The organism is Burkholderiales bacterium (assembly GCA_013695435.1).
Lineage (GTDB): Bacteria > Pseudomonadota > Gammaproteobacteria > Burkholderiales > JACMKV01 > JACMKV01.
The window spans coordinates 1-41,187 of the sequence record JACDAM010000134.1 but is presented as its reverse complement, the minus strand read 5'-3'; the positions used below and the strand labels follow the sequence as shown (position 1 = coordinate 41,187).

General features: G+C 59.9%; 36 protein-coding genes and 3 pseudogenes. 18 read left to right on the top strand and 21 right to left on the bottom strand.

Annotated features, from left to right (window positions below; translation table 11 throughout):
- Positions 1-2,340, top strand: a 2,340-nt coding sequence (gene purL, locus H0V78_07050; protein ID MBA2351534.1) for a phosphoribosylformylglycinamidine synthase, incomplete at its 5' end; no start/stop codon positions are given.
- Positions 2,341-2,625: 285 nt separating this feature from the next.
- On the opposite strand, the gene H0V78_07045 is transcribed toward purL, so the two are convergent.
- The 8 genes from H0V78_07045 to H0V78_07010 form a co-directional block, all read right to left on the bottom strand.
- Positions 2,626-3,561 carry a peptidylprolyl isomerase gene (locus H0V78_07045; GenBank protein MBA2351533.1) on the bottom strand — a complete coding sequence of 312 codons (936 nt, stop codon included), beginning with the start codon at positions 3,559-3,561 and terminating at the stop codon, positions 2,626-2,628.
- 78 nt (positions 3,562-3,639) lie between these two features.
- Entirely contained in the window at positions 3,640-3,954 is a 315-nt protein-coding gene (locus H0V78_07040; protein MBA2351532.1) for a BolA family transcriptional regulator, read from the bottom strand.
- Positions 3,951-4,253 carry a YciI family protein gene (locus tag H0V78_07035; protein MBA2351531.1) on the bottom strand — a complete coding sequence of 101 codons (303 nt, stop codon included), beginning with the start codon at positions 4,251-4,253 and terminating at the stop codon, positions 3,951-3,953. Before H0V78_07035 ends, H0V78_07040 begins: the two co-directional genes overlap by 4 nt.
- A 43-nt stretch (positions 4,254-4,296) precedes the next feature.
- Complete coding sequence (locus tag H0V78_07030) at positions 4,297-4,851, bottom strand: septation protein A (GenBank protein ID MBA2351530.1); 555 nt, start codon at positions 4,849-4,851, stop codon at positions 4,297-4,299.
- Positions 4,852-4,962: 111 nt separating this feature from the next.
- Entirely contained in the window at positions 4,963-5,217 is a 255-nt protein-coding gene (locus H0V78_07025) for a hypothetical protein (GenBank protein ID MBA2351529.1), read from the bottom strand.
- Positions 5,165-5,557, bottom strand: coding sequence for a helix-turn-helix domain-containing protein (locus H0V78_07020; GenBank protein MBA2351528.1), 393 nt, complete (start codon positions 5,555-5,557; stop codon positions 5,165-5,167). The genes H0V78_07025 and H0V78_07020 overlap by 53 nt, the downstream gene beginning before the upstream one ends.
- A gap of 167 nt (positions 5,558-5,724) precedes the next feature.
- Complete coding sequence (locus tag H0V78_07015) at positions 5,725-6,696, bottom strand: Gfo/Idh/MocA family oxidoreductase (protein MBA2351527.1); 972 nt, start codon at positions 6,694-6,696, stop codon at positions 5,725-5,727.
- Between the two features lie 120 nt (positions 6,697-6,816).
- Positions 6,817-8,439: a long-chain-fatty-acid--CoA ligase gene (locus tag H0V78_07010; GenBank protein MBA2351526.1), complete on the bottom strand. Its 1,623-nt coding sequence runs from the start codon at positions 8,437-8,439 to the stop codon at positions 6,817-6,819.
- 420 nt (positions 8,440-8,859) lie between these two features.
- Between H0V78_07010 and H0V78_07005 the strand changes: the two genes are divergently transcribed.
- Both H0V78_07005 and H0V78_07000 read left to right on the top strand, forming a co-directional pair.
- Entirely contained in the window at positions 8,860-9,651 is a 792-nt protein-coding gene (locus H0V78_07005) for a phosphodiesterase (GenBank protein ID MBA2351525.1), read from the top strand.
- A gap of 437 nt (positions 9,652-10,088) precedes the next feature.
- A complete protein-coding gene (locus H0V78_07000) occupies positions 10,089-11,267 on the top strand; it encodes a DUF4382 domain-containing protein (protein MBA2351524.1) in 1,179 nt (392 codons plus the stop codon).
- 227 nt (positions 11,268-11,494) lie between these two features.
- Here the strand turns inward: H0V78_07000 and arfB are convergent, their stop codons facing one another.
- Together arfB and H0V78_06990 are read right to left on the bottom strand one after the other, a co-directional pair.
- On the bottom strand, positions 11,495-11,914 hold the full coding sequence (arfB, locus tag H0V78_06995; protein MBA2351523.1) for an aminoacyl-tRNA hydrolase: 420 nt from the start codon (positions 11,912-11,914) through the stop codon (positions 11,495-11,497).
- Between the two features lie 73 nt (positions 11,915-11,987).
- The gene (locus H0V78_06990; protein MBA2351522.1) at positions 11,988-12,614 is read right to left on the bottom strand and encodes a cyclodeaminase/cyclohydrolase family protein; all 627 of its coding nucleotides are present in this window, start codon (positions 12,612-12,614) and stop codon (positions 11,988-11,990) included.
- Positions 12,615-12,725: 111 nt separating this feature from the next.
- Here H0V78_06990 and H0V78_06985 point away from each other — a divergent pair, with 111 nt between their 5' ends.
- From H0V78_06985 to H0V78_06945, 9 genes and pseudogenes are all read left to right on the top strand, one after another.
- The gene (locus tag H0V78_06985; GenBank protein MBA2351521.1) at positions 12,726-13,634 is read left to right on the top strand and encodes an SDR family NAD(P)-dependent oxidoreductase; all 909 of its coding nucleotides are present in this window, start codon (positions 12,726-12,728) and stop codon (positions 13,632-13,634) included.
- 49 nt (positions 13,635-13,683) lie between these two features.
- Positions 13,684-14,101 (top strand): annotated as a pseudogene (locus H0V78_06980) (hypothetical protein).
- A 141-nt stretch (positions 14,102-14,242) separates the two neighbouring features.
- Positions 14,243-15,040 carry a HEPN domain-containing protein gene (locus H0V78_06975; GenBank protein ID MBA2351520.1) on the top strand — a complete coding sequence of 266 codons (798 nt, stop codon included), beginning with the start codon at positions 14,243-14,245 and terminating at the stop codon, positions 15,038-15,040.
- A gap of 126 nt (positions 15,041-15,166) precedes the next feature.
- Positions 15,167-15,337 carry a type II toxin-antitoxin system HicB family antitoxin gene (locus tag H0V78_06970; GenBank protein ID MBA2351519.1) on the top strand — a complete coding sequence of 57 codons (171 nt, stop codon included), beginning with the start codon at positions 15,167-15,169 and terminating at the stop codon, positions 15,335-15,337.
- A 131-nt stretch (positions 15,338-15,468) separates the two neighbouring features.
- A pseudogene (locus H0V78_06965) lies at positions 15,469-15,654 on the top strand (type II toxin-antitoxin system HicB family antitoxin).
- A 24-nt stretch (positions 15,655-15,678) separates the two neighbouring features.
- On the top strand, positions 15,679-15,891 hold the full coding sequence (locus H0V78_06960; GenBank protein MBA2351518.1) for an addiction module toxin, HicA family: 213 nt from the start codon (positions 15,679-15,681) through the stop codon (positions 15,889-15,891).
- A gap of 18 nt (positions 15,892-15,909) precedes the next feature.
- A complete protein-coding gene (locus H0V78_06955) occupies positions 15,910-16,884 on the top strand; it encodes a quinone oxidoreductase (protein MBA2351517.1) in 975 nt (324 codons plus the stop codon).
- Positions 16,885-16,954: 70 nt separating this feature from the next.
- Positions 16,955-17,401, top strand: a complete 447-nt coding sequence (locus H0V78_06950) for an NfeD family protein (GenBank protein ID MBA2351516.1) — start codon at positions 16,955-16,957, stop codon at positions 17,399-17,401.
- A 59-nt stretch (positions 17,402-17,460) separates the two neighbouring features.
- On the top strand, positions 17,461-18,333 hold the full coding sequence (locus H0V78_06945; GenBank protein ID MBA2351515.1) for an SPFH/Band 7/PHB domain protein: 873 nt from the start codon (positions 17,461-17,463) through the stop codon (positions 18,331-18,333).
- 40 nt (positions 18,334-18,373) lie between these two features.
- On the opposite strand, the gene H0V78_06940 is transcribed toward H0V78_06945, so the two are convergent.
- Entirely contained in the window at positions 18,374-19,618 is a 1,245-nt protein-coding gene (locus tag H0V78_06940) for a PAS domain-containing protein (protein ID MBA2351514.1), read from the bottom strand.
- A gap of 423 nt (positions 19,619-20,041) precedes the next feature.
- On the opposite strand from H0V78_06940, the gene prsK reads away from it, so the two are divergent.
- Together prsK and prsR are read left to right on the top strand one after the other, a co-directional pair.
- The gene (gene prsK / locus H0V78_06935) at positions 20,042-22,156 is read left to right on the top strand and encodes a PEP-CTERM system histidine kinase PrsK (GenBank protein MBA2351513.1); all 2,115 of its coding nucleotides are present in this window, start codon (positions 20,042-20,044) and stop codon (positions 22,154-22,156) included.
- Positions 22,153-23,511, top strand: a complete 1,359-nt coding sequence (prsR, locus tag H0V78_06930) for a PEP-CTERM-box response regulator transcription factor (protein ID MBA2351512.1) — start codon at positions 22,153-22,155, stop codon at positions 23,509-23,511. Before prsK ends, prsR begins: the two co-directional genes overlap by 4 nt.
- A gap of 98 nt (positions 23,512-23,609) precedes the next feature.
- On the opposite strand, the gene H0V78_06925 is transcribed toward prsR, so the two are convergent.
- Positions 23,610-23,801 carry a hypothetical protein gene (locus H0V78_06925; protein ID MBA2351511.1) on the bottom strand — a complete coding sequence of 64 codons (192 nt, stop codon included), beginning with the start codon at positions 23,799-23,801 and terminating at the stop codon, positions 23,610-23,612.
- Between the two features lie 40 nt (positions 23,802-23,841).
- Positions 23,842-24,516, bottom strand: a complete 675-nt coding sequence (locus tag H0V78_06920; GenBank protein ID MBA2351510.1) for an arylesterase — start codon at positions 24,514-24,516, stop codon at positions 23,842-23,844.
- Between H0V78_06920 and H0V78_06915 the strand changes: the two genes are divergently transcribed.
- Both H0V78_06915 and H0V78_06910 read left to right on the top strand, forming a co-directional pair.
- Complete coding sequence (locus H0V78_06915) at positions 24,515-25,246, top strand: ABC transporter ATP-binding protein (protein ID MBA2351509.1); 732 nt, start codon at positions 24,515-24,517, stop codon at positions 25,244-25,246. The two genes, H0V78_06920 and H0V78_06915, sit on opposite strands and share 2 nt — an antisense overlap.
- Entirely contained in the window at positions 25,243-27,978 is a 2,736-nt protein-coding gene (locus H0V78_06910; protein MBA2351508.1) for an FtsX-like permease family protein, read from the top strand. Before H0V78_06915 ends, H0V78_06910 begins: the two co-directional genes overlap by 4 nt.
- 102 nt (positions 27,979-28,080) lie before the next feature.
- On the opposite strand, the gene H0V78_06905 is transcribed toward H0V78_06910, so the two are convergent.
- The gene (locus H0V78_06905; protein MBA2351507.1) at positions 28,081-29,511 is read right to left on the bottom strand and encodes a DEAD/DEAH box helicase; all 1,431 of its coding nucleotides are present in this window, start codon (positions 29,509-29,511) and stop codon (positions 28,081-28,083) included.
- A 372-nt stretch (positions 29,512-29,883) separates the two neighbouring features.
- Here H0V78_06905 and typA point away from each other — a divergent pair, with 372 nt between their 5' ends.
- The gene (gene typA, locus H0V78_06900; protein MBA2351506.1) at positions 29,884-31,713 is read left to right on the top strand and encodes a translational GTPase TypA; all 1,830 of its coding nucleotides are present in this window, start codon (positions 29,884-29,886) and stop codon (positions 31,711-31,713) included.
- A 35-nt stretch (positions 31,714-31,748) separates the two neighbouring features.
- Here the strand turns inward: typA and H0V78_06895 are convergent, their stop codons facing one another.
- The gene (locus tag H0V78_06895; protein ID MBA2351505.1) at positions 31,749-32,192 is read right to left on the bottom strand and encodes a DMT family transporter; all 444 of its coding nucleotides are present in this window, start codon (positions 32,190-32,192) and stop codon (positions 31,749-31,751) included.
- Positions 32,193-32,328: 136 nt separating this feature from the next.
- On the opposite strand from H0V78_06895, the gene H0V78_06890 reads away from it, so the two are divergent.
- Entirely contained in the window at positions 32,329-33,099 is a 771-nt protein-coding gene (locus tag H0V78_06890) for a sulfite exporter TauE/SafE family protein (protein ID MBA2351504.1), read from the top strand.
- A 52-nt stretch (positions 33,100-33,151) separates the two neighbouring features.
- Here the strand turns inward: H0V78_06890 and H0V78_06885 are convergent, their stop codons facing one another.
- The 6 genes and pseudogenes from H0V78_06885 to H0V78_06860 all read right to left on the bottom strand — a co-directional run.
- A complete protein-coding gene (locus tag H0V78_06885; protein MBA2351503.1) occupies positions 33,152-33,496 on the bottom strand; it encodes a cache domain-containing protein in 345 nt (114 codons plus the stop codon).
- 353 nt (positions 33,497-33,849) lie between these two features.
- On the bottom strand, positions 33,850-34,113 hold the full coding sequence (locus H0V78_06880) for a type II toxin-antitoxin system RelE/ParE family toxin (protein MBA2351502.1): 264 nt from the start codon (positions 34,111-34,113) through the stop codon (positions 33,850-33,852).
- Positions 34,100-34,336 (bottom strand): CopG family transcriptional regulator, encoded by a 237-nt coding sequence (locus H0V78_06875; GenBank protein MBA2351501.1) that lies wholly within the window; start codon positions 34,334-34,336, stop codon positions 34,100-34,102. Before H0V78_06875 ends, H0V78_06880 begins: the two co-directional genes overlap by 14 nt.
- 122 nt (positions 34,337-34,458) lie before the next feature.
- Entirely contained in the window at positions 34,459-39,255 is a 4,797-nt protein-coding gene (locus H0V78_06870) for an NAD-glutamate dehydrogenase (protein ID MBA2351500.1), read from the bottom strand.
- Between the two features lie 218 nt (positions 39,256-39,473).
- Positions 39,474-40,004 (bottom strand): annotated as a pseudogene (locus H0V78_06865) (amino acid permease).
- 677 nt (positions 40,005-40,681) lie between these two features.
- A partial coding sequence (locus tag H0V78_06860) for a class I SAM-dependent methyltransferase (protein ID MBA2351499.1) occupies positions 40,682-41,187 on the bottom strand: 506 nt, incomplete at its 5' end.

The following is a 41,187-nucleotide window of genomic DNA, read 5'->3' as shown; positions in this document are numbered from 1 at the left end:
TCGCAGGAGCGCTACGTTCTCGCCCTGGCGCCCGAAAATCTGGCGAGGTTCCGCGAGTTGTGCGAGCGCGAACGTTGTCCGTTCGCGGTCGTCGGCGTCGCGACTGCCGAACCGCATCTGACGGTTGCCGACGACCATTTCGCTAATCTGCCGGTCGATGTCGAGCTCGGCATGTTATTCGGCAAGCCACCGAAAATGATGCGGCGCGTCGCGCGTGTGCAACGCGAGCCCGCAAAGTTCGACCTCAGCGACATCGATTTGCGCGAAGCGGCGTACCGCGTGCTGCGCATTCCCTCGGTCGCCGACAAGACGTTCCTGATTTCGATTGGCGACCGTACCGTCGGCGGGCTGACAGCGCGCGATCAAATGGTCGGACCGTGGCAGAATCCGGTCGCCGATGCAGCGGCGACCCTGGCGGATTTTCAGGGTTATCGCGGCGAGGCGTTTGCGATCGGCGAGCGCGCGCCGCTCGCGCTGATCGATGCCGCGGCTTCCGCGCGCATGGCAGTCGGCGAGGCGCTGACCAATCTCGCCGCTGCGCCAACCGACCGCATAGGCGATATCAAGCTATCCGCGAACTGGATGGCGGCGGCTGGACATCCCGGCGAAGACGCCGCGCTTTATGATGCGGTTCATGCCATCGGCATCGAACTGTGTCCGCAACTCGGCATCAGCATTCCGGTCGGCAAGGATTCGCTGTCGATGAAGACGACGTGGCGCGACGGCGATCGCGCGAAAGCGGTGATCGCGCCGTTGTCGCTCGTTATCTCGGCGTTTGCGCCGATCAGCGATGTGCGAAAAGTGCTGACGCCGCAATGGCGGATCGATATCGAATCCAGTGTTCTGCTGCTGGCGGATCTTGGCGCAGGCCGCAATCGCCTCGGCGGTTCGGCGCTTGCGCAGTCGTATCGAAGCCTCGGCAATGTCGCACCGGATATCGACGATCCGGCCAGGCTGAAAGCGTTTCTCGAAGTGATTCAGCACTTGAACGGCGCGGACAAAATCCTCGCTTACCACGATCGTTCCGACGGCGGTCTTTTTGTGACCTTGTGCGAGATGGCTTTCGCCACGCACAGCGGTGTGACCATCAACCTCGATAGCGTCTGTTATCAGGAAAGTTTTGGCGATGTCGACGGCGCCGAAATTCGTTACGACGCGTTCAAAGGCGTCCACGATGCGCGCGTGATCGGCGCTTTATTTGCCGAGGAGCTCGGCGCGGTCTTGCAAATACGGAAATCGGATTTGCGCGAAGTCATGCAGACATTCAGCGATGCCGGCCTCGGCCCGATGACGCATGTGATCGGCGCGCCGGACAAGAACAATGAGCACGAAGATCAGTTGCGCATCGTGCGCAATGGCAAGGCGATATTGTCCGAATCGCGCATCGCGCTGCAGCGCGCCTGGTCGGAGACGACGTTCCGTATGCAGATGCTGCGCGACAATCCCGCCTGCGCGCAGCAGGAATACGACCGCATTCTCGATGCCGGCGATCCCGGTTTGCACGCCGATCTGAGTTTCGAGCCGGCCGAGGACATCGCCGCGTCCTACATCAGCGAAGCCGGCCACAGCGCGCGGCCGCGCATCGCGGTTCTGCGCGAGCAGGGCGTCAACGGCCACACCGAGATGGCGGCGGCATTCGATCGCGCCGGCTTCGCCGCTGTCGATGTGCACATGAGCGATTTGAGCGCCGGCCGCATGAGCTTGCGCGATTTCCACGGCTTCGCCGCGTGCGGCGGATTTTCCTACGGCGATGTGCTTGGCGCGGGCGAAGGCTGGGCCAAATCGTGCCTGTTCAACGCCCGCGCACGCGACGAATTCGAAGCATTTTTCCAGCGCGCGGATACTTTTGCGCTCGGCATCTGCAACGGCTGCCAGATGATGAGCAGTCTGCGCGACGTCATCCCGGGCGCGGCGCTGTGGCCGCGATTCGTGCGCAATCGCTCCGAACAATTCGAAGCGCGCTTCGTGATGGTAGAGGTGCAGCCCAGCCCCTCGCTGTTTTTTGACGGGATGGCCGGAAGCCGGCTGCCGATCGTGGTATCGCACGGCGAAGGCTATGCCGAGTTTGCCGATCCCGGGCAACTGCAAGCCGTGCAAGCGCTGGTTACGCTGCGCTATATCGATAATCACGGCGCGGTGACGGAAAATTATCCGGCGAATCCGAATGGTTCTCCGTTCGGCATCACCGGGATGACGACGCCGGATGGCCGCTTCACGGTTCTGATGCCGCATCCGGAACGCGCATTTCGCAGCGTGCAGAACTCGTGGCACCCGAAGGCGTGGGGCGAAGAGGGCGCCTGGCTGCGCCTGTTCAGAAATGCGCGCAAGTGGCTGGGTTAGCGAAGTAACCGGGCCGACGGCCACGCAAATCGTTCCGAAAGTCAGTCGCTGGCAGTGCCAAGAAAATCCGGAGGTCAGGGTGCCGCAGGCTGCCTTGACAGCATCGGTGGGCAATCTTTGTCAGGGAGCTTGCGCGCCCTGACCTACGCTTAATCTGTAACGAGGGGCCGTAGCGGCGAGATGGTTGGGATCGAGACGCAAATGAAAAAACGGGCGACTTGAAGCCACCCGTTTTTAGTAATTCCTCTACGAAAGATGGCGGCGAAGAAACCGCAGCGGCGTTTGCTACTCTATTTTAGCTTTCGCTTTTAACTCGTTGATCGCTTTCTCTCTTTGATGTTGCTGCATGCCTTGCTGCAACTGCGGTTTGACTTCCTCGAATCCGGGAAACTTGTAGGGGCGCTCGTCCTCGAGCTTGATGACATGATAGCCGAACTGGGTTTGCACCGGCGTCTGGGTGTACTCGCCTTTTTTCAATTCCTTCAGCGCATCGCCGAACGGGCCGACGTAATTTCCGGTGGTGCTCCAGTCGAGGTCGCCGCCTTTGGCTTTCGAGCCGGGGTCTTTGGATTTTTCGCTCGCCAGCTTTTCGAAGCTGCCGCCTTTCTTCAATTGCGCGATGATGTCCTTCGCGTCCTTTTCGTTCTCGACCAGAATGTGGCGCGCTTTGTATTCCTTGACGTCGCCCTGCACGGTCTTCACCTTCTCGTATTCCTCGCGCATGGTTTCGTCGTTGACCGGATGCGTCTTGGCGTAATCCTCGAGATAGGCGTTGATCAGGATCGATTGGCGCAAAAGGTCGAACTGGGTCGCGACTTCGGGATTGTTGTCGAGCCCTTTTTCCTTCGCGGCCTGCGCAATGATCTCGCGCGTGATGAGCTCTTCTTTCAGATTTTCGCGAAGCTCGGGCGTATCCGGCTGGCCCTGGGCGGCGCGCGCCTTGACCATCAGTTCGAGCTTCGATTGCGGAATCGCCACGCCATTGACGGTCGCGACCGGATCGTTCGGAGCAGCAGCCGCAACGGGATCGCCCGGCTTGACCTCCTTGCCTTCCGGCGTTGCGGCTGCCGCGTCCTTGCTATCGTCTTTCGCTGGCGCGGGCGCCTCGGTTTTGACTGCCGGCGCGACGTCGCCGGACTGAATTGCGGGCTTCGCCGCGTCTTTGCTGCACGCTGAAAGCAGCAGGACGCCACCGGCGATAACGCCGGCCAATAGCCTCATTTTTTGGGCAGATAAACGCATGATATTTCCTTTAGGTTGCAACAATGGGAGGGCTGAAAAACAGGGCCCAGGCGGGGGCTAAATACTGCGGGCTGGCGAGGTCTTTGCCTCTTCGGGCGCGTATGCCTGAATTGCAAGCGCGTGAATTTCCTTGTGCATCAGATCGCCGAGGGCGTCGTACACGAGGCGGTGGCGCGTCATCGCGCGCTTGCCGGAAAATTCCGGCGAAACGATGAGCAGACGATAATGGCCGCCGCCGTCGCGGGCGCCGGCATGCCCCGCGTGTTTGTCGCTGTCGTCCGCGATCTCGATCTGCGATGGCGCCAGGCACGCGAGTTTCTGGCGGATTCTGTCCTGGATCGAAACGCGACCGGACGATGCAGGATCGGTCATGCCGGAAACACCTTCTTCAAGGGTTTGACCTTGACGCTTGCGTACACGCCAGCCAGCGTATACGGGTCCGCGTCAGCCCAGCTCTGCGCCGCCTCAGTCGATTCGAACTCGGCCACGATCAGGCTGCCGCTAAAACCGGCCGGCCCGGGTTCGGGGCTGTCGATCGCCGGAAAGGGGCCGGCCAGAATCAGGCGACCGACATCCTGCAAATCTTGCAGACGGGCCAGATGCGCCGGCCGCGCACCCTTGCGTTTTTCGAGGCTCGCTGCCACATCCTCCCCGATGATCGCGTATAGCATCATGCCCGGCGCACCATGCTCGGCCGCGTTGCTTCACTTTTCGTCATGGCTCACTTCCTTCAGTTCCTTTTTCTTCAATGATATAGCGCGACATCAGCAATCCTTGCAGGAGGACGAATACGAACATCGCGCCGAGGCCGCCAAACAACTTGAAGTTGACCCAGAAATCAGTCGAAAAGTTGAATGCAACGTAAAGATTCACAAAGCCCATCACGGCGAAAAATCCGACCCAGCTCAGATTCAGCTTGGTCCAGATATGGTCGGGCGCGGTGAGCTGTTTTCCCATCATCAACCGAATCAGATTTTTGCCGAACAAAACCGCCGAAAGCAGCAAGGTGGCGGCGAATACCCAGTACAACACGGTCGGCTTCCATTTGATGAAAGTCTCGTCGTGCAGCAACAGCGTGGCGCCGCCAAACACGACGATGATGCCCAAACCCACCCACAACATGGTGTCGACGCGGCGATGGCGTAACCACATCCAACCGATTTGCGCGAAGGTCGCGGCGATCGCAACGGCGGTCGCGGTGTAGATACCCGCAACCTTGAAAGCGATAAAAAACAGGATGATCGGAAAAAAATCGAACAGAAACTTCATGAGATCTGGGGAACGGCGTATCAGGTAAGCAGATGACTACCTGACCACGAGCTTCCCGGCGCGGCGAAAGGCGCGATTATGAGGCTTCACGCCGGTACTGTCCATGCGCTTCTATCCGGCATAAATCGCGCTGCCGGTCGCGGGCGTATCCGCTTCAACTCGCGCTTTCAGATGCGAATTGCCGTTTCGATTCGGAATCGAGCTACCGTGCGGGCATCGCTTTGTATGCCCGAGCAGCGCGTCGATTTTCTCCTCGAATTCGCAGGAAATATGATGTTCAAGCCGCTCCGATTCGTTATGCGCCTCGTGCAAATCATATTTCAGCACCTGCACCAGAAAACATTCGAGAAGCCGGTGGCGGCGCACGATTGTGAGCGCGCCTGGCGGCCTTTCTGGTCAGGCTGACGACCTGGTAAGGCGTACGGGCGATCAGCGCCTGTTGCTCCATCTGTTTGAGCATTTTGGAAACCGCGGGAGGGCTGACTCCCAGCATCGCGGATAGATCGGTGGTGCCGGTTTCCAGCGCTGTTTCCGTATGGCGCTCGGACAGACTCCAAATCGCATTCAGATAATCTTCCTTCGAGGTCGTAACTTTTTTCCGGTGTTTGCCATAGTCGCCGTCATTTCGCCAATCGTGATTGCGACAACAAAAAGCCGTCAGCGTGTTGAAGGCCGAATCGGCATGCCGGTCCGATTTATTATGCAATATGCACTGCGGTTAAATTTAGGCGAGATACCGCTTTCGCGCAATGGTCTTTAAACGGAGTTAAGTTGCTGCGCGCGAATCGCCCGGAAGGCGAGGCAGTTGAAGTAAAAGCGAAGAACGGGCAGCGGGCTGACGGCAGCGCCGAATGCGGCCTCGAAAAGGAGGCCCTAACCTTTCAGCATCTGGTCCATCACCCAGGACGTGCGGGCGGCGCTTTCGCCCGTACTTGGGCAGGTTCCAATACCGTTGAGTTCGTCCACGATATTCTGGATCAGCGGTTGCTGAATGTGCGGAGGATCGTCGTACGAAAACTTCGTCACGCCTTTCGGCGTGGTCAAAACGACAGGCTGCGCGGCAAATGTCGTATACGCAATCTTGCCTGCGGTTCCCACGATTTCGGTGCGGTCACATCGCTCAAAGCCGGTAAAGCACCAGGTTCCCACGCCGTGCACGCCGGACTCGAATACGAAAGTTCCGGTAACGATATCCTCGGCTGGGTATAGATGGGCTTGATTGGAAGCAAAGCCCTGTACAGAGCGGATCGGGCCGAGAACATAATCCAGGACGTCCAGCATATGGGAAGCCAGGTCCACAAACCGGCCGCCACCGGCTATTTCCGGAATGACTCGCCACGGCAGCGTCTGTGGATCGAGATCCGCAGGGGCCAGGGGTTGGTAGAGGGTCACAGTAACGAAACGCGCTTCACCGATGGCTAGTGTGTCGATCAGCTCCTTCACTTTGCGAAACCGGGATAAAGCCCGCCGGTAGTAGGCGACGAACAGGGGCGCACCGGCTGCCGCGCACGCCGCAATCATCGTTTGGCATTCCGCGAAGTTGAGCGCCATCGGTTTCTCGACATAGACCGGCTTTCCAGCTTCTGCGCCGAGCACGGTATATTCCTTGTGAAAGGCCGGGGGCGTGGCGATGTAAACGGCATCGACTTCGCGATCGTGGATCAAGGCTGCGGCATTGTCGTACCAGCGGGGCACGCCATGCCGTTTGGCATAATCTCGGGCAAGTTCCCCGCTGCGGCGCATGACGGCCACCAGACTGGAGTGCTCCGCGTTCTGGAAACCAGGACCGCTCTTGATTTCGGTGACCGCGCCGCAACCGATAACGCCCCAGCGTATCGTTCGCATCTCTTTCATGATCGGCGCCTGGTCCTTCACCCGAACCGCGCACGATAAATCGGCGGCAAATGCGATAACAGGCATTGCCACGAACGGCAGGGAATGGCGGATGTGCCCATCCGCGTGCGATCACGCGGCCGGCAGTGCATAATCCCTGAATTCCTCGCGCAGCTTCGTCTTCAGCAGTTTGCCGGTCGCTGTGTGCGGCAGGCTGTCGACGAACACGGCGTCGTCCGGAATCATCCACTTCGCCACCTTGCCCTCGAAGAATTTCAGTATTTCTTCGCGCGTCAATTCGGCATCGGGCTTTTTGACGACGATGAGCAGCGGCCGCTCGTCCCACTTGGTATGACGAATGCCGATCACTGCGGCCTCGGCGACCGCCGGATGCGCGACCGCGGTGTTTTCGAGCGCGATCGAGCTGATCCATTCGCCACCCGATTTGATCACGTCTTTCGAGCGGTCGGTGATGTTCAGATACCCATCGGCATCGATGGTGGCGACATCGCCGGTGGGAAACCAGCCGTCGACCAGCGCCGATTCGGCATCGCCGAAGTATCGTTCGGCGATCCACGGGCCTCGGACCATGAGATCGCCGAACGCGTTGCCGTCGTTCGGCAGTTGTCTGCCTTCGCCGTCGATGATTTTCATTTCGACGCCGCAAATCGCGCGGCCCTGCTTGACTTGCAATTCATCACGCTCGTCTTTCGATCGCGCAAGATGTTTGCTCTTGAAGGTATTGGCAACGCCGAGCGGGCTGGTTTCCGTCATGCCCCAGGCGTGCCGTACGCTGACGCCGAATTCCTCCTGAAACGCCTCGATCAGCGCGCGCGGCGCGGCGGCGCCGCCGATCAGCACGGTTTGCAGCGTGCGAAACCGGAGGCCATTCTGCCGCATGTACTGCAACAGGTTCAGCCACACTGTCGGCACGCCCGCGGTTGCCGTCACTCGCTCGCTTTCGAGGAGTTCGTACAGACTGGCGCCGTCGTACGCAGCGCCCGGGAGCACGAGTTTGGCGCCGACCAGCGCCGCGGCATACGGAATCCCCCAGGCGCTGACGTGAAACATCGGCACCACCGGCAGCACGACCGCGCGGGCGGAAAGATCGGACGTGTCTTGCAAGGCCAGCGCATAGGCGTGGAGCACGGTCGAGCGGTGGCTGTACAGCACGCCTTTCGGATTGCCCGTCGTGCCGGACGTGTAGCACAGCGCCGAAGCGGTTTTTTCATCGAATTGCGGCCATGTGAAATCCCCGGATTGCCTGGCGATCAAGTCTTCATAACAAAGCAGATGCGGCAGACTGGAAACCGGCATGTGGGCGTCGTCTGTCATAACGATCCAGGCGCGAACACCGGGGCACGACGGTGCGAGTTTTTCGAGCAGCGGCAGAAAAGTCAGGTCGAAAAAAACGTGGGTGTCTTCGGCGTGATTCAGGATGTAATTGATCTGGTCGGCAAACAATCTCGGGTTTACGGTATGGCAGATAGAACCGATGCCCGAGACTGCGTAGTACAACTCGAGGTGCCGGAATCCATTCCACGCCAGCGTCGCGATGCGCTCGCCGGACTGCACGCCGCGCTCGAGCAGTGCCTGCGCGAGTTGCCGGGCGCGCCGCTCGGCGTCGCACCAAGTGTAGCGCGAGATGCCGCCTTCGACCGTGCGCGATACGATTTCCGTGTCGCTGTGGTAACGCGCGGCGTGCTGGATCAGCGACGAAATCGACAGCGGTAACTCCATCATCAAGCCTTGCATGGTCGCGCTCCTCGGTAATTGGCAGCAGTTTTCCCATGCCGCCGGTGGGGCAGACGGGCTCGTGCAACCCGCGAGCGATATTTACGTGACCCCCGCCCGGCTCGCGCGAACTTGCTTCCGAGTGAGAGGGCGATGCATAAAAGTATCCGCGCGCATTAGGGCCTGTTTACACATAAATCATGTCCCGCGTTGCCCCCAAACCGGGATGATCGCGACGAAGCGAGCGCCCGGTTTGGGGGCAACCCGTAAGGGCTTTGGTCTGGCGGGCGCGCTGCCCCGTTGGCCGGCGCTTGCAGGGAATGGCCCTGCGGCGCGCCGTCCGCCTCGCATCGCATCCCGCGAGAGCAAGCGCGGGGCATGTTTATGTGTGAACAGGCCCTGAGTAGAATGTGCGCGTAAGAGATGCGGCGGAGAGACGCCATGCTGATCGCTCAAATCACAGATTTTCACATTAACGCGCCGGGCAAGCTCGTCGAGCGCAGCGTCGATACTGCGATATGCCTCGAACGCGCGGTTGCGCAGTTGCTGCGTTGCGAGCCGCTGCCCGATATCGTACTCGCCACCGGTGATCTTGCCGAAACCGGCCGCGCCGGGGAATACGCGTACGTGCGCGAATTGCTGGCGCCGATCACGCTGCCTTTGTTTGTGATTCCCGGCAATCATGACGAACGCGGCGCTTTGCGATCCGCGTTTCGCGATCACACTTATCTGCCGCGCGCCGGTGAATTCCTGCAATACGCGATCGACGATTTTCCGTTGCGCCTGATTGCGCTCGATACCGTGATTGCGGGCGCGCCCGGCGGCGAGCTGTGCGAGGAGCGGCTAGGCTGGCTGGACGCCCGCCTGCGGGAAATGCCGGACAAGCCCACCGTCGTGTTCATGCACCATCCGCCTTTTCCGACCGGCATTCGCCACATGGATCGGATGAGCCTCGCCAATCCGGACGTGTTCGGCGCCATCATCGCGCGTCATCCGCAGATTGAACGTGTGCTGTGCGGTCATGTGCACCGCTCGATTCAGGTGCGCTACAAGGGAACCATAGCGTCGATTTGTCCGGGCACGGCGCACCAGATCAAACTGGATCTGCGGCCGGATGGGCCCGCCGCATTCACGCTGGAGCCTCCGGGATTTCAATTGCATTTCTGGGATGAGGGGACCGGCTTGGTCACTCACACTGCAAGCATTGGCGTTTATCCGTCGCAGGTTTTTTAATCTTGGATCGGGGGGCAGCCCGGATCAATCTTTAGTTTGCGTTGCTACAAAGAACATCCCTCTCTGCTGACCAAGCTGTTCGTCGGCCGACTCGCCACTATTGACGGCGAGGGTGAAACTTCTATCCGCTGGCGGCAACCCATCCCGCCCGTCGTTCGCTAATCCCAACTCCTTGGGGTTTCCGGGTGGTTTGATTCGTCATCCAGCCACAGCTTAATCTCCCCTAGCTTGCTACTAAACATGAGGATAGACGCGTATCTATCTGACAGGAATTATTATTATTGCGTAATCGCAAATACTCGCGTATGGTGGCGACCGCACTCGCGTTAAAGTGACGTGCGAACGTGGCGTTCTACTAAGCTGTTGCATTACAGCTTTCAGTTCGAACATTTCCTTTTATTGCATTCCAATTCCTGAATTTTAGAAGAGGCGGCGACATGTTAAAACCTTCAAGCAAACTTTTTGGACTCATAACTGCCCTGCTTTCCGCTTGCAGCGGCGGCGGTGACGGCGGTTCACCCACAGTCCGTCCACAGGGCACACTGCATGTCTTGCTGACTGACGCTCCGGCATGCGGTTTTAACGCGGTCAACGTAACGGTGGCTAAAGTGCGAGCGCATCGAAGCTCCGACGCTAACGAGAACGATAGCGGCTGGACTGATATCATCCTGAATCCCGCGCGCAAAATTAATCTGCTCAACCTCAGCAATGGTGCGCTCGAGGACTTGGGCCAGGCGCCGCTGGACGCCGGGCACTACACCCAACTGCGCCTGGTACTGGAACCCAATACTTCAGCCCGGCCCGTTGCCAACTCTGTCATTCCAGCGGGCGGCACCGAAACGCCACTCGTCACGCCAAGCGCGGTACAAAGCGGCATCAAGCTCAAAAGCCAGTTCGACGTGGCTGAAAACACTCTGGTGGATATCGTGCTCGACTTCGATGCCTGCAAATCAATTGTTGCGCGCGGCAATGGCAGCTATTCGCTAAAGCCGGTGGTGCGTGTGATTCCGCTGATCGTAAGCGGAGGCATTACCGGTGTTCTCGATCCGGCGCTTGCCGCCAGTTCGCCTATGGTTACTGCGCAGCTGGATGGCGTGGTTGTAAAGGGCACGGTGCCGGACCCGCAAACTGGTTCGTTTACGCTCTCTCCAATCGTTCGGAGTTCGACTGCGGGGAATTATGAAGTTGTCGTTACCGCGCAGGATCATGCGAGTGCCGTGATCAGCGACGTTCCCGTTGTGGCGAAGGCAAATACCACCGTCAGCACGAGCCCGATCATGTTGCCTGCTTCTGGAACCCACACGGTCAGCGGAACCGTGCTGCCGGTCGATACCGAAGGCGCTGTGCGGGCATTGCAAGACTTCCCGTCCGGCCCGACGGTCACGATAGCTTCGCAGAACGCTGATCTCGCAACCGGCGCCTATTCGTTCACGCTTCCGGTGGCCGCGCCGGTTCTGGGCGGATACGGCTCCGGCGTGCTGCCGATTACGCTGTCGGCCCAATCAGCGGTAGCTGGCAAGTATGCAATCGAGGCTTCAGCGACGGGACGCGGCACGCGGACGGCAAACACCGACATCACAAGTGCCGACGTAAGCCAGAACTTCGATTTGCAGTAAGAGCCTGGTCCGCCAGATATTGCGCGACGCGGTGTCTGGCGGCATTGTCTTTTCCACTCGGAGACGGTCGCGATATTAACTCGTTCCGGGATCGCTACTTCCTGTAACGCAGCCGTCCCAAACAATCCCGAGCGGTAGACGTGGATGAAACCGAGACAGACGAAAACGGCGGCAGCCGAGTCAGCGCGAACTGTTCCCCGGCGAAGATCGCGCGCCGCGCGGAGCGTTTAATCGTCAACGATCGAGCCACGTTGTCGCTTGACTTCCCCGCGCTCGTGCTTGGCCTTGAGCCGGCGTTTCTTCGATGCCAGCGTCGGCCTCGTTGCCCGTCGCGGCTTCGGTATTTCAGCGGCTTTGCGTATCAGTTCGACCAGTCTGCTAACCGCTGCCTCACGGTTGCGCGGCTGATCGCGATACTGACGGGCATCGATGATGAGCATGCCGGCGCTAGTCATCCTGCGGCCGGCGAGTTTGCCGAGGCGCGCGCGAACCGCATCCGTCAGAGAGGGCGAATGCGCAGCATCGAAACGCAGTTGCACCGCGCTTTCTACCTTGTTTACGTTCTGCCCGCCGGGGCCGGACGCGCGCACGAAGTCGAACGTGAGTTCGGATTCATTCAGCGCGATTCGATCGTTGATGTGGATCAAGACACTTAACGCTGAGCGCGCGCCGATCGATGGTGCGGAGGATGGCGCGCGCAGTCAATCCTGGTTGCTGCTGCTACAGCTTGCCTTTGACCAGTTCGTAAACCTGATCTGATTCCGCGCCGCTTTTCTTCAGTATCGCTTCGAGTTCGGCGAGCTTGGAGTCGGCGAACGCCTTGTCCTTGACGCTATTGGCGTTGATATAAACGTTCAGCGCGGCGCTTTTCAAGCCCGCATGCGCGGCGAGCACGGCAACGCCAGCGTCGCTGACCACATTCAGATTACCTTTCTCGGCCGTTTCGCGCGTCAAGGCAACAACATCGGCACAGGTTTGCGCGCAGGCAAGACAAACCGTCGCGGCATTTTTCAGCGCTGCCTGAATCGCCTCACTGCGCGCGGTTTTCTGCGCATCGTTATCTTTCGGCATGCCGTAGCCGGCCATGACTTGATCGAACGCACCGACATCGGCTTCGATCATGCCCGTGAGTTTTTGCCGCAGCGTTTCGGCTTCACCGAGGATGCGCCGCATGTCGCTTTCGACCGCCGCATAGTTCTTTTTGCCGATAGTCAAATTGCAAACCATCGCGACCAGCGCAGCGCCGGTTGCACCCATGATCGCCGCCGCACTGCCACCGCCGGGGGTGGGCGCCGCGCTGGCCAAATTGTCGAGGAATTTCTGTATAGTGCTGTCTTTAATCGTCATATCAACCTTTTTGTAAGCCCTGCAGGGTCGCTAATTATAGGGCAGTTGGCTTAGTTATTTAGCTGCTGGAGGCGAGCCGTCATCTCTCAACATCCCGAGGAAATCTCCGTTATGAAGAAATTGCTGTTCCAGTTTGATACCGATGCCATGGCCAGCGTATTCGATATTGTGGTCGGCTACGACGGCGGCGCCGATCACGTCGTTTCATACGGCGGCGTCAATCCGGAAAACGTCGGAGCCTTGATCGATGGCACAATATTCACGCGGTCGCCCAAAGAAAAAAGATTCACCGCGATTTTTATCGGCGGCGGCAATCTCGACGATGGGCAAAAGCTGTTGAAGGCGGTCAAGAAAAAATTCTTCGCGGATTTTCGCGTCTCGATCATGTTCGATAGCAATGGCAGCAACACGACTGCCGCCGCCGGCGTCGCATTACTCGCGAAGACCGCGCCGCTCAAGGGAAAGCGCGCTGTCGTGCTCGCCGGCACTGGCCCGGTCGGTCAGCGCGCCGCGGCGTTGCTGGCGGAAGAGGGCGCCGATGTCGTCATCACCTCGCGCCAAAAAGCGCGCGCTGAAATGGCGTGCCGGCAAATGGAAGAACGATTCGGCGTCAAGCTGACGGCGGTGGAAGCGACTGACAGCGAGGCGCGCTCGAAAGCGTGCGAAGGCGCACAAGTGATATTCGGCGCCGGTACCGGCAACATCGCACCGGCGCAAGTCGTATTCGGCGCGGGCGCGGCCGGCGTGCAATTGCTCGAAGCGAAACACTGGCAGGAAAACAAGACGATCGAAATGATGGCCGACACCAACGCCACGCCGCCGCTCGGCTTCGAAGGCGTCGACATGATGGATAAAGGCAAGGAGCGCAACGGCAAAATCGTCTACGGCGCGATCGGCCTCGGCGCGCTGAAACTGAAACTGCATCGCGCCTGCATCGCGCAATTGTTCGAGCGCAACGATCAGGTGCTGGATGCGGAGGAGATTTACGCGGTGGCGAAGCGAATGGCGGCGGAGGGGTAATCCTTTCGCTTCCGCTTAAGCGATTTGTAATATCCAGGAGGGATGAGTGATGAAAGATGAAAAGCCAGCGAACGATCCGCGCGGTAAGCCTAAAACGACCGACTTCGGTATCTTTTATCCGGTCGGCTATCTCGTCGTTGGATTCATGAAAACGGGTGATGCCGAGCGGGTACAGCGGGATTTGATGACCGGCGGCTACGATCAGGCGGATTGTCTGCTGCGCACGTGCGAGCAAGTGACCGAAGGCGCGCAGCGCAATCTCGACGAAAATACAGGCTTTCTGGCGCGGCTCGGCAAGAGCGATGAGGCCGTGCAAATCCATCTGGATGCGGCGAAGCAGGGCGCCACATTTCTGCTGGTCTATGCGCCGGGCGATACCGATGCGGCACGCGATGAATGTCATCCGTCGCGTGCCATTTTCGTTCGCGCACCGCTACCACCGGCTTGCGATTGAAGATTTGAAGTAGTCCCGGCAAAGGGCGAGCCCGATGCGCTTTTGCATCGCCTTTATTTGCGGCGCACGTCGCCCCGGTTGATTTTAAGCGACAGATTCCCGGATATGCCGCTTCGCGGCTAACCCAGGCTACTCTCGAATAAAAAGCATTGTGATGGATAAAATTCATAGGGGCTTGCTTTACCTTATGCAGGCCCAAAAAGCACTTACGAGAGATTCCGAGGCAGCATTCCACGACCGCGACTGGAATTTAGCATTCAGGAGAGCACAGGAATCAGCGGAGTACGCTGTCAAATGCCTCTACCTAATAGTTGGCGAAGAGCCAAACCACACTCATGGATTAAACGTGAACGAAGGGCTTATCGGTAAGACCCCAGTGATTTGGTTTCCTTCGGGCGGTCTTCCCACAACACTCCGCGGAGGGCTATATGTCGCGTGGAATGAGGAGCATGGAAATCAAGTGCAGGTCTGGTGGTTAGAGAACAGCATCTACACGTTGCTGGCGTCCAGCTGCATATTGGAGAGTCGCGCCGCTTTGCAGCTTTGTGTGGAGCGAGGTCAGGTCGAGGTCCTTGCCGGTAACAAAGTCGCCGCAATCGGTTGGGCGGCCGGGCGGCCAGTGCCAGAGGGTCGATGGGCACAGACACCTCTTGACGATTCTACTATTCACCTGATCAATTTCTATACAACCGAGCTCGCTAAGTTGCGAGACGCAGCCTTTTACTTCGAAAGGCTTTTTTGTAAAGAAGATGCAGACCGTGCTAAGGATCAGGCTCGTCTTATATTTGTGACGATTTTGCAAAGCCTAGGCCTTGCATCGATTGTCAACAAAGACGAAGAAGAAAAGATTATCAAAGGAAACATCTTTGCAGCGCCGAAATCGCCTGTGGGACACACCATACCTACCATCGATCTGCTATCGGAAGCGCTCGAGAAATGCGCATGTAAATAGGCCAGACTCGATTATTATTATCTAAGGCTACTTCGCGGAACGACTACTGCGTTCTTTGGAGCAAGAAAAGCTGTTAGTAATGGTCGTCGGGCAACAACTGTGATCGTTGTCTTTAGGGGAGGATTTATGCGCTACCGCATCGCCCTTCACCAATCCGAAGAAGGCTTTTCCGTCTTCGTTCCCGGTCTACAAGGTTGCTGGTCGCAAGGGGCCACGGAAGCTGAAGCCGAGGAAAATATCAAAGATGCTATTCGCGAGTATCTGTCCGTGGTCGACGATCAACTTCGCGGAGGGTAGGTTCGTGAAGTCGAGGTTTGGTTTGCCTGCCAAAATACCTGGTGTTAGCCATCACAATGTCATTTACGCTCCTGAAAAGCGCCGTTTCTTGACGCCAAGGCAAATTCATTCCTGACTCACAGGATTTAGTCATGCGAAACGAAACTACCGCGATCATTGAGCGCGATGGCGACTGGTACATCGCTTATTGCTCGGAGGTTCCGGGGGCGAACGGTCAAGGCCAAACCAAGGAAAAGGTTCTAACTAACCTCGCCGACGCAATAGCCCTCGTCCTGGAAGATCGACGAGAAGACGCGTTGCGTGGCCTTCCGCCCGAAGGGGCGGGAAATTGTCGCCGTCGAATGAAGCGAGGCGATCTGCTGCGACACTTGCGGAAACACGGCTGTTATCTGAAACGCGAAGGTGCTGCGCATTCTCTCTGGTGTAATCCTGCTACCGGCGTCGTTGAGGCCCCTCATCACGTCGAGATCGCAACTCGTCTGGCGGCGAAGATGTGTTGTGCTTTGTCTTTAGCGGAAATCGGGCAAGTAATTTTCACACGCAATCCCACTTGAACGACACTTCGTCTCACCATGACTAATGCCATTCGCATACACAATACCGGCGGCCCCGAAGTGATGCGCTGGGAGCCGATCGAAGTCGGCAAGCCCGGACTAGCGCAGGTGCGATTGCGGCAGACGGCTATCGGGCTCAACTACATCGATGTTTACCATCGCACCGGTCTGTATCCGATGGAGTTGCCGGGGACGCCAGGGTTGGAGGCGGCGGCGGTTGTCGATGAGGTCGGCGCTGGTGTTGCCGATCTCAAGTCCGGCGACCGCGTCGCTTATGCGGCCGGTCCGGTTGGCGCCTATGCCGAAGCGCGGCTGATGGCGGCCGATCGTTTGATCAAACTCCCGGACGCGATTTCCGATCAGCAAGCCGCGGCGATGATGCTGCAGGGGATGACCGCGCAGTATCTGTTGCGCCGGACTTTTCACGTCAAAACCGGCGATACGATTCTGATTCACGCGGCAGCAGGCGGTGTCGGGACTATCGTTTGCCAATGGGCGAAAAGCCTGGGTGCGACGATTATCGGCACGGTCGGCAGCGAAGAAAAAGCCGCGGCTGCGAAAGCGCACGGATGCACGCACACCATCATCTATACGCGGGAGGATTTCGTCGCCCGCGTGAGTGACCTGACCGGCGGCAGGAAGGTCGATGTCGTTTACGATTCGGTCGGCAAGGATACTTTCATGAAGTCGCTCGATTGCCTGAAGCCGCTCGGCATGCTGGTTTCCTTCGGGCAATCGTCGGGCTCGGTTGCGGCTTTCGACCCGGCTATTTTGAGTGTCAAGGGCTCCTTGTTTTTGACGCGCCCGATCTTGATGACTTATACCGCGGCGCGCGCCGACCTCGTCGCTTCCGCGCAGGAATTGTTCGATGTTGTCGCCAGCGGCAAAGTCAGGATTTCGGTCAACCAGACGTATGCTCTGAAGGACGCCGCGCAAGCGCATCGCGATCTGGAGGCGCGCGAGACGACGGGCTCGACGGTTTTGACGGTTTAGCGCGAAACTCAGTGAGTTGTACGATTACCCTTCGCGAAGCCCGGGGCGAACAGAAGTTAATCCGAAAGCGATGCAAATACTCTGGTGGCACTGGTTGATTCTCGGGCTCGGGCTGCTGCTCCTCGAGCTTGCGATCCCGGCGTTTTTTATGGTCTGGTTCGGCCTCGGCGCGCTGATCGTCGGGCTGGTCGCGGCGATGATCGACATCCCGCTTGGTGGACAGGTCCTGCTGTGGACGATTTTCTCGCTCGCTTTCGTATGGCTGTGGTTCAGGGTTTTCAAAAAAGATGCGCACAAAACCACGATCGGTTTCTCCAAAGGCCAGTTCATCGGCGAGATCGGATTGGTGACGCGCGGCATTCGACCGTACGAGCAGGGCCAGATACGATTCCAGAAACCGATACTCGGGGACGACGTCTGGGAATCGATTGCCGATGAGGAAATCCCGGTCGGCGAGCGCGTGCGCGTGATCGACGTGCAGGGCAATATTCTGAAAGTCGGCCGCATCATCGTTTAGATCACCAGCCGGCGGGCGCGCTGGCTTTTCAGTATCCCGTCAGGAATCAGGAGAAAGCAATGTCATCAGGCATCACCGGTGGTCTGACGTTCGTCATCATCGCGCTGCTCATCTTTGTCGCGGTCACGATCGCGAAGGGCGTGCGCATCATCCCGCAGGGCGAGGAATGGGTCGTCGAACGGCTCGGCAAGTTCAATGCGGTGTTGTCGCCGGGGCTGCACGTGATCGTTCCGTATGTCGATAAAGTCGCCTACAAAGTCGTCACCAAGGACATCATTCTCGATGTCGAACAGCAGGAAGTGATCACCAAGGATAATGCTGTCGTCATCACCAATGCGATCGCCTTCATCAAGGTCACCGACACGGTCAAGGCGGTGTATGGCGTCGTCAACTTTTCCGAGGCGATCCGGCAACTGATTTCGACCACGCTGCGTTCAATCACCGGCGAAATGGAACTCGACGAAGCGCTGTCGTCGCGCGACAAGATCAAGGCGCGGCTCAAGGAGAGCATTGCATCCGAGGCGATCGATTGGGGATTGACGGTTAAATCGGTCGAGATTCAGGACATCAAACCGTCGGAAACGATGGTGCGCGCGATGGAATTGCAGGCCGGCGCGGAGCGCGAACGCAAGGCGGTGGTGACGAAGGCGGAGGGCGCCAAGCAATCGATGATCCTGGAATCGGAAGGCCGGCTGGAAAGCGCCAAACGCGATGCGGTCGCACAGGTCACGCTGGCGCAGGCATCATCCGAGGCAATACGGAAAATCGCCGAAGCGATTGCCGATCGCGATACGCCAATGCTCTATCTGCTCGGCGAAAAATACATCGCCGCCATGACGCGGCTGGGAGAATCGCATAACGCCAAAGTCGTGCTGCTTCCCGCCGACATTCAGGAAACGCTGCGTGGACTGATTGGCCGCGCCAAGGTCTGAGCAACGGTCGACGCGAAGCGGCGTTCAACTGTTGTTCTCTTTATTTTTTGCGATCGTGCCGCGATACGCCGGCGAGGCGGCTCAGCGGAATGCTGATCGTTATCGTGCTGCCTGCGCCGCGCCGGCTTTTAATGCGAACGCTGCCGCCTATGCTTTGCGCACGCTGCAGGATATTGCGCAGCACGTGCGATCCGCGCTCGCGCAATTTTTCCTCGTCGAAGCCGCGCCCGTCATCTTCGACCGCCAGAACGAACGCATCGTCCTCGCACCGGCCGCGCACTGTCACCTGCGAGGCGCCGGCGTGACGTGCGACATTGGCCATCGCCTCCTTGACGATATGAAGCAGCGCGTTCGCCGGCTCGATCTCGAGCTCGATGCCTGCGAGATCGAGATCGAGCGCACAGATGATGTCGTGCTGCTTCTCGAATTGCGCCGCATAGCGGTTGATGGACGCGGCCAATCCACCGTATTCGGGGTAAAGCGAGCGTAATTGCTCGCCGGCATGACGCACCGCGTCGGCTGAATCGGTAACGACACGCGCCATTTCCAGGAGCTTGTCGAGCACCTCTGGCGGGCAGTTGTCGAGCTTTTCGGAAAGCCACGCGATATCCGAATCGAGCGCCGCAAGCGCCGGGCAGAGCTGATCGTGTAACTCGCTTGCGAGATTGCCGTCGTCATCTTCCTTCGGATATTCAGGAGGGCGAGACAGTAAAATTCGCAGTCGCGCTTCGCATTGCTGCAGTTGCTGTTCCGCAATGCGCAGCGGCGTGATGTCAATCAATACGGCCCGGCACAACCATTCACCACTGGCGCTGATGGCCGGCGCGCCGAGGAGTTGTATCGGGCGCGCGGCGTTATCGACGCGCAGCGTAAACTCGCCCGCGAGCGGCGCACGCTGCTGGCGGCATAAGCGCAAGTATTGATAAAAGCGGTCGGTCTCGCCGGAAACCAGACGCGCCGGGAAAAGACTGTCGCAAAGCTTGCGCGCCGGCAGTCCAATCAGCGCCGTGGCAGCGGCATTCAACTCGCAAATTCGACCGGCCTCGTCAAGCGTGACGTGGGCGACCGGCGCCTGCTCATAGAGTTCGGCGCAGCGCCTTTTACATTCCTCGAGTGTGCGCTGCGTTTCCGAGAGTTCGCGGCTTCGCACTTCCACAATAACCTGATCGAAGCGCAATGCCTTGATCAAGGCATCGATCTCGTCCGCTGGCGGCGGCTTGCCCTCGACCATGCGTTCAAGCGCGTCGATCAACTGTTGCTGCAGCGGATTCGGGTTGAACGCCATGATGCGGGAAATCAAAACAAAGCCGGAAAGCGCGGCATGGACTCATTTCCTGCGCAAGCTCTGATCTTGATTCGGCCGGAGCGCCAACTGAAAGTGGATCTGGAGGCGCGCTTGCATCCCGTGCGACCCGGCAATGGTATCCCGTTCGCAAAGGCTTCGCGATGCGATCTCCGAAATCGCTATCGCTATTTCCCGATCAACCGGTCCGTCCAGGAGCTGTCGGAGCGCAAACCCGCACAAAGTGACGCGTTTCGCTTTGCGATTGCACATCGGGGTCAATTTCTGGCAAACAATGGAGTGGCATATCCGTTGCTAGGGTCGATGAGTTCCGATCGATCCTGCCAGGGAGAAAGACGTGCTCGCACGGAAGCTTATGCGCGTCGCCGACTGTTTGTCCGCGCTCGTTGCCGCGCGCCGCGCGAGATGATGAGCGCGATCGGCTCCGCCGGCCACGCCATAACCAGCGTCGCTTTTTTGCTGCTCGCGCTATTGCTCGCGACGAGCTGGCGCGGTCGCGCCCACGGCATTGTACTCACCATGGTTTGCCTGATTTCGTCGACCTGGGCGGCGCTGATTTCGTATCGCGCGCTCGCTCCCGGCGCTGTCCACACTGCGCTCGAAGTGTTGCGCAGCGCCTCATGGTTCGCGTTTTTGTTTCTGCTGCTCGGTCTCGCTACACATGTTTCCGGCCATTTCCCGAAGCGGCTGAAAGCGCTGGCCGCCATCATCGCTGTGTTCTGCGCGCTCTTGCTGGTCTCCGCTTTCGTGCCGCAGATCGTTTTCGACGGTGATTTTTCGATCAGCGCGCGCGTGCTGCTCGCCGTGATCGGCATTGTGCTGGTCGAGCAGATTTACCGCAACACGCAGCCTGGACAACGCGCCGGCATACGCACTCTGTGCCTCGGTGTCGGCGGCATGTTCGCTTTCGATTTCTATCTGTACGCGGATGCCATGCTGTTCCACCGGCTCGACACCGATTTGTGGAACGCGCGCGGCGCTATCAACGCCATGATCGTTCCGCTGATCGCGATCTCGGCCGCCCGCAGCCCGCGCTGGTCGCTCGATTTCGCGGTATCGCATCGCATCCTGTTTCACTCGGCAACCCTGTTCGGCGCCGGCGTCTATCTGCTCGTCATGGCTGCGGCCGGCTACTACATCCGCTATTTCGGCGGCAGTTGGGGTGCTGTCCTGCAAGTTACCTTCATGTTCGGCGCGCTGCTGTTGCTGCTGCTCGCGCTGTTTTCGGGAACCCTGCGCGCCCGGCTGAAAGTTTTTCTGAGCAAGCATTTTTTCAATTACCGCTACGATTATCGCGAGGAATGGCTGCACTTTACGCGCACGCTGTCGGCTGGTGAACCGGGCGTCAAGCTGCACGAGCGTTCGATTCAGGCGATCGCGGCGCTAGTCGACAGCCATGCTGGCGCGCTTTGGCTGCTGCAGGAGAACGGCCAGTGCGAATGCACCGCCAACTGGAATATGCCGTGCGCGGCGAGCGAGGCGCTGGATGGCGCGTTCTGCCGCTATCTGGAAAGCGCGCAATGGGTAATCAATTTGAAGGAATACCGGACCCAGCCGGAAATCTACGCGCGGCTCGGCAAGCTGCCCGAGTGGTTGCGCGATTTGCCGGGCGCCCAGCTCGTTGTGCCGCTGATTCTGCACGAACGCCTGCTCGGTTTTGTCGTGCTGGCCGAACCGATGGGCAAGATCGACGTAAACTGGGAAGTCGCCGATCTCCTGAAAACGGCCGGGCAGCAAGCAGCCAGTTATCTGGCGCAGCTTGAAGCGGCCAAGGCGCTGCTGGTCGCGCGCCAGTTCGAATCGTTCAACCGTATGTCGGCTTTCGTCGTGCACGATCTGAAAAATCTCGTCGGACAGTTGTCGCTGCTTCTGACCAACGCCGGAAAGCACGGCGAAAAGCCGGAGTTCCGCGACGATATGATCACCACGGTAGAAAACTCGGTCGGCAAGATGAAGAGATTACTTTTGGAGTTGCGGCGCGGCCAGAGCGCCGAGCGGCCGCAACCGATGGCGCTCGATGCCGCGTTGGCCGGCGTCATTGCCGGCAAGGCCGGTTTGCGGCCGGTGCCGATCCTGACCGCTGCGCCTGCGGGGCTTCTTATCGTTGCCGTGTCCGAGCGTCTGCAGCGCGTCATCGGCCACCTGGTTCAGAACGCCATCGAAGCGACACCGGAAACGGGCGAAGTCAATGTATGCGCTTATGCACGGGACGGCTTTGCGATCGTCGAAGTCAGCGATACCGGCTGCGGAATGAGCGGGCAATTCTTGCGTACGCGTTTGTTCAAGCCGTTCGAATCGGCCAAAGCGGTCGGCCTGGGCATGGGCCTGGGCGCCTACGAAGCGCACGAATACATGCGCGAGTGTGGCGGCCGCATTGAAGTCGACAGCGTCTCCGGCAAGGGATCGACTTTTCGCGTGCTGCTGCCACTGTACGTAGCGCCGCCGGGCGAAGCGGACGGCGCGCGGAAAGACATTGCCGGTCCCGCGCGCGCCGCGGCAAAACTTAGGAGCATTCGATGAGCGGCCGCAAACCGGCGTTGCTGATCGTCGAGGACGACACCGGGCTGCAAAAACAGATGCGCTGGAGCCTCGACAATTACAATGTGCTGATTGCCGACGATCGCGATTCGGCGCTTTCGCAAATTCGCCGCCATCAGCCCGCCGTCATGACGCTCGACCTCGGGCTGCCGCCCGATGCTGCCGGCGCTTCGGAAGGTTTTGCGACGCTGCAGCAGGTGCTGGAGCTTGCGCCGGATACCAAGATCATCATCGTCACCGGCAACCAGGAGCGCGCGCACGCGGTAAAAGCGGTCGGCATGGGCGCTTACGATTTTTACCAGAAACCGATTGAAGCCGAGGTGCTGACTCTGGTCGTCAATCGCGCCTTCCGGCTGCATGCGCTGCAGCAGGAAAATCGCCAGTTGCAATCGCGCACCGCCGATTCGCCGCTTGCCGGCATCATCTCGCGCGATCCTGGCATGCTGAAAGCCTGCCGCGATATCGAAAAGGTCGCGCCGAGCGATGCAACCGTCATGGTCCTGGGCGAGTCGGGCACGGGCAAGGAACTGCTGACGCGCGCGCTGCACCAGTTGAGTCCACGCGCAAGCAAGCGCTTTCTCGCCATCAACTGCGCGGCGATTCCGGAGAATCTGCTCGAATCCGAACTGTTCGGCTATGAGAAGGGCGCATTTACCGGCGCTGCGCGGCAGACGCGCGGCAAGATCGAATTCGCCGATGGCGGCACGCTGTTCCTCGACGAAATCGGCGATTTGCCGATGGCGCTGCAAGCCAAGCTGCTGCGCTTTTTGCAGGAGCGCGTCGTCGAGCGCCTCGGCGGGCGCGAAGAAATCGCGGTCGATGTCCGAGTCGTTTGCGCGACGCACCAGAACCTGCGCGAACTGATCAAGATCAACCGCTTTCGTGAAGATCTGTTTTATCGCCTGAGCGAAATCGTCATCACGATACCGCCGCTGCGCGATCGCTCGGGCGACGCGACGCTGCTCGCGCATACCTACCGCAATCGTTTCAGCGCAAACAACAACCGCACTGTTCTGGGCTTCAAGGAAGAGGCGTTAAACGCGATCGAAAGGTATCACTGGCCGGGTAATGTGCGCGAGATGGAAAACTGCATCAAGCGCGCGGTGATCATGGCCGAAAGCCCGCAAATCGGCGTCTCCGACCTCGGCTTGCCGATCGATCTTCGCGAGCCTGAACCGATGAATCTGCGCCAGGTGCGCGAAGCGGCCGAGCGCAAGGCGCTGACGCAAGCCTTGAGCCGGACCGATGGGAATATCGCCAAAGCCGCGGAGTTTCTCGGGATAAGCCGGCCGACCTTGTATGATCTGATGAACCGCTACAACTTCCGCGAACACTAGCTGGGCAGGGAGCTGTCGAGCCGGGCAGGGTAGATGGGTCCGTAATGAGTTCGCGTTTCGGCCGATCTGATTGATAGCCTGCTGATCGAATGCGGGAGTTACAGGCTTCCTGACTGCACGTCGGAGGTACGGCGATCCCGACGCGGCCCGGCGCGCCGCTCCGGTCCCGTATAGCCGCTCGAAGCTTGAACGCCGCGCCGGTCGTTCAATCTGCGCTCGGCTGGAATGAATTCAACTTCGTAGTCAGGCAACGGCTGATCGTTCGCTTCATGTTTCATGTCATCGTTCATTTCATTCTCCCCTAAGTCTGCAAATTCCTGTCGTCCGGCTTCAATTATACGCATGCCCGGCATGCCCGGGCGCCGCTTTCAGCAACGGCGCGAGCGGCGTCCATATATTGTCCAGTATCGTCGCTTGCGCGCGTTCGTTCGGGTGTACCGAATCGGCGAGGAAGAACTCGCTTTGTTCGGCGAAGCCTTCGAACATGAATGGCGCAAGCGCTATCTTGTTTTCGCGCGCGAGCGCCGTGTATACATCCTGGAACTTCCGAGTGTAATCCATGCCGTAATTCGGGGGTAGCTTGATGCCGACCAGCAGCACGCGGGCGCCGGTTTTTTTAGCCTGGTCGATGATCGCAGCGAGGTTGCTGCGCATCGATTTTATCGATGATCCGCGCAAGCCGTCATTGGCGCCGAGTTCGACAATCACGATTTGCGGGCTATGGGTTCTCAACGCGGCTGCGATGCGGTTCTTGCCGCCGAGCGTCGTTTCACCGCTTATGCTCGCATTCGCAACTCTGTAATCGTAACCTTCGCGCTGTAGCCGTTGCTGCAGCAGATTCACCCAGCTTCGCTCGAGCCCGATGCCGTAGCCGGCCGAAAGGCTGTCGCCGAACACCAGTATGGTCGGCGCGGAAGAGGACGCGGCAACGCCGAGCCGTGCTGAGCCCAGCGGCACTAGTGCCAGCAAAATCACGATAAGGACACGCTTGAAAATCGATTCCATGGATTCCATAAGTCCCCTGAATACTGTTCCGGTTACCGGCGCCATCGTGCAGGCCATCGGCCTGGTGAAGACAGTCGGTGTCGACGCTACTGCCCTGACCATACTCGACGACATAAGTTTCGATGTCGCAGCGGGCGAGGCGGTCGCCATTCTCGGGGTTTCCGGTTCAGGGAAGTCAACCCTGCTTGGGCTCCTGGCTGGGCTCGATACACCGAGCAAAGGAAAAGTTGTGCTCGGCGGCCGTGACTTGTTCGCGCTCGACGAGGATGGCCGCGCTGCCTTGCGCGGTCGAATGGCGGGCTTCGTGTTCCAGTCGTTTCAACTGTTGCCGGCATTGACAGCACTGGAGAATGTGATGCTGCCGCTCGAACTCGCGGCGCATTCGAGGCCGGATGATGCGGCGCGCGCGTTGCTCGTGCGGGTCGGACTCGGCGAGCGGCTCGGCCATTATCCGAAACAATTGTCGGGCGGCGAGCAACAGCGTGTCGCCATCGCGCGCGCGTTCGCCGGCAGGCCAAAAATCGTGTTCGCCGACGAACCGACAGGCAATCTCGATGCCGCGACCGGCGCCGAAATCATCGAGCTGATGTTCGAGCTGAATCGCGAGAATCAGACCACGCTGGTGCTGGTCACTCACGATGAAGCGCTTGCCCAGCGCTGCGCCCGCCGCCTGCGTCTCGCCGCCGGGCGGCTGATCGGCGGCGCGGTTTTACAGCAGGCGCTCGCTTGAACGCGTTAGCGGCCGGCAAGTTGTCGTGGCGCATGTTGATGCGCGATGCGCGCGCCGGCGAGTTGCATTTACTCGCGCTGGCGCTGGTGATCGCCGTTTCGAGTGTGGCGACCGTAGGCTTTTTCGCCGACCGCGTCGAACGCGCGTTGAGCCGGCAAGCCAATCAATTGCTGGGCGGCGATCTGCTGCTTGTTTCCGATCGGTATTGGCCGGAGGAGTATGCCATTCGCGCGCGCGATGCCGGCCTGTCGAACGCGCGCACGGCGCGCTTCCCGAGCATGGTGACTCGAGTCGATGGATCGGCTTCGCAGACGGATGCGCCGCCTCCATCCGGATCCCGACCCTCCCCAGTGGAGGGGGTATTGGAACCATCCTCCGCTCTTTCCGGTACGCTGCGCTCCCAACCCTCCCCACCCCAACCCTCCCCAGCAAGTGGGGAGGGAGCAAAGCCAGACCGTTTTTCTCCTTCCCCGTCGCCTGCCCCGGCGGGCATTAAGCCGGGGACCGGGGGCGCGCAAAGCGAAGAGGCGCTGTTAAGCCAGATACGCGCTGTCACACCCGGTTACCCGCTGCGCGGCCAAATTAAAATCGCCGATGCTCCATTTAGCGAGGCACGCAACGCCAAAGCCATTCCAGCGCCGGGAACGGTATGGGTCGACGACAAACTTTACAACCGCATGCAGCTCAAAATCGGCGATGCCCTCAAGATCGGCGACGCTCGCCTGAATGTCGCCGCCGTGCTGCTGCAGGAGCCCGATGCGGCGGTGGGATTTATGAATCTCGCGCCGCGCCTGGTACTGAATTACGCAGATTTGCCGGCGACCGGTCTGATTCAGCCAGGCAGCCGCATACGCTATCAGTTGCTGATCGCAGGCGACGCGCGGACGGTCGACGATTACCGCGAATGGGCGGCGGCGCGCATCGGGCCGGGTCAACGGATCGAAAGCATCCGCGATGCGCGCCCCGAAATACGCTCGGCGCTGGAACGCGCAGGCTCGTTTCTCGGGCTGGCTTCGCTGGTCGCCGTGATACTTGCCGCGGCTGCGGTCGCGCTTGCCGCTCGCCGATTTTTGCAGCGCCACCTCGACGGCTGCGCGGTCATGCGTTGTCTGGGTGCGAGCCAGGGCCGCATCCTGCAGCTCTACGTCCAGCAATTTGTCATTCTCGGCTTCGCGGCCAGCGCGGTCGGCTGCGCGATCGGCTATGGCGCGCAATACGCGCTCGCCCATTTTCTCGGCTCGTTTGTGGCAGGCGAATTGCCGCAGGCTTCGTTGTTGCCGGCGTTGCACGGTTTTGCCGCCGGCTTGTTGCTGCTGCTCGGGTTTGCCTTGCCGCCGCTGGTAACGCTCGGCAAAGTGCCGACCTTGCGGGTGATGCGCCGCGAACTCGGCGCGCCGGGCGGCATCGGCGTGCTCAGCTATGTCTTGGGCTTCGCCTCGATCAGCGCGCTGATCCTGTGGAAAGCCTACGATCTGACGCTCGGCCTGTACATGCTTGCCGGCTTCAGCGCTGCGCTGCTCGTATCCGCCGCGCTGGTCTGGCTGCTGCTGAAATTGCTGCGAGGCGCGAATAGCGGCGGCATAAGCTGGCGCTACGGCATCGCCAATATGCGCCGCCGCGCCCTTGGCAGCGTGATCCAGATCGTCGCGCTTGCGCTCGGCATCATGGCGCTCCTGGTGCTGACCTTGATTCGCGGCGATCTGCTGAATGCCTGGAAAGGCAGTTTGCCGCCTGATGCGCCGAACCGCTTCGTGATCAACATCCAGCCGGATCAATTGCAGAGCCTCGGCGAATTCTTTGCGGCAAAAGGAATTTCACCACCGCAAATGTACCCGATGGTGCGCGGCCGTCTGACCGCGATCAACGGCAACACCATTTCGCCGGAAGCCTATATCGATGACGACAGAGCGAAGCGCTTGGTCGAGCGCGAATTCAATCTGTCGTGGGGGCAGGAACTGGCCGACGACAATCGGCTGATCGCGGGCCGATGGTGGGACGAACTCGAAAGTGGTGAGGGCGAAGCATGGCTATCGGTCGAGCAGGGGATCGCCGAAACCTTGAACATCAAGCTCGGCGATACGCTGACTTACGATATCGCCGGCCAGACCATGGAGGCCAGAGTGGCCAGCCTGCGCAAGGTCGATTGGGATTCGTTCCGCGTCAATTTTTTCGTGCTCGCGGCGCCCGGCGTGCTTGACGATTATCCGGCCAGCTATGTCACCAGCTTTCATTTGCCGGCGGAACGCGCCGGTGTGCTGAACGATCTCGTCAAGTCTTTTCCGAACATGCTGGTCATCGATGTCGCCGCGGTCGTCATGCAAGTACAAAAAATCATGGATCAGGTGGTGAGCGCGGTCGAGTTCGTGTTTCTGTTCACGCTCGCATCCGGTCTCGTCGTGCTGTTCGCGGCGCTCGCATCTACGCAGGACGAGCGCGTGTTCGAAGCCGCGATCATGCGCGCCTTGGGCGCCAGCCGGCGGCAGCTGGCAAAGGCGCAGGCCGCGGAGTTTATCGCGATTGGTGCGTTGGCCGGCTTGCTCGCAGCCGCGGGCGCGAGCGTATTGGCCTTCGTGGTGGCCGATCGCGTGTTGCACCTGCCTTACATCGGTAGCCCTGTGGTCTGGCCGATCGGCATTGTCTGCGGGGCGATTGGGGTGCTGGCTCTAGGTATGCTGGGAACCCGCGTGGCGCTGAACGCGCCGCCATTGGCGACGTTGCGCAGGATCGCTTAGCCCGGTGGGCCCGATCCAAGCGCTCGACGATTTGCTCCCTACCCACTTGCTGGGAAGGGCCGGCGTGCGCAGCGTGCCGGACAACGAGTCGCCTGAATCCGATCAGGAAGTGAAACGGCTCGGCCGCCTCGAACCAGGAGAACGCCCAGCTTGCGGGCGATTCGATCTACCACCGGGCGCCGCCGATCTCGAGCTTCTTTCCGGACCATCGCTCCAGGAACGCGTCTTCACACCATCGCGCGCGTAGGGTCGTGCAGCCGGTTTGGGATCGTCCTTGAAGACGCGGTTGCCCGACGGAGCGCCGCGACGCTGCGCATCGTTCGCAGTGGCGTTGCCATCACGATTGTTGTTGGCGCTGGCGCTCTTGTAGCTGACCTTCGGCGCGTGTCTGGTACGCGATGGTTCGAAGCCGGCGACGACGTGCGCCGTCATGCTTTTGCCCGTGAAGCGCTCGATCTTTCGCAACTGCATCGTGTCCTTGCCGCCGGCAAACGAAATCGCGATGCCGGTAGCGCCGGCGCGACCGGTGCGGCCAATCCGATGCACGTAGTCTTCGGCGATTTTCGGCAAATCGTAGTTGATTACATGCGTGATGCCGAGTACGTCGATGCCGCGCGCAGCAACGTCGGTTGCAACCAGCACGCGCAGTTGACCGGTGCGCAGCCGCGTCAGTGTGCGAATGCGGTCGCGTTGCCCCATATCGCCATGCAACGCCGACGCGCTGTGGCCTTGCGCGTACAGCTCGTCCGCGAGCGTATCGGCGTCGCGCTTGGTGGCGATGAACACGATCGCCTGATTCAATTCGGTGTCGCGCAGCAGATGATTGAGCAAACGCTTTTTGTGCGCGAGATCGTCGACGTGGTGGACGCGCTGTTCGATATGTTCCTGGCGCGCTTTGGGTTCGGCGATCTGAATCAGCTTCGGCTCTTTCAACAAACGCCGCGCGAGTTTGGCGATGCTGCCTTCGAGCGTGGCCGAAAACAGCACGGTCTGGCGCGTCGCCGGCGTCGCCAGGGCGATGCGTTCGACATCCTCGATGAAGCCCATGTCGAGCATGCGGTCGGCTTCGTCAAGCACCAGCATTTCCAGGCGCGAAAAATCGATACGGCCGCGATCGATATGATCGATCAGCCGGCCCGGCGTAGCGACCAGAATGTCGATCGGCTGCGACAGCAGTTTATTCTGCAGCGGATAAGGCATGCCGCCGAGGATGCTGACGGTACGCAGCCGCTGCATGTGCTTACCGTATTTGTCTGCGGCGGCCGTGACTTGCAGCGCGAGTTCACGCGTCGGCGTCAAAACCAGAATGCGCGGGCCGCGCGTCTTCAGCACGGAAGGTTCGATCAAGCGCTGCAACGCGGGCAGAATGAACGCGGCGGTTTTGCCGCTGCCGGTTTGCGCCGAGGCCATGACGTCGCTTCCTGCCAGCAATTCCGGAATGGCGGCGGCCTGGATCGGGGTTGATTCAGTGTAGCCGCTGTCGGCAATTGCTTTGACGAGCAGCGGATGTAAATTCAGATTTTCGAATGACATGAGGTTCCCTAAAAGGCACGAAAAATCGCGCCGCCGACACAAGATCGCTTCGCCAAGGGGTTACGTTCGCGCGGATTTGATCCGGCGAATAACTGGATCATCGCCCGTGCGATGACGGCCTATGCGAAACTTTCGAAGTGTGGGCAGCACACTGGGCTGTTACTCTCACCCAGCGTTTCCGTAGATTTGCCGGAACAGAAATAAGCGGCGGTGGTAAGCAGGTGTGCTTGTATGCGCCAGCGCTTTATTCGAAGAAGGGTCAGACAGCGACCGGCCAAGGAGGCCGGAGCCGCGATTATACGCAGTTGCGGCAAGAACGAAACCCCTATGTGTTAGAATCCCGCCCCTTCGCAGCCCTCACGTTGGAATACCATGCCGCACTCGCCCGTAACGGGACGTCCTCTTCGCAACATCGCCATCATCGCCCACGTCGATCACGGCAAAACCACGCTGGTCGATAAGCTGCTGCACCAGGCCGGCGCGTTTGCCGCGCATCAGCATATCGCCGAGCGCGTGATGGATTCGAACGATCTCGAACGCGAGCGCGGCATCACCATCCTCGCCAAGAATACCGCGGTCGATTACCAGGGCACGCATATCAATATCGTCGATACGCCCGGCCACGCCGATTTCGGCGGCGAAGTCGAGCGCGTGCTGTCGATGGTCGATGGCGTGCTGCTGCTGGTCGATGCGGTCGATGGCCCGATGCCGCAGACGCGCTTCGTCACGCGCAAGGCGCTGGCGCAAGGCTTGAAGCCTATCGTCGTCGTCAACAAGATCGACCGTCCGGGCGCACGTCCGACATGGGTTGTCGACCACACGTTCGAGCTGTTTCACAAGCTCGACGCCTCGGAAGAGCAGCTCGATTTTCCGGTGATCTATGCGTCGGCCCTGCTCGGCTATGCGACTCCGGATCTGAAAACCGAAAGCAACGACATGCGCCCGCTGTTCGATGCCATCCTGAAACATGTCCCGTCGCCGCGCGGCAATCCCGATGAGCCCTTGCAGTTGCAAATCAGCGCGCTCGATTATTCGAGCTTCGTCGGACGCATCGGCATCGGCCGCATCGCGCGCGGCACGCTGAAGGCTGCGCAGGATGTGATGCTGGTCGATGGGAAAAACACGCCGAAAAAAGCGCGCGTCAACCAGATTTTCGGTTTTCAGGGCCTGAACCGCGTGCCGCTCGAAGAAGCGCGGGCGGGAGAAATCGTATTAATCAACGGCATCGATGAACTCGGTATCGGCATCACCCTCGCCGACCCGGCGCGCCCCGAAGCCCTGCCAATACTCGCCGTCGACGAGCCGACTTTGACCATGAATTTTCAGGTCAATACGTCACCGTTCGCGGCCCGTGAAGGCAAGTTCGTCACCAGCCGCCAGCTGCGTGAACGGCTCGAAAAGGAATTGTTGGTCAACGTCGCGATGCGGCTCGAAACAACCGAAGACACCGACATCTTTTTAGTCTCAGGGCGCGGTGAGTTGCATCTGACCATATTGCTCGAAAACATGCGTCGTGAAGGCTATGAACTCGCGGTCTCGAAGCCGCGCGTGATCGTGCGCGATATCGACGGCGTCAAATGCGAGCCGTATGAAATGCTCACGGTCGATGTCGAAGAGGCCAATCAGGGCGCGGTCATGGAAGCGCTCGGCGCACGCCGCGGCGATCTGCAGGATATGCAATCGGATGCACGCGGCCGTGTGCGTCTCGATTACCGCATTCCGGCACGCGGATTGATCGGATTCCAATCCGACTTCCTGACCATGACGCGCGGCACCGGCCTCAAGAGCCACGTGTTCGACGGCTACGCGCCGATGAAAGCCGATATGGCCGCGCGCCACAACGGCGTGCTGATCTCAGCCGAGCAGGGCGACGCCGTCGCTTATGCGCTCTGGAAATTGCAGGAGCGCGGCCGCATGTTCGTCAGCCCCGGCGACAAGTTGTATGAAGGCATGGTGATCGGCATTCACACTCGCGACAACGATCTCGTCGTCAACCCGATCAAGGGCAAACAGCTCACCAACGTCCGTGCATCCGGCACCGACGAAGCCGTCACCCTGACGCCGCCGATTCAACTGACCCTGGAATCGGCGATCGAATTTATTACCGATGACGAACTGGTGGAAATTACGCCGCAGACAATACGGATTCGTAAACGCTATCTGGTGGAACACGAGCGGAAACGAGCATCGCGCGCGGCTTGATCGGGTTCATTCGCTCTCCCGCGCACAACGCCGCGTCAATTCTGCACGACGAGCACCACGCCAATAATAAGCAGCGCGCCACCGATCATACGCCACAAGCCGAGCGGATGTCGCGGAAAGCCTACCCAGCCGTAATGATCGAGGATCAGCGACATGGCGACCTGGCCCGCGATCAGCAGCGCGAACATCACGCCCGCGCCGAGTTTCGGCGCAATCAGCACTGCCGAGGCGACGTAAAGCGCGCCCAGCATCCCACCCAGCCACAGCCACATTGGCGCCTGCTTCATCGCGTACATGGCCGGCCACGGCACACGCAAGATAAGCAGCAATCCGATCAGGCACAGCGTTCCAACGAGGAAATTCACCAGCGCTGCGAACATCGGATGCCCGACGTAATTGCGGAGCTGCGCGTTGAGCCCGGCCTGCACGGCGACGCCGGCGCCTATGGTGATCGCGAGCAGAGAGTAAGAGATTTGCATTGGCGAGGATAAGGGGAAGTGAAGAACGCTTGCAAGCGTAGCGCGAATTACGGCGGACGAGTTGCGCTCCGCTGATCCGGCCCTGTTGTTTCGCTTATATGATGCGGATTCGACAGAAACCCTGCACCGATCCGCCGTGCCTGACCTCTCAATCGCTCTACTGCTGTTGATCACCGGCTTCATCGCTGGCGGCTGCAATGCGGTGGCCGGCGGCGGCACCTTCTTCACCTTTCCCGCCTTCCTCGCTGCAGGCTTGCCGCCGGTTTTCGCCAACGCCTCGAATTCCGTCGCGGTCTGGCCCGGGCATGCATTCGCCGCTATCGGTTATCGAGCCGAGCTAAGAGGCCGCATGGGCAATATTCGCGGATCGCTGTGTATCGCGTTTCTTGGCGGGGCAGTGGGCGCCGTTCTCGCCGGCGTGATCGCCAATCAAGTCTTTGCCCGCCTGATCCCGCTTCTGCTTTTATTCGCGACGCTGCTGTTCGCGTTCGGGCGGCGGATATCGGCGTTCGTCGAGCGGCCGGTCACCGATACGCCGCATACGAGCTTCGCTTCGCGCTGCCTCGAATGGGTCGTTGCGATCTACGGCGGATTTTTCGGCGCAGGGCTTGGCGTCATGCTGATGGCGAGCTTGTCGATGCTCGGCGTGCACGACATGCAGCTAAATAATGCGCTGAAGAATCTGCTGGGAGCGGTAATCAACAGCGTCGCGGTGATCGTATTTGCCGTACTCGGCGTCGTCTCATGGCCGCACACACTGATCGCTTTCGTCGGCGCGGTCGCTGGTGGTTTAGCCGGCGCTCGCCTGGCGCGACGTCTCTCTGAAGTTTGGCTGCGCCGAATCGTGATTGCCGTCGGTCTGGTTTTGAGCGCGTATTATTTTTGGCGGTACTATGGATCGTCGTGAGCAGCGCCCACTCGTCGTAGGCGGCTGCTCGAAAAGTCAGGCCGCGCGACTGCTACTTGTAGTAGCCGACCGCACAAACCTGGTCGCCGATCTTGGTAACGTAGGTAACCTTCTGCACCGGCTGCTCGGTGCCGGGCCGTGGCCACATGTAGTTGACTTCGCTGATTTGACCTTCCTTGGCGATCTTGTAAAACTCTTCGCCGAGCGCCTTGCCCGCTTTGTCCTTCAGCTCCTTCAAGCTCTTGCCCTGAAGCGCCGGATGCGCGGTGAAGTTGCCGTCCGCCCCGCCGCAAAACGGATACAGATCGCGATCCTTGAAGCCGCCTTCGCCCTTGTTGAATTTGGCCAGCGCCGCGCCCTTGTCCTTTTTCACCTCGGCTACTGCCTTCTCCAGCATGGCCTTGGCCTCGGCGGCAGTACCGGACTGCGCTGAGCAAACACGAACCCCGATGCGAGCGCGCTGGCCAGTACGACCGTGCTGACAATCTTTCCGATTTTCGTGGGTTCTCCTTTGTGTCTGATTGGAATTATGGAAGCCGCCGCGGCGGCGAATAGATTATATACAGCGCTCGTTCGCTAAGACACTGGCGGCTAAATGCGCCCGGTCCAAAAAGACGCCCGGCGCCGATCAGTAAGCAGCCCGGATGCAGCGAAGCATAATCCGGATATATATCCCGATTCCACTCCGTCACATCCGGCTACGCTTGCTAAGCCGCGGCCATGAAGCGCGAATCGCGGCTACGACTCATGTTAGCTGCTTCGATAGGCGTCACGTCGATGGCCAATCTTGACGACTAACACAATGAGCCTGTCTTCTTTGATTTCATGAATGATTCGATAGATTCCCTGCCTGACCCGATATCGCTCCTGGCTCGACAGCTTTTCGCAACCTGGGGGTCGCGGATCGTCTGCAAGCGACCGAATGCGCTGCATGATCCGCTTGACGTCTTGCCTGGGGAAGGCTCGAAGGTCTTTGGCTACGGACTTCTTGAATACGAGCTCATAGCTTGCCATGCGCCTTCAAGTCCTTGAGCAGCGCTTCATAGGAGATCACGGGTTCAGCAACACGATCCTCGAATGCCGCAAGATCCTCCTGGTCCTCACGCAGCGCTAACCGCACCGCATCGTTGACTATGTCCGATACGGTTCTGTGTGTATGCGCTGCCTTCAAGCGAATGGCCTGGTGCAGCGCCGGCTCAAAGTATACGGTGGCGCGTTTTGAAGTCTCTTCGCTCATGATGGTTTTACCTCAAGAAGTTGGCATCATAGCGGCTAACCGCTATAGCGTCAAAACGTCTGATGACTAATGTAGTCGATGCGGTCAATGATAAAGTAAAGGATCCGATCAAGAGCCGCAGTCTATGTCAAAGCGCGCAGCTCGCGCAGCGCGACAGAGAGCATGGCGAGATCCGGCGCGCCGCCGGACTGAAGGTCGGTGATTACTTGACGCGAACGTTCGAGCGCGCCGCCGCTTCGATTTTCCCAAGCCTTGATCAGAGCATCGGCGCCTTCGATCGTCGCATGCTGCTCGACGACGGCGCACGTGAGCTTGCGCTGAACGTTAGCGAGATCGTCGCGAAGCGCGGCTTTGGCCAGGGTCTGCCAATGACTGTCAGCGGGCAGGAGCGCGATGTGGCCACGCAGCCAGCCAAACTGCAGGCGGCCCGACAACGCAAAGTAGATGCGAGCGACCGACTCGATACTCATATCGCTACCGCTCGCGACTTCGACGATATCGAGCGCCGCGATCAACGCGTCCAGACCCGCGACCCGCTTTGCCAACTCGGGCGGAACTCGCGCACTGGTGAGGCGTGCCTGGGCTTGCTGTGTAAGCTGCGCATCGTCCTGCGCCAGCAGCGTGTCCAGCGAGCCGGCGATCGCCGCGACCCCCGGGGCGAAGTGACTGAGGCCGCGCTCGATATCATTCTGATACTGCGTATTGCGCAGGAACCAGCGGGTGCCGCGGCTCGCCAGACGCTCGCCATTCGTCAGCATCGCTGTCTGCGTCGCGTCGGCAACCTGGTTGTCGAGCGCTTCCACTGACTTCCACAGGCTTACCAGATCGAACACCTCGCGAGTCAACAGGTACGCGCGCACCACCTCGTCGGGCCGCGCGCCGGTTTCCTCCCGCACCCAGTGCACGAAAGTGCCGCCGACGCGGTTGATCATGCTGTTGGTGACGTGGGTGCAGATGATCTCGCGGCGCAGCGGATGGCGCGCGATGTGATCGCGATAGCGGCTGCGCAAGGGGGCAGGAAAATAACGTTCGAGCGCGCCGGCGAAATACGGGTCTTCCGGCAACGAGGATGCGATCAGCTCGTCGGACAAAGTCAGTTTTGCATAGGCGAGCAAAACCGCGCGCTCGGGTGAGGTCAGGCCCATCTTCGCCGCCTTGCGCTCGGCGATGACTTCGTCCGATGGCAGAAACTCGAGCTCGCGATTGAGCTTGCCCTTGCGTTCGAGCGCGCGGATGAAGCGTTGCTGGGCATCGAGCAGCGCCGCGCCGTGCGCACCGCTCACGCTCAACGATTGGGCCTGGAAATAGTTATCGCGCAGCACGAGTTGTCCTACTTCCTCGGTCATCTCAGCCAGCAGGTGGTCACGCTGCCTGATGGTCAACTCACCCTCTGTCACCACGTCATTCAGCAGGATTTTGATGTTGACTTCGTGATCGGAACAATCGACGCCGCCTGAATTATCGATCGCGTCGGTATTGATCTTGCCGCCGCGCAAAGCGTATTCGATGCGGCCGAGCTGGGTGAACCCGAGGTTGCCACCTTCGGCGGCCACGCGGCAGCGCAGTTCGTTGCCGTCGACGCGAATCGCGTCGTTGGCGCGGTCGCCGACCTCGGCGTGGGTCTGCGTGCTCGCCTTCACGTAGGTGCCGATGCCGCCGTTGTAGAGAAGGTCGACGGGCGCTTTCAAAAGCGCGTTGATCAGGTCGTTCGGATCAAGCGCATCGGCCGCAATGGCGAGCGCTTGCTTGACCTCGGGCGAAAGTGCGATCGATTTCGCGCTGCGCGTATAAACGCCGCCGCCTGAGGATATCAGCTTCGCGTCGTAGTCCGCCCACGACGAACGCGGCAGCGCGAACATGCGGTTGCGTTCGGCAAAGCTCGCCCGCGGGTCTGGATCGGGATCGAGGAAAATTTGGCGATGATCGAATGCGGCGACGAGCTTGATATGTTCAGATAGCAGCATGCCGTTGCCGAACACGTCACCCGACATGTCGCCGATGCCTACTACCGTGAAGTCCTGTTCCTGCGTGTTCACGCCCAATTCGCGGAAGTGGCGCTTGACCGACTCCCACGCGCCGCGCGCGGTGATACCCATTTTCTTGTGGTCGTAGCCGGCCGAGCCGCCCGACGCAAAGGCATCGCCTAGCCAGTAACCGTAGTCTGCGGCGATGGCGTTGGCGATATCGGAAAATGTCGCGGTCCCCTTGTCGGCCGCCACGACAAGATAAGGATCGTCGCCATCGAGGCGCTTCACCGAACGCGGTGGAACGACTGAGCCGGCGAGCAGGTTATCCGTGATGTCGAGCATGCCGCGCAAAAATGTCTGGTAGCAGGCGATACCTTCCTTGAGGAAGGCCTCGCGGTCGGTGGCGGGCGGCGGATTCTTCACGACGAAGCCGCCTTTCGATCCGACCGGCACGATCACCGCATTCTTCACCCGTTGCGCCTTGACCAGTCCCAGCACTTCGGTGCGAAAATCCTCCATGCGCTCCGACCAGCGCAGACCGCCGCGCGCGACCTTGCCGCCGCGCAAGTGCACGGCCTCGACGCGCGGTGAATACACGAAGATTTCGAACATGGGCTTCGGCTCGGGAAGGCCGGGCACCCTGGCTGAATCGAGTTTGAACGAAAGGTACGCTTTGGGCTTGCCGTCGCCGCCGCGTTGAAAATAATTGGTGCGGATGGTGGCGAGAATGACCGCCAGGAACTGGCGCAGGATACGGTCTTCGTCCAGGTTCTCGACTTTTTCGAGCGACGCGTTGATCGCTTTTACCAACTCGATTTCGCCATTGCCGTCGCGCGTGGGATCGAAGCGCAGATGGAACAGTTCGATGAGTGCTCGCGCGATCGCGGGGTGTGCTGCAAGCGCCTGTTCCATGTACGCCTGCCTGAAAGTAAACCGCGCCTGGCGCAGATACTTGCAATAGGCGCGCAGCACGGTAATGTCGGCGGCGGCAAGCCGTGCGCGCAGCACCAGCTTATTGAAGTCATCGTTCTCGATCTCGCCGGACCACACGCGTGCGAAAGCGTCGTGGAACAGATCGCGCACCGCATGGATTTCGAATTCGCCGGAGTAAGTCATGCCGAAATCGTGGATCCAAATCGGCGCCGCGCCTTCGGGCTCGATCTGGTAGGGCCGTTCTTCGAGCACGGTGACACCGAGGTGCTCGAGCATCGGCATGCTCCTGGAAAGCGTGACCGGCGCGCCGGCATGGAAAATCTTGAAACGCAGCGAGCCGGCCGGAGCTTCCAGCGGCGCGTAGAGATTCATCGCCAGATCGTCGCCGTCGAGCGATTCCATCAACGCAATATCCAGCACCGCGTTGCGCGCCGAATAGTCCTCTACATAGCCGGCGGGAAAAGCGTAGCGATAGCGCTGCGCGAAACGGTTGGCCTGTTCTTCACCACCGTGCTCGGCGAGCGCCTGATGGAGGTCGTCGCGCCAGCGCCGCGCCGCTCGCGCCAGCCTGGCTTCGAGGGCGCGCACGTCATAATCGGGCACGCCGCCGGGACGGGTGCGGATCACCATGAGGATGCGCGCCAGTGCGGATTCGGAAAGCTGTACGGTGAATTCGGAGCTGACGCCGTTGAATGCGCGCATCAGCGACTCCTGCATGCGCTGGCGCAGTTCAGTGTTGTAGTTCTCGCGCGGAACGTAGATCAGGCACGACAAAAAGCGGTCGTAGGGATCGCGCCGGACGAAAAGCCTGGTGCGCTGGCGGTTGCCCAGGCGCAGGATGCCGGTGACCGTGTTGAGCAATTCTTCGGCCGAAATCTGGAACAACTCATCGCGCGGGTACTGCTCGAGGATGGTCAGGAGCGTCTTCGCGGCATGGCTGCCGGGCCGAAAACCGGCGCGCTCGATGACGATGGCGACTTTGCGCCTCAACCACGGAATGTCGGCAGGGCGGGCATTGTATGCGGTTGATGTGTAGAGCCCGAGAAAGCGTTGTTCGCCCACCACGTTGCCGGATTCATCGAAGCGCTTGACGCCGATGTAATCGAGATAACCGGGGCGATGCACGGGGGAGCGGGAATTCGCCTTGGTCACGATCAGAAGCTCCAGCGCCCGCGCCTGCGCGCGAGCGTTCGCGGGCAGCGCCGCGAAGCTCGCCGACTCACTGCGTTCTCCCGTCTCACGCAGAATGCCGAGCCCCGACCCGGCGACGATGCGCAGCGCATCGTCGCCTTCGCGCACCATCAGGTCGTACTCGCGGTAGCCGATGAAAGTGAAGTGGCTGTCCGCGATCCACCGCAGGAAGGCGGTGTCCTCGGCGATATCTGCTTGATCGAGGGGAGGCGGAGAGGACGCGAGGGTGGCGATGATATCGTCGAGGCGCGCACGCATCGCTTGCCAGTCGGCGACTGTCGCACGCACGTCATCGAGGATGCGCTGAATTCCCGCTTGCAACTCGCCGAGTAGAACGGGATCGCTGCGCCGGTCGACTTCGACGTGGATCAACGATTCGTGGCGGCCGCCGGCCTTCGGCTTGAGCTCGACAAGCGCCCCCCCGACGTCGCGTTTTACCTCCATTACCGGATGAATGATGAGATGCAGGGTGAGGCCCTGGCGGTTCACTTCCATGGTGATCGAATCGACCAGAAACGGCATGTCGTCGTTGACCATTTCGACGATGGTGTGAGCCGATTGCCAGCCGTGTTCTTCGAGTCGCGGGTTGTAAACGCGCAACTTGGGCGCACCCGATTGGAAGCGGCGTGCAAAGTTGAGGTGGGAAAGCGCCGCGCCGTAAAGATCGAAGACCTCGCGCTCGCCCAGGTCTTCGGCATCGACCTGGCTGAAGTAATCGCGCACAAAGATTTCGGTCAGACTTACGTGTTCGGCAGGCAAGCGCTCGTGCACAAGCCTAAGCACGCGCTCAATGCGTTCGGATTTCGCTGCCTCGTCGCTGAGTGCCATGCGATTACGGAAAGATATTCTGGTCGACGTAATACACGAAGCGCTTGGTCTAATATTGCGTCCCGCAAATAACTTGTTTATTTTCGCACCGTTCGTGGTGAGCTCGTCGAACCATGAACGATGGCAGGGGGCCCTTCGACAGGCCTAGGGCGAACGGCGATTTAGGCAACTTATTTGCGGGACAGGTTACTGCCATCGGCCGATGTTTTGAACTCCATGACGCGCGATACGTCGCCTTCACCGTGCCCGATCGCCCACAGACCGATGAAGATGATAATCAGAAGACCGGTCAGTTCGACGCAAGTCAGCACGACATTGAACTTCACGCTCTCGCCGACGCCGCGAAAGTTGATCGCCGCAACCAGCGCCATGAATGCCAGCCCGACCAGCGTGATGCCGATTCCGCCCGCGAGGTCAAGCCCGAAGGCATTCGACAGGTTGGCGGCGAACGCTCGCGAGGCTGTCGATGCGGAGGTAATGCCCGAACACATCACGGCGAAAGCGACGATGAACGTCACGAAGTGAATGCCGAATGCCTTGTGCGTGTAAAGAGCGGCGCCTGCGGCCCTGGGATACTTCGTCACCTGTTCCAGATAGCTGAAGGCGGTGATGACGGCCACGATGAAAGCCACCAGAAACGGCAGCCATACAACTCCACCGACCTGCTTGGCAACCTGGCCCGTGAGCGCGTAGATGCCAGTGCCGAGAATGTCGCCGACGATGAACAGCAGCAACAACCATGGCCCCATCACACGTTTCAGGGGCCGGTTCTGCCGGCGCGCCGGACTGACTTTTTTCGCCAATGGGAACGCTGGACATACAGCCTCCTTTCACGCGCACGCGGGATGGTTGTTACGACAAGATTACATACGTCCGGATGCGGCAGCAACACGCTGCGTGACCGGCTTCGGGAACCGAGCCGGTATGGGCGCTGATTTTCGGCCGCTATTTCGCAATGTGCAAACCCGCCCTGACGGTACCGTTACGGCGCTCCGGGGTAAGGTCTTTGGATGGCGAATTGAGCGCACTCGCCGCACAACCCGGCAGGATGGAGAAATACAGGCGATTCAAAGAGCCCCGGGTCGAATTATTCCACCATCGCATCTCATACCTCCAACTTTCCTTGACGGTGGGTCGCATCGGGATGGGCGTCTCGTGGCAGCCTCGGCCTGCCTCTTGGTTTCGCTTCGCGCCGTTCGCCGGTTAGTTTCTCGAGCTTGGCATAGAACGGTTGTTTCCCAAAGGCTGATGCTGGTTCAGGGCGTTAGCCCGGTAGCTGGTTCAGCGGTAATGTGCGGGGTCATCGACCATGGCGGCAGGGCACGCGACACGTAACATCCGCCAGAGGGTTATATCGAGCCTGGCTCCTTAATCATGATCCGGTTATGCCATGCCGTGCCCAAATTCCGCCTTCGCCCCCGCCAATCTATGGTCTGCACGACTTCTTCACTGCGACACCGATGATGTGCGGGCTTGCGATCGGAATCGGCCCGGTAAAACGATCGTAAGTGACCGTTGCAAATCCCGCCTGCTCCAGTGCAATCCATGTCTCCTGATCGGGCCGGCAGCCGTCGAGCAGCGGCTTCCAGATCGGCCGTATCCATTGCTGGATTCGCCGCAGCCATGTGCCGCGCGGGGCCGCGACATGCTCCATGAAGAAGAACTGCCCGCCGGGTTTCAGCACCCGCAAAATCTCCCGCAATACGTCGGCAAGATTATTTACCGAACAGAGCACTAAAGTCGCGACCACAGCATCGATACTGTTGTCTTCGATCTCCAGCCGCTCGCCAACTCCGCCGCGCAGATCGACCGCTATGCCGAGTTTTTCTGCCTCTTTTTTGAGATAAGCGTGCATGTATGGATTCGGTTCGATTCCGATCCAGTCTGTTTCGCGGCCTCGATAATGAATCAGGTTGGCGCCGGTTCCGGGAC

What these genes read in the sequence shown, in the direction of transcription:
- H0V78_07045 (MBA2351533.1), bottom strand. Translation starts at nt 3,561, where the DNA reads ATGAGGCTATTGGCCGGCGTTATCGCCGGTGGCGTCCTGCTGCTTTCA.
- H0V78_07040 (MBA2351532.1), bottom strand. Translation starts at nt 3,954, where the DNA reads ATGACCGATCCTGCATCGTCCGGTCGCGTTTCGATCCAGGACAGAATC.
- H0V78_07035 (MBA2351531.1), bottom strand. Translation starts at nt 4,253, where the DNA reads ATGCTATACGCGATCATCGGGGAGGATGTGGCAGCGAGCCTCGAAAAA.
- H0V78_07030 (MBA2351530.1), bottom strand. Translation starts at nt 4,851, where the DNA reads ATGAAGTTTCTGTTCGATTTTTTTCCGATCATCCTGTTTTTTATCGCT.
- H0V78_07015 (MBA2351527.1), bottom strand. Translation starts at nt 6,696, where the DNA reads ATGCGAACGATACGCTGGGGCGTTATCGGTTGCGGCGCGGTCACCGAA.
- H0V78_07010 (MBA2351526.1), bottom strand. Translation starts at nt 8,439, where the DNA reads ATGCAAGGCTTGATGATGGAGTTACCGCTGTCGATTTCGTCGCTGATC.
- H0V78_07005 (MBA2351525.1), top strand. Translation starts at nt 8,860, where the DNA reads ATGCTGATCGCTCAAATCACAGATTTTCACATTAACGCGCCGGGCAAG.
- H0V78_07000 (MBA2351524.1), top strand. Translation starts at nt 10,089, where the DNA reads ATGTTAAAACCTTCAAGCAAACTTTTTGGACTCATAACTGCCCTGCTT.
- H0V78_06990 (MBA2351522.1), bottom strand. Translation starts at nt 12,614, where the DNA reads ATGACGATTAAAGACAGCACTATACAGAAATTCCTCGACAATTTGGCC.
- H0V78_06985 (MBA2351521.1), top strand. Translation starts at nt 12,726, where the DNA reads ATGAAGAAATTGCTGTTCCAGTTTGATACCGATGCCATGGCCAGCGTA.
- H0V78_06975 (MBA2351520.1), top strand. Translation starts at nt 14,243, where the DNA reads ATGGATAAAATTCATAGGGGCTTGCTTTACCTTATGCAGGCCCAAAAA.
- H0V78_06970 (MBA2351519.1), top strand. Translation starts at nt 15,167, where the DNA reads ATGCGCTACCGCATCGCCCTTCACCAATCCGAAGAAGGCTTTTCCGTC.
- H0V78_06960 (MBA2351518.1), top strand. Translation starts at nt 15,679, where the DNA reads ATGAAGCGAGGCGATCTGCTGCGACACTTGCGGAAACACGGCTGTTAT.
- H0V78_06955 (MBA2351517.1), top strand. Translation starts at nt 15,910, where the DNA reads ATGACTAATGCCATTCGCATACACAATACCGGCGGCCCCGAAGTGATG.
- H0V78_06950 (MBA2351516.1), top strand. Translation starts at nt 16,955, where the DNA reads ATGCAAATACTCTGGTGGCACTGGTTGATTCTCGGGCTCGGGCTGCTG.
- H0V78_06945 (MBA2351515.1), top strand. Translation starts at nt 17,461, where the DNA reads ATGTCATCAGGCATCACCGGTGGTCTGACGTTCGTCATCATCGCGCTG.
- H0V78_06940 (MBA2351514.1), bottom strand. Translation starts at nt 19,618, where the DNA reads ATGGCGTTCAACCCGAATCCGCTGCAGCAACAGTTGATCGACGCGCTT.
- prsK (MBA2351513.1), top strand. Translation starts at nt 20,042, where the DNA reads ATGATGAGCGCGATCGGCTCCGCCGGCCACGCCATAACCAGCGTCGCT.
- prsR (MBA2351512.1), top strand. Translation starts at nt 22,153, where the DNA reads ATGAGCGGCCGCAAACCGGCGTTGCTGATCGTCGAGGACGACACCGGG.
- H0V78_06925 (MBA2351511.1), bottom strand. Translation starts at nt 23,801, where the DNA reads ATGAACGATGACATGAAACATGAAGCGAACGATCAGCCGTTGCCTGAC.
- H0V78_06915 (MBA2351509.1), top strand. Translation starts at nt 24,515, where the DNA reads ATGGATTCCATAAGTCCCCTGAATACTGTTCCGGTTACCGGCGCCATC.
- H0V78_06920 (MBA2351510.1), bottom strand. Translation starts at nt 24,516, where the DNA reads ATGGAATCGATTTTCAAGCGTGTCCTTATCGTGATTTTGCTGGCACTA.
- H0V78_06905 (MBA2351507.1), bottom strand. Translation starts at nt 29,511, where the DNA reads ATGTCATTCGAAAATCTGAATTTACATCCGCTGCTCGTCAAAGCAATT.
- typA (MBA2351506.1), top strand. Translation starts at nt 29,884, where the DNA reads ATGCCGCACTCGCCCGTAACGGGACGTCCTCTTCGCAACATCGCCATC.
- H0V78_06895 (MBA2351505.1), bottom strand. Translation starts at nt 32,192, where the DNA reads ATGCAAATCTCTTACTCTCTGCTCGCGATCACCATAGGCGCCGGCGTC.
- H0V78_06885 (MBA2351503.1), bottom strand. Translation starts at nt 33,496, where the DNA reads ATGCTGGAGAAGGCAGTAGCCGAGGTGAAAAAGGACAAGGGCGCGGCG.
- H0V78_06880 (MBA2351502.1), bottom strand. Translation starts at nt 34,113, where the DNA reads ATGGCAAGCTATGAGCTCGTATTCAAGAAGTCCGTAGCCAAAGACCTT.
- H0V78_06875 (MBA2351501.1), bottom strand. Translation starts at nt 34,336, where the DNA reads ATGAGCGAAGAGACTTCAAAACGCGCCACCGTATACTTTGAGCCGGCG.
- H0V78_06870 (MBA2351500.1), bottom strand. Translation starts at nt 39,255, where the DNA reads ATGGCACTCAGCGACGAGGCAGCGAAATCCGAACGCATTGAGCGCGTG.